The following is a 53977-nucleotide window of genomic DNA, read 5'->3' on the forward strand; positions in this document are numbered from 1 at the left end:
AGCTTCGCTCCACGCTTCCTCCCCACATTCGGTCGCCCTCGTGCAGTTGCGCTTCGCTTCGTTCGCTGTGATCAACTTACGGCGGGACTTGCACCCGCAAGAGTGCGCTCATGCTGAGCGCACAAGGCAAAAGCCCGCTCGAGCGGGCTTTCTCCGTTGTGGGCCTGCCGGTCAAAAACCGGCTACAGCTCAGCGACGGCGGGCGTTGGCGGCGCGCAGCTCGGCGGCGAACGAGGGCATGCTGCTCTCGTACTGGGCGGCCAGGTCCAGCAGTTCGCGCTCGGCGCGGCGCTCAGCGGCCAGGGCCAGCTGGGCCTTGACGGAGGCGATCATGCGCAGCCACAGACGGGCGCCGATCGAGGCGAAGGAACCGCCGTGACGCACGTTGCGGTGAAGGGGAAGACCGAAGGTTTGGGATGCGACGCTCATGGCTTAACTCACTGTGTTGAAGCTCTTTTGGAGCCGATGACGAGATTATGGGGTAAACCCTAGTTTTGAATCCAATGAATCTTCGGCATTGGATATATAAATAGAAGACATAACTCACGTTTTGGCCCGCGATGAACTTCCGCACCCTCGATCTGAACCTGCTGCGGGTCTTTGACGCGGTGATGGCCGAGCGCAGCTTGACCCGCGCCGCCCAGCGCCTGGCGATGACGCAGCCGGCCGTCAGCCATGCGCTCAAGCGGCTGCGCGAGACCCTGGGCGAGGAGCTGTTCGTGCGCCAGGCCTTCGGCATGAAGCCGACCTCGCGGGCCGAAGGCTTGTGGCCCGAGGTGCGCGCCGCGCTGGACCGGCTGCGCCTGGTGCTGGACCCGGGCGACTACCAGCCCGACGAACAGGAGCAGACCTTCCGGATCGCGATGGCCGACGCCACCGCCGCGCTGGTGCTGCCGCCGCTGGTGGCCGAGCTCGAGCGCCTGCGGGCCCTGGCCAATGTCCACGTGCTGCCGCTGACCACGCGCGATCCGCGCTCGCTGCTGGAGCAAGGCGAGGCGGACTTCGCGCTGGGCTATTTCCCCGGCGCCGTCGCGGCACTGCAGGCCCAGGGCGTGATGAGCGCGATCCGCCAGCACCGGCTGTACGAGAGCGAATATGTCTGCGCGATGCGGCGCGACCACCCGCTGGCCGAGCTCGAGCTGGACCTGGACCGCTACTGCGCTGCCCACCATCTGCTGGTCAGCTTCTCGGGCCGGCCCCATGGCTTTGTCGACGAGGCACTGACAGCGCTGGGGCGCAGCCGCCGCATCATGCTGACGGTCAACCAGTTCTTCACCGCCGGCCGCATCGTCGCGCAGTCCGATCTGCTGACCGTGCTGCCGGCTTCCTTTGTCGAAGCCACAGGCTACAAGCACCGTCTGGTCGAGCGGCCACTGCCGATGCCGCTGGCGCGCGTCCATGTGGACATGCTTTGGCATTTGCGCAACGAAGAACGCAGCGCCCAGCGCTGGATGCGCCAACGGCTGGTGGAAGCGGCAACAGCGGCGACAATCGCTGCATGAGCACCACCGCCCCCTCCTCCCGCGACCTGAGCGACGCCGAGTTCGCCGAACTCGACGAACTGCTTGCCACCACCCCCGACCCGCTCGAAGCGCTGGATGCCTCCATGCTGGACGGCTATCTGTGCGGCGTGCTGGTCCAGCCCCGCCTGATCGAGATCGACGAGTGGCTGCCCAATATCTTCGACTACGACGGCGGCGTGCTGCCCGACGAGGTCGACCCGGTCTGGCTGGCACGCATCCGCGAGCTGGTCGAGCGCCGCCACACCGCGCTGAACCGCGCGATGGTGGAGGACGGCTGGTTCGACCCGGTCGTTCTCGACCTGGACGAGAACGCTACACCCGAGGCCCCCTCGCCCGACGACGATGCCGAGCAGGCCCAGGCGCGCGCCACCTTTGCTGAGATGAGCCCGATCTCGCGCACCTTGATGCCCTGGGTGGCCGGTTTCCAGCACGCCTGCCTGTGCTTCCCCGAGCTGGCCGACATGCCCGACGATGCGGTCATGGCCGCGCTGGCCCGCCTGTACCGCCATCTGCCGGCCGAGACGCCGCAAGAGAAGGAAATCGTCGCGACGCTGGACCGCGAGCATCCGCTCAAAGACCTCGACGACGCGATCGAGGAGCTGGTCGTCACGGTGGCCGATCTCTGTGATCTGACCCAGGAGCACCGCTACCGGGTCGAGACGCTCAAGCGCGAAGGCCCCAAGGTCGGCCGCAATGATCCCTGCCCTTGCGGCTCGGGGCGCAAGTACAAGGTCTGTCACGGTTCCAACTAGCGCAATGCGGCTGCAGCTGATCTCGGACCTCCACCTGGAGACCGAGAGCTACGAACCCCGCCCGGCCCCAGGTGCCGAGCTGCTCGTGCTGGCAGGCGATGTCGACAGCACGTGGCGCGGGCTATCGCTGTTTCGCGACTGGCCGGTGCCGGTGCTGTTCGTGCCCGGCAACCATGAGTACGACGGCCGCGATGTCGACAGCGCGCGCGCCGGCCTGCATGCGCTGGCGCGCGAACTCGGTTTTGTGATGCTGGACGACGCCAGTCTGGTGATCAACGACGGGGAAGGTCGGCGCGTGCGCTTTGTCGGCAGCACGCGCTGGAGCGACTTCGACCTGTTCGGCACAGCGCAGCGCGAGCGTGCGATGCGGGCGGCCGGATATTTCCAGCGGGTGATGGCGGCTACTCGCAACGGTCAACCTTTCGACGCCGCCGCGGTCCGTGACGAAGGCCTGCGCTGCCGCGACTGGCTGTCCGAGCAGCTCGCGCTCGGCGAGCAGGGCACGGGCTGGGACGCCACCGTGGTCATCACCCATTTCGCGCCCAGCATCCAGAGCGCTGATCCGCGCTACGGTCGCCAGCCCGGCACGGCAAGCTTCTGCAATGACGATGAGGCGCTGCTCAGCGGCGCGCGGCTGTGGCTGCATGGCCATCTGCATTGCCGGCATGATTACCGGCTCCACGGCTGCCGGGTGCTGTGCAATGCCCGCGGCCACGCTCGCAAAGGCGAGGCCGACGGCCATGACGGCCAGCGCCTGATCGAGGTATTCGACGAGCCAACTTGACGAGAATCAAGCCGTTGGGCCCGGGTCTTGTGCCAGACTGCGCCGACAGCCTCAACAACACAGGAGCAGAGACTATGAAAATCTTGGTCGCGGTCGACGGGAGTTCCTATACCAAGCGCATGCTGGCCTATCTGGCTGCCCACGATGAGTGGCTGGGTAATACGCACCAGTACACCGTCGTGCATGCGGTGCCGGCCGTGCCGCCACGCGCGGCCGCCGTGCTGGACAAGGAAGTGCTGAAAAGCTACTACGACGACGAGGCCGAGAAGGTCTTGAAGACCATCCGTACATTCTTTGGCAAACAGAAGATCCAGGCCGAATTCATCGCCAAGGTCGGTCCGGCCGCCGATGTGATCGCCGCGCTGGCCAACAAGGGCAAGTTTGATCTGTTGATGCTGGGCTCACATGGCCACAGCACCCTGGGCAATCTGGTGATGGGCTCGGTCGCCACCAAGGTGATGGCGCATTGCACCGCGCCGGTGCTGCTGGTGCGCTGAGCGGCGGACGAAAAAGTCAGTGACCGCTGCGCCGGCTCAGCCAGGCCAGCGGTGACTCCAGCGCAGCCCGGGCGGCGCGTTCTGACTCCAGCTCGTAGGGGGGCGGCTGACTGTTGGCGTAGCCGTCGTCGCCCTCCAAGCTCGCTTCCATGCCGAAAGCCGTGCCGAGATCGGCCGGGTCATGCACGTCGCTGGTAACTGAACTCTTGCGGAAAAAGCGCAAAGCTGGGGTGAATCGCATATCGAACCTCGCAAGTGTTCGTGGCTGTGGGGCTGAACTCAGTGTGCGCCGGCGCGCGCGCAGAAGAATCCCCAAAGTGGGTGGAAAAGCCCATGTAGTTGGGAAAACCGCACGCAATCACATTTGGCAACAATCCGATGCAACGCCGCGCCGCGTCATCGGGCCTACTACTTGACTGGTTTGATAGGTGTTGCGCCATCCCACTTGGGAAGGATGGTTGCGGACCTGGCTGCGTCTTAAGCTGCGCCTCGCACTGGCAAGCCCGCCTGCGCGACAACAACAATATCCGATGAACTTTGTAGTCCTCACCTGGCTGAGCCGGGCCATCGTCAGCGCCGTTGTGCTGAGCACCTTGTGGCTGGCCGCCATTACCGACAGCACCCAGCAGCGCCCCCGCTTCGTCGCTGGCGTGACTGCCAGCAACGAAGCACTGAACACCACGCCCAAGCGCTAAGCCAGGCTTAGCGCTTTTTTTGCGCCCAAGGCAAGCGCCTGGCCGATCTGGTCCAGCAGGGCCACCCGGGTCGGTGCGGCCACCAACTCCGACACCAACTTCCATTGGTGCCAGTACAGCGCGACGTCGACGCTGATCTCTGGCCTCAGGCACACCAGCTCGCCGCTGGCGATCAGCGCTCGCACCTGGAGCTCCGGCGCGACACCGACCCCCCACCCCATGCCCACGGCCCGCACATAGGCCTCGCTGGACGGCACATAGCGCTCGCGCAGGCGCGGCGCACGCACGCCAAAAGCCTTGGCCACCCAAAGCACCTGAGTGTCGTCCTTGCGGTTGAACACCATGAAAGGCGTCTGGGCGAAGTTGCCGGCCGTCAGCCCGTTCGGCAGCTGCTCGCGCATGAAGTCCGGGCTGGCCACCGCGACATAGCGCATCACCCCCAGTGGCTGCACCGTACAGCCGCGCAGCGCTTGGCGGACCGTGCTGACGCAGCCCAGCACCTCGCCCTGGCGCAGCCAATCATGGGTGAAGTCCTGATCGTCGACCACCAGCTCCAGCCCATAACCCTCGCGCAGCCCCTGCTGCACCACCGGTTCCAGCGCCGGCAGCACCCAAGTGGCCAGACTGTCGGCATTGATCGCGATCGCCACACGCTCGTGCGGCGCGGCGCGCGCGCCCAGCTCGCGCACCACATCGCTGCGCAGCGCCTGCAACTGGCGTGCAAAGCGCAGCAGCACCTTGCCGCCCTCGGTCAGCCGCAGCGGCCGCGAGCGCACAACTAACAGCTGGCCGACCTGGGCCTCCAGGCTGCGCAGGCGCTGGGAGACCGCGCTTTGCGTGATCGCCAGGCGCTGGGCGGCGCGCTCGAAGCTGCGTTCATCGGCCAGCGCAGCCAGGCAGTCGAGGCCGGCGGAGTCGAGGTCTTTCATAAGTTTGATTAATGTACTCCGACAAATATGAATATACCTTCATGAATACGTAGACCGTGCCGACAATCCGGCCACGCTGCACCTGCGCCGGCACGAGCCATCGCTGCGACAAACGTCCTGGGGCGGTCTGGGTCTGCAACTCTTGATGGAGCCGTTATGAAAATCGTCGTGTTGGGCGCGGGCATTATTGGCGTCAGCACCGCCTGGTATCTGCTGGAGCAGGGCCATGAGGTCACGGTGGTTGATCGGCAACCAGACGCGGCGCTGGAGACCAGCTTTGCCAACGGCGCACAGATCTCGGTGAGCTTCTGCGAGCCCTGGGCCAATGCCGGCGCGCCCTTCAAGGTGGCCAAATGGCTGTTGCGCGAGGACTCGCCGCTGCTGTTCCGCCCGCGCATGGATCCGGCCCAGTGGCGCTGGGGACTGAGCTTTCTGACCCAATGCACGACGTCGGCCTTCGAGCGCAATGTCGAGCAGCTGGTGCAGTTGGGCCGCTACAGCCATGCCTCGCTGAAGACCCTGGTCGCGCAGACGGGCATCGAGTACGAGCGCCTGGAGCGCGGCATCCTGCACTTTTTCTCCAGCCAGGCGGACTTCGAGGCCGGCGCGGTCGGTGCCGAGATCATGCGCCGCCATGGCGTCGACCGCCGCGTGTTGAACCGCGACGAAGTGCTGAAGGTCGAGCCGGCCCTGGCCGCCTTCGGCCCCAACATCCACGGCGGCACTTTCACGCCCAGCGACGAATCGGGCGATGCCCGGGTCTTCACGCAAAAGCTGGCCCAGCTGTGCGCCGAGCGCGGCGCCACCTTTTTGTGGAACCACGATGTGCTGGCGCTCGAACACAGCGGCGACAAGATCAGTGGCGCCCAGGTCGCTTCTCGCGAGACCGGCAAGAAACTCGCGCTGAAGGCCGACGCGTATGTCGCCGCGATGGCCTCCTACACGCCGGCGCTGCTGAAGCCGCTGGGTGAGTACTTGGCCATCTACCCGGCCAAGGGCTATTCGGCCACCCTGCGGCTTAAAAAGCCCGAGCAGGCCAGTGTCGTCAGCCTGCTCGACGACGGCCGCAAGATCGCGATCTCGCGCCTGGGCGACCATATCCGCATCGCCGGCACTGCCGAGTTGGCCGGCTTCGACACCGGCCTGGACAGCCCCACCTCGCGGGCCCGCTGCGCCTCGCTGGTCAAGCGCTACGAGGAGCTGTTCCCCGGCGTGGCCGACACCAGCGAACCCAACTACTGGACAGGCCTGCGCCCCAGTACGCCGACCAACATCCCCTATATCGGCCGCAGCAAGAAGGCGACCAACCTCTGGCTCAATGCCGGCCATGGCACCTTGGGCTGGACCCATGGCGCCGGCTCCGGCCATGCACTGGCCGAGCTGATGGCCGGCCGCGCGCCGGAGATGGATTTCGCCTTCTACGGCGACGCCTTGCCAGCGAAGCCGATCCGGAGCATGGCGAGCGCCTGAATAGGCGATCGCTGCGGGGCTCGCTACAATCCGCGCCCCCTCTCCTGATGCCGGATCTCCATGAGCTCGCCTGCAACGTTCTGCGCCATTGACTTCGGCACTTCCAACTCAGCCATCGCTATTCCACGCACCGACGGCCCCGGAATGCGCCTGGTCGAGCTGGAGCCCGGCCACCAGACCATGCCGACGGCGGTGTTCTATTTCGTCGAGGGCCGCCACGATGCCGATGGCCCGCCGCGCGCTTTCGGCCGTGCCGCTGTGGCCGCCTATGTGGAGGGCGCCGAGGGCCGCTTGATGCGCTCGATGAAGAGCATCCTCGGCTCGGGCCTGATCGACCAGACCACCGATGTCGGCGGCGGTCGCGGCGTCAAGTACGCGGACATCCTGGCCGGCTATCTGAAGCGCCTGCGTCAATGTGCAACAACGTCAGCGCTGGCGGCCGGCGCCGCCGCACCACTGAACCATCTGGTGCTGGGCCGCCCGGTATTCTTCGTCGATGGCGAGCCGGCGCGCGACGCCGCCGCCCAGGCCTCGCTGGAGGCGGCCGCCCATGCGGTGGGCTTCAACGATGTTCATTTCCAGTTCGAGCCTATCGCAGCGGCCTTCGACTACGAGAGTCAGATCAGCGACGAGCGCATCGTGCTGGTGGCCGACATCGGCGGCGGCACCTCGGACTTCTCCATCGTGCGCGTCGGACCCGAGCGCATGAAGCGCCTGGACCGCCGCGACGACATCCTGGCCAACCATGGCGTGCACATCGCCGGCACCGACTTCGACCGCCATATCGAGCTGGCCAGCATCCTGCGCGAGCTGGGCTACCGCTCGCACGGCCCCGAGCGCGCGGGCTCGCCGGCTCGCGAGGTGCCCAGCGGCGTCTACTTCGACCTCGCCACCTGGCATCTGATCAACACCGTCTACAGCCCCGGCCGCGTCTCGGAGCTGCGCGCGATGAAGAGCTTCTACGGCAACCAGGTCCATCACCAGCGCCTGATGACGGTGATCGAGGACCATCTGGGCCATGAGCTGGCGGCGCGGGCCGAGGGCGCCAAGATCGCCGTTTCCGGTGGCGGCGACACCGAGATTGACCTGAGCTTGGTCGAGCGCGGCTTGAGCGTGCCGCTGAGCGAGAAAGTGGCCGTTGAATCGCTGGATGCCGACATCAACCGCATCGTCCAAGCCGGCCATGAAACCGTGGCCCAGGCCGGATTGAAGCCCGAGCAGATCGACGCGCTTTATTTCACCGGCGGTTCGACCGGCCTGCGCTTGTTGGCCGACCGCATTTCGGCCGGCTTCCCGGCGGCGGCGGCGGTTCGTGGCGACCGTTTTGCCTCGGTCGCCACCGGCCTGGGCCTGCATGCAGCGCGGCTGTTCCGTCAATAAACGTCGTCAATAGCGGCCGCCCGAGTCTCGAACAGGCGGCCCGCGGCGCGCGGGCGGGCGCCGGGCCTCTTGCGGCCTGGGCTGGGGCCGCGACACATCGGCCAGGATCAAGCAGGCGCTGACCAGGCCCTCGACCGCCTCTTCCAGATCGCTGGGCGGCTCCAGCGTCTCGATCTCCTCCAGCAGATCGTCGGCGTCTTCCAGATCGTCCGGGTCCAGGTGCATGAACAGCGCGGCCAGCGGCTCCAGCAGCTCGCTGGCGTCCTGGCGCATCAGCTCGGGGAACACATCGGTCGCCAGCGCAAAGCCGGCCACCCATGGGTACACCACCTCGGAGGGCTCGGCCTCGTCCTCCAACTCGAACACCCAGGGATCGAACCACTGGCGCTCGGCGATGGCGCGATTGAGCTCCTGATGACGGCGCTTGGCGAGCGTCGTCAGCTCACGGCTGTCGAAACCCTGCGGCGCTGGTCGACCCTCGCCGTCCAGCACATAAGGCATCCACTGAAAAGCCTGCACGGCCTTGGGCTGCAAAAGCACCCCGACCAGATAGCCATCCAGCATGCTGATGTCCAGCGGCTCCAGCGGTGCCGGCACGCTGTCCAGCAAGGCCTGCAGGCGCTCCATCTCGGCCTCGCTGAGAGGCTGCGGCGCGGCCTTGGGCGCCGCAGCCGGCGGTGCGGCGGGGCGCTGGCGCGGAGCAGGACGGGCCGAGGAGGGGACAGGCGGGCGAGCGGGCGGACGCTTCGGTGAGGTACTCATGACCCTATTGTCCCAGTTCGCCCGTTCCCCCAATAGTGGGATAGCTGGCCAGCACGCAGCCCTCTACATTGCATCCATGCCCGGTGCCAGTGGCACCGGCGAACGTCCCAACGACGTCCTTGACTCAAGGACTTGCAACGCCCGCCCGGCAACCCCGGGTGGGCGTCTTTTTTGGGGGCTCGCTCAGCCGGCAGCCATCTCGAAGCCCTGGCCCAGCGCTTTCTTCAGATGCTCGGTGAACAGCCGCACCGGTCTCGGCGTCGTGCTGCTCCAGGGATGGATCGCATAGATGCCGTCGCCGAAAAATCCGGCCGGTCGCCAGTCGGGCAGGATCTCCTTGAGCCGACCCGCGCGCAGGGCCGGGGCGGCGCTGAAGTCAGGCAGCAGCGCGATGCCCAGGCCCGACAGCACTGCGTCGCGAAGGACCTCGCTATTGCCGGCGCGCAGCGGTCCCTGCACCGGCACCTTAAGCCGCTCCCCGGCGCGCTCGAACAGCCACACTGCCGGGCCGGGCCGCAGATAGGGCAGACAGGCATGCTGGGCCAGTTCGATCGGGTGGCCGGGTTCACCCCGCTTCTTCAGGTAGCTGGTGCTGGCCAGCAGCAGCGCCCGCGAAGCGCAGAGCTTGACGGCCACATGGGTGTCGGGCGGCGCGCTGGTGTGGCGGATCGCCAAATCGAAGCCCTCCTGGGCCAGCGGCACCAGCCGGTCCGACAAATCCAGCTCGATGCGGATCTCCGGGTAGAGCTCAAAAAAGCTCTCCAACTGCGGCGCCACATGCTGGCGGCCCAGCGCGACAGGCGCAGTGATGCGTAAGAGCCCGCGCGGCTGGCCAGCGGCGTCCCGAGCCTCGGCCAGGCTGCGGGTAATCTGCGCGAAGCTGGCCTCGGTCTCCTCGACCAGCCGCTGCCCGGCCTCGGACAGGCGCACCGAGCGAGTCGTGCGCGCGACGAGTTGCACCCCCATGGCCCGCTCCAGATCGGCGATGCGCTGGCTGATCGCGGCCTTGGACAGCGACAGTCGCTGCGCCGCCTTGGTGAAGCTGCCGACCTGGGCGATCACGGTCAGCGCATGCAGCTGGCCCCATAACAGCTCGTTGCGGAGCTCAGGTTTGGTGGTACTCATTGTTCGGATTATCGAACAATCAAATCGGCGACAGTGGATTGGCAGTCTGGGATGCGAGACCTAGACTGGCTCGATTCCAAACCAGGAGACCGCCATGGCCGCCCCCGTCGCATTCAGCAGCAGCAAGGACATCACCCACTACATCGGCGGCGCACAGGCCGAAGCCACCGCTGGCCGCAACCAGCCGGTCTACAACCCCGCCACCGGCGCGGTGGCGCGCCAGCTGCAGCTGGGCAGTGCGGCCGATGTCGACAAGGCCGTGGCCGTCGCCAAGGCCGCCTTCCCGGCATGGGCCGATGCGCCGCCGCTGCGCCGCGCCCGAGTGATGTTCAAGTTCCTGGAGCTCTTGAACCAGCACAAGGACGCGCTGGCCGCGATGATTACCGCCGAGCACGGCAAGGTCTTCACCGACGCCCAGGGCGAAGTGGCGCGCGGCATCGACATCGTCGAGTTCGCCTGTGGCGCCAACCAACTGCTCAAGGGGGACTACACCGAGCAGGTCTCGACCGGTATGGACAACTGGACCATGCGCCAGCCCTTGGGCGTGGTGGCCGGCATCACGCCGTTCAACTTCCCCTTCATGGTGCCGATGTGGATGGCGCCGCTGGCGATCGTGACCGGCAATGCCTTCATCCTCAAGCCCAGCGAACGCGACCCCTCGCCCAGCCTCTTCATCGCCGATCTGTTCAAGCAGGCCGGCCTGCCGGACGGCGTCTTCAACGTCGTGCAGGGGGACAAGGTGGTCGTCGACGCACTCTTGCACCATCCCGATGTGCGCGCGCTGTCCTTCGTCGGCTCGACGCCAATTGCTCAGTACATCTATCAGACCGGCGCGGCCAACGGCAAGCGCGTCCAGGCCCTGGGCGGCGCGAAGAACCATATGGTGGTGATGCCCGATGCCGATATCGAGCAGGCGGTCGACGGCCTGATCGGCGCGGCCTACGGCTCGGCCGGCGAGCGCTGCATGGCGATCTCGGTGGCGGTGCTGGTCGGCGACGTGGCCGACAAGATCATTGCGAAGCTGGCCGAGCGCGCGAAGGCCCTGAAGATCAAGAACGGCATGGAGCTGGACGCCGAGATGGGCCCGATCGTGAGCAGGGAGGCGCGCGACCGCATCGAGAACTACATTGCGGTCGGCGTCGAGGAAGGCGCCACACTGGTGGTCGACGGCCGTGGCCACCAAGTCACCGGCTTCGAGGGCGGCTTCTTCACCGGCGGCACGCTGTTCGATCATGTGACACCTGCCATGCGCATCTACAAGGAAGAGATCTTTGGCCCGGTGCTGGTCTGCGTGCGTGCCAAGGACTTCGCCGAGGCGGTACAACTGGTCAACGACCACGAGTACGGCAACGGTGTGGCCTGCTACACCAGCGACGGCAATGTGGCGCGCGAGTTCGCTCGCCGCATTCAGGTAGGCATGGTGGGCATCAATGTGCCGATCCCGGTGCCGATGGCCTGGCATGGCTTCGGCGGCTGGAAGAAGAGCTTGTTCGGCGATATGCACGCCTATGGCGAGGAAGGCGTGCGCTTCTACACCAAACAAAAGAGCGTGATGCAACGCTGGAGCTCCAGCATTGCCAAGGGCGCCGAGTTCGTCATGCCTACCAGCAAATAGCTCGGGGCGACTAAGGGCACAGCGCAACACCGGGCCTTTGGCCTAGGGATAGACTTAGGGGCTCTCACAGAACAAGCCCCTCAGCCATGTCCCTCAGCGAACAGTCGATCCTCGACGCCGTCCAGACCGTCATCGACCCGAACACCGGCCAGGATTTCGTCTCGGCCAAACAGCTGAAGAACCTGCGTATCGACGGCGGCGACGTCGCCTTCGAGGTCGAGCTCGGCTACCCCGCCAAAAGCCAGATCCCGGCCTTGCGTAAGGCCTTGACCGCCGCCGTTCGCGGCGTCTCCGGCGTCGAGAACGTCCACGCCAGCCTGTCCAGCAAGATCGTCGCCCATGCGGTGCAGCGCGGCGTGCAGCTGCTGCCCAAGGTCAAGAACATCGTCGCAGTGGCCTCGGGCAAGGGCGGCGTCGGCAAGAGCACGACCGCGGTGAATCTGGCGCTGGCGCTGGCCGCCGAGGGCGCGCGCGTCGGCATTCTCGATGCCGACATCTACGGCCCCAGCCAGCCGATGATGATGGGCATCAGCGGGCGGCCCGAGTCGGTGGACGGCAAGTCGATGGAGCCGATGGAGAACTACGGCGTGCAGGTCATGTCGATCGGGTTCTTGGTCGACAACGATGAGGCGATGATCTGGCGCGGCCCGATGGCCACTCAGGCGCTCGAACAGCTGCTGCGCCAGACCAACTGGGCCGACCTGGACTACCTGATCATCGACATGCCGCCTGGCACCGGCGACATTCAGCTGACACTCTCGCAGCGCGTGCCGCTGACCGGCGCCGTCATCGTCACGACGCCGCAGGACATCGCGCTGCTGGACGCCAAGAAGGGCGTCAAGATGTTCGAGAAGGTCGGCGTGCCGCTCTTGGGTCTGGTCGAGAACATGGCCGTGCATGTCTGCGAGAACTGCGGCCATGTCGAACACATCTTCGGCGAGGACGGCGGCAAGCGCATGGCCGCGCAGTACAAGATGGACTATCTGGGCGCGCTGCCGCTGAACCTGTCGATCCGCGTGCAGGCCGACAGCGGCCGGCCCAGCGTCGTCAGCGACCCTGACGGCGAGATCGCCGCGCTCTACAAGAGTGTGGCGCGTCAGATGGCCGTCAAGATCGCCCGCCAGGCCAAGGACTACTCGGCCAAGTTCCCCAGCATCTCCATCTCCAAGACCACCTGAGTGGTAAGCCAGCCAGCGATGAGCCAGCCAGCCCCCCCCGCCGCCGACAAGGCGCCCCGCCCTGCCCTTCGCGTGGCCGTGGTGATGGAGCGCGAGACCGCGCCCAATCAATGGGAGGACTGGCGCTACCGGCTCGTCGATGTGGTCGCGCATGAAGAGGCCTTCGGCAGCGCACCGCGCGTGCTGCGCGACGACGGCAAGATCCAGCGCAGCCTGTTCCCCGACCTCGGGCTGGAGCTATTCCCCGACGAGGCAGAGGGCTATTACCTGAATCTCAGTTCCGGCGCGCCGGTCTGGTTCGTGGTCTGGCGCCTCGATGACGAAGACCCCTCCCGAGCCTGGGCCGAGACCGTCAGCCTGTCCTATACCGAGGCCGGCCGCTGGCTGGATGCGCAGGAACGGGTCGACAACGTGCCGCTGCCAGCCGATGTGCGTGATTGGCTGCAGGCCTATACCGAACAGCACTACCGGCCCGAGCCCAAGAAGCGCCGCCGCCCGCAGTCCTTCGTCTCGCCCGGGGAGCGCAGCTGATGGCCGACCAGACGCAAGCGGCGACCGGCTTCTTCTCGCGCTGGTCGCAGCGCAAGGAGCAGGCGCGGGCCGCAGCGGAGCTTGTCGTCACCGAACCGGTGCCGCAAACAATCATTGAACCCGCTCCCGTTGCGGAGCCGGACCAGCCCCCACTGACGCTCGACGATGTCGCCCAGCTGCGCCACGAATCGGACTTCTCGCCCTTTGTCGCGCGCGGCGTCGATGAGGACGTCAAGCGCGCAGCGATGAAGAAACTGTTCTCCGACCCGCACTTCAATGTGATGGACGGGCTGGACATCTATATCGACGACTACAGCCAGCCCGACCCGATCCCGCCGGCGATGCTGCGGATGATGAACCAGTCGCAATTCCTCGGCTTGTTCGACCACGAGAAGCAAGAAGAAGAAAACGTGGAAACCGCGCAGCTCCAGACGACTGCCCCAATCCCTGCCCCCGAAGCCCTAGCCACCGCCAGCCATGACGACCCTGATCTGCGACTGCAACAAGACCATGCCCCTGGACAGCCGGCAGCTGATCCAGGCGCTCGGGCCTGAGGCCGGCGCGGGGCTAGAAACCCTGCACACGACGTTGTGCCGGCGCGAGGCCGGCGCCTTCCAGCGCGCGGCCAAGAGCGGCGAGGACCTGCTGGTGGCCTGCACCCAGGAGAGCCGCCTGTTCCTGGGCCTTAACGAGCAGACCGCCGGCGCGCCGGGCCTGGCCGAGCGGCCGATCCGCTTCGTCAATATTCGCGAGACGGGCGGCTGGTCCAAGGACGCGAAGGATGCCGGCCCGAAATTTGCCGCGCTGCTGGCCGTGGCCCAGTTGCCCGAGCCCGAGCCGGTCACGACCGTCAGCTACCGCTCCCAGGGCCGGGTGCTGGTAATCGGCCCGACCGAGCGCGCAGCGCGCGCGGCCGAGATGCTGGCCGACAAGCTGGAAGTCAGCCTGCTGGTGCAGGGCTCTGGCACGCTGGCTCAGCCGCGCACGATGGCCGTGCATGCCGGTGAGATCACACAGATCAGCGGCTGGCTCGGTGCCTTCGAGGTCAGTTGGCACAACGGCAATGCGATCGACCTGGATTTGTGCACCCGCTGTAATGCCTGCGTGGATGCCTGCCCCGAAGGCGCGATCGATTTCAGCTACCAAGTCGACATGGGCAAGTGCGGCAGCCACCGCGACTGCGTCAAGGTCTGCGAGGCGGCGGGGGCGATCAATTTCGATCGTGCGGTGCAGCAGTTCAGCGAGAACTTCGACCTGGTGCTGGACCTTGGCGCCCGGCCGCAGATCGCGCTGCACCAGCCGCCGCAGGGCTACTTCCATGCGGCCGATGACAAGAGCCTGATGGCGGCCGTGCTGCAGCTGCGCGAGGCCATCGGCGAGTTCGAGAAGCCCAAGTTCTTCAACTACAAGCAAAAGCTCTGCGCCCACAGCCGCAACGAGCAGATCGGCTGCACGGCCTGCATTGAGGTCTGCTCGGCCCAGGCGATCCGCAGCGACGCCTCGCTCAAGGGCAAGGGCAGCAAGGGCGGCACGGCCGCGCTGGCCGGCATCATCGTCGAGCCGCATCTGTGCGTCGGCTGCGGCGCCTGCACCACGGTCTGCCCCAGCGGCGCACTCAGCTATGCGACGCCACGGCCCGATGAGATGGGCAAGCGCATCCGGACGATGCTCAGCACCTACGCGCGCGCCGGCGGCCGCAACGCCGCGCTGCTGCTGCACAGCCAGGGCAGCGGGGCGAACCTGATCGGCGAGCTCGGCCGGGCCGCGCGCACCAGTAAGACCGTGCGCGGCGTGCCGGCGCGTGTGCTGCCGATGGAGGTATGGCATACAGCGTCCAGCGGCATTGAGCTGTGGCTAGCTGCTATCGCCTATGGCGCCAGCCAGGTCTGGGTGCTGATGACCGACGAGGAAGCCCCGGCCTACCGCGCCGCCGTGCAGGCCCAGATGGAGGTGGCCCAGACCATCCTGCACGGCTTGGGGTTGCAGGGGCAACACCTGGCCATGATCTCGGCCAGCGAGGTGGCCCGGCTGGATACCGCGCTGCAGGCCGCGCCCGCACAGACGGTCGCCAAGCCCGCCAGCTTCAGCGTGCAGGCCGACAAGCGCGCCAGCCTGGAACTGGCCATCGAGCATCTGCTGGCCCAGTCCGCCGCGCCGCCGGAGGCGATCGCGCTGCCCGCACCTGCCAGCCCGCTAGGCAGCCTGATCGTCGATGCCGATCGCTGCACCATGTGCCTGAGCTGCGTCAGTGCCTGCCCCGAGGCCGCGCTGGCCGACAACCCCGACAAGCTGCAACTGCGATTCATCGAGAAGAACTGCGTGCAATGCGGGCTGTGTGCCGGCACCTGCCCCGAGCAGGCCATCACCTTGGAGCCGCGCCTGTGGCTCGCAGACAGCGGCAAGGCCCGCAAGGAGCAACGGGTACTCAACGAGGTCGAACCCTTCTGTTGTGTGCGCTGCGCCAAGCCCTTCTCGACCCCCAACGCCGTGCAGCTGATGATTGCCAAGCTCGGTGGGCATGCGATGTTCCAGGGCGCCGGCGCGCAGCGCCTGAAGATGTGTGCCGACTGCCGCGTGATCGATATGCACAGCAACCCGAATGAAGTGAGGATCACCGATCTATGAGCAGCGCCGCAGCGATCAACTGGAGCACGCCGGACGACAGCGAGGAGCTGGCCCGCGCCGAGGTCTATGGGCTGCTAGCCAGCCTGTATTACGCGCCGCCGTCGACCGAGCTTTATGAACAGCTCAGAGTCGCGGTGACCGAGGCGCCCAGCGCCGGCGGCTTCCTGGAAGGCAGTTGGTCCGAGCTCGTCGCTGCCTCGCGCCGCCTGGGGCTGGCCGAGATCGACGCGGAGTATGGCGCGCTGTTCGGCGGCGTCGGCAAGCCGGAGATCTTTCTGTATGGCAGTTGGTTCATTGCCGGGTATCTGAACCAGAAGCCGCTGGCCGATCTGCGCACCGACCTGGCCCAGCTGGGCCTGGAGCGAGCCGACGCGGTGCTAGAGACCGAGGACCATATCGCCAGCCTCTGCGAGGTGATGCGCTACCTGATCGCAGGCGAAGATCTGACCGTCAGCAATCTGGCCAGCCAGCAGCGCTTCTTCAACAGCCACATGCGGCCCTGGATCGACGCGCTATGCGATGCGATATGCGCACATCCGCGCGCCGACTTCTATCGTGCGCTCGCCGGTTTCACGCGCGACTTCTGCGCCGTCGAAGCTCAAGGCTTCGATCTGCTGGAGGCATGAGATGTCCGAGGGTGTCGGTCGGAATCCACAGACGCGCCAGCGACAACGTAATTTCCCTAGTACCCTGCGCACCGCCGAGTCCTACATTTAGGGGACGAGTCGGCACCTGGTCCGCTGCCTAAAAACGGGCCCACACTTTCTCGGAGCATGAAAGTATGAAGAACAACATCGTTGGTGAATCCTCGAGCCCGACCGAATCCTTGCTGCAACGCCGCGGCGTTCTGCTGGGCGCGGGTGCCGCAGGCGCGGCCCTACTCGCGGCCAAGACCCTGACCGGCACCGCGCCGGCCGCCCCGGTAGTGGCCGAAGTCGCCAAGACACTGGCCGAGACCGGTAGCGGTTATCAAGTGACGCCGCATGTGCTGCGCTACTACGAAACCGCCCGTTCCTGATCGTCGGCCCCGGCCACTGCATTGACGGGCCCCAGGCCCTCTGGAGACATCATGCTGCTCACGCGCAAATCCTCGGCCCAGGCGGGTAGCCCGGCCGCCTCAGGTCTTGTCAACAGTCTGTCGCGCGGCGTCGCCCGTGCGATTCCGACCATGGACCGCCGCGTCTTCCTGCGCCGTTCCGGCCTCGGCGTGGGGGCAGGTCTTGCCGCCACCCAGCTGAGTCTGGTTCAGAAGAAGGCTCATGCGGCCGATGCACCGGCCGCCGGCGCCGAGCGCAAGGTGGAAGTCAAACGTACCGTCTGCGGCCACTGCTCGGTGGGCTGCGCGGTCGATGCCGTGGTCGAGAACGGTGTGTGGGTGCGCCAGGAGCCGGTATTCGATTCGCCGATCAACCTCGGCGCCCATTGCGCCAAGGGCGCGGCGCTGCGCGAGCACGGCCACGGTGAGCACCGGCTGCGCACGCCGATGAAGCTGGTGGGCGGCAAATACGAGAAGATCACCTGGGATGTGGCGCTCAACGAGATCAGCGCCAAGATGCTGGAGCTCAAGAAGCAAAGCGGTCCGGATTCGATCTTCGTCGTCGGCTCCAGCAAGCACAACAACGAGCAAGCCTATTTGCTGCGCAAGTGGGTCAGCCTCTGGGGCACCAATAACTGCGACCACCAAGCGCGCATCTGCCACTCCACCACGGTGGCCGGCGTCGCGAACACCTGGGGCTATGGCGCGATGACCAATTCGTACAACGACATGCGCAACTCGCGCGCGGCGATGTACATCGGCTCGAACGCCGCCGAAGCCCACCCGGTTTCGATGCTGCACATGCTGCACGCGAAGGAAACCGGATGCAAGATGGTGGTCGTCGACCCACGCTTCACCCGCACGGCAGCCAAAGCAGACGACTATGTGCGCATTCGCTCCGGCTCTGACATCCCCTTTGTCTTCGGTCTGGTCTATCACATCTTCAAGAACGGCTGGGAAGACAAACGCTACATCCAGGACCGCGTCTACGGCATGGAGAAGGTGCGCGACGAGATCATGAGCAAGTGGACACCGGACAAGGTGTTCGAGGCTTGCGGCGTCGATGAGGCGACCGTCTACAAGACCGCCAAGACCCTGGCAGACAACCGTCCCAGCACCATCGTCTGGTGCATGGGCCAGACCCAGCACACCACCGGCAACGCCGTCGTGCGCGCCTCCTGCATCCTGCAGCTGGCGCTGGGCAACGTCGGCGTCAGCGGCGGCGGCACCAATATTTTCCGCGGCCACGACAACGTGCAAGGCGCGACCGATGTAGGCCCGAATCCCGACTCGCTGCCCGGCTACTACGGCCTGGCCGAAGGCTCGTGGAAGCACTTCGCCAAGGTCTGGGACCTCGATTTCGAGTGGATCAAGAAACAGTACGCGCCGGGCATGATGACCAAGCCCGGCATGACAGTCTCACGCTGGATCGACGGCGTGCTGGAGAAGAACGAGCTGATCGACCAGGACAGCAATCTGCGCGGCCTCTTCTTCTGGGGCCATGCACCGAACTCGCAGACCCGTGGCCTGGAAATGAAGAAGGCGATGGACAAGCTCGACCTGCTGGTCGTCGTCGATCCCTTCCCCTCGGCCACCGCCGCGATGGCGGCGATGCCTGGCGAGGAGGTGAATCCGAATCGGGCCGTATACCTGCTGCCGGCCTGCACCCAGTTTGAGACCAGCGGCTCGTGCACCGCATCGAACCGCTCGATCCAGTGGCGCGAGAAGGTCATAGAGCCGCTGTGGGAATCGCGCACCGACCACATGATCATGTACCAGTTGGCCCAAAAGCTGGGCTTCGACAAGGAGCTGGTCAAGAGCCACAAACTGGTCAAGGGCAAGGGCGGCATGGATGAGCCCGAAGTCGAGTCCATCCTGAAGGAAATAAACCGCAGCGTCTGGACCATCGGCTACACCGGACAGAGCCCTGAGCGCTTGAAGGCGCATATGCGCAATATGAACGTCTTCGATGTGAAGACGCTCAAGGCCAAGGGCGGCATCGACAAGGAAACCGGCTACAAGCTCGACGGCGACTACTTCGGCCTGCCCTGGCCCTGTTACGGCACACCCGAACTCAAGCACCCCGGTTCGCCCAATCTGTACGACACCTCCCGGCATGTGATGGAGGGCGGCGGTAACTTCCGCGCCAATTTCGGCGTCGAGCGCGAGGGCGTCAGCCTGTTGGCCGAGGATGGTTCGCACTCCAAGGGCGCCGAGATCACCACCGGCTACCCCGAGTTCGATCATCTGCTGTTGAAGAAGCTGGGCTGGTGGTCTGACCTGAGCGAGGCCGAGCAGAAGGCCGCCGAGGGCAAGAACTGGAAGACCGACCTGTCCGGCGGCATCCAACGCGTCGCGATGGCGCACGGCTGCCACCCCTTCGGCAATGCCAAGGCGCGCGCCGTGGTCTGGAACTTCCCCGATCCGATTCCTCAGCACCGCGAGCCGCTGTACTCGACCCGGCCAGATCTGGTCGCCAAGTACCCGACCCACGACGACAAGAAGGCCTTCTGGCGCCTGCCCACGCTCTACAAGAGCGTGCAGGAGAAGAACAAGGACATCGGCAAGACCTTCCCGCTGATCATGAGCTCGGGTCGTCTGGTCGAGTACGAGGGCGGCGGCGAGGAAACCCGCGCCAACCCCTGGCTGGCCGAGCTGCAGCAGGAGATGTTTGTCGAGATCAACCCGGCCACCGCCAACGACCGCGGCATCCGCAACGGCGAGGACGTCTGGATCACGACCCCGACCGGCGCCAAGCTCACCGTCAAGGCCCTGGTGACCGAGCGGGTGGACCGCGAGACTGTCTGGCTGCCCTTCCATTTCTCGGGCCGCTGGCAGGGCGTGGACCTGCTCAAGTACTACCCCGAGGGCGCAGCGCCCATCGTGCGTGGCGAGGCCATCAATACCGCGACCACTTATGGCTACGACAGCGTGACCATGATGCAGGAGACCAAGACCACGGTCTGCCAGGTCGCCAAGGCCACCGCATAACAAGCCACGGAGACTCTCATGGCAAGAATGAAATTTATCTGCGACGCCGAGCGTTGCATCGAGTGCAACGGCTGCGTCACCGCCTGCAAGGCTGAGCATGATGTGCCCTGGGGCGTGAACCGCCGCCGCGTAGTCACGCTCAACGACGGTGTCGCCGGCGAGCGCAGCATCTCGGTGGCCTGCATGCACTGCTCCGACGCACCCTGCATGGCCGTCTGCCCGGTCGACTGCTTCTACCGCACCGACGAAGGCGTGGTGCTGCACGACAAGGACATCTGCATCGGCTGCGGCTACTGCTCCTACGCCTGCCCCTTCGGTGCGCCGCAATTCCCCAGCAACGGCGCCTTCGGCCTGCGCGGCAAGATGGACAAGTGCACCTTCTGCGCCGGCGGCCCCGAAGAACATGGCAGTGCCGCTGAAAACGAAAAGTACGGTCGCAACCGCCTGTCCGAAGGCAAGCTGCCGGCATGTGCAGAGATGTGCTCGACCAAGGCCTTGCTTGGCGGCGATGGCGACATCGTGGCCGACATCTTCCGCAGCCGAGTGCTGCAGCGCGGCAAGGGCAGCGAGGTCTGGGGCTGGGGCACCGCCTACGGCAAGCCTACGCAGGGCGCGGCTGCGCCCGCCGGCGAGGTGCGCAAGTGAAGGCCCGCCTGTTGATCGCCACGGCCGCTAGCCTGCTCGCCCTGGCCGGCTGTGAACGCGCCCAGACCCAGGATGCATCGGAGCGCAAGATCGATGCTCCCGCCTGGGCCAAGTCCGACGGCGCCAACCCAGCGTATGCGGCAAGCGGTTTCAAGCCAGGCGACAAGATCGCCTGGGAAAACCAGTTGCGTGCACGCGCCCAGGCGCAAAACGATTACGTGCGCTGAGCACCAACGGAGAGCCGCGATGCACGATTCGATCACCCGTTCATGGGTCAGGGCAACCGCCGGCTTTGGCATGGCCGCGCTGCTCTGGACCGGCGCACTGGCCCAGACCGCGACCGACCCGGCCGCTGTTCCCGCGCTCTCGGCTTCGGCCCCAGCCGGCTTCGTCGCCCCAGCGTTGCCGCAGGCCGATGAAAGCAATGCGCTGCGTGCCAAGAGTCAACCCGGCAATAACGCGCCGTTCTGGCGCGGCGTGCGCGAGTCGGGTGTCGAAAAAGGCATCAGCAACCTACCCGGCGTGGAGAAGGGCGTGCTGATCCAGGAGTTCGTGCAGTACCCGGGCTCGCGCCTGACCACCGCGGGCGAGGCCTGGCGCCAGGTGCGCAACAACTGGATCATTCCCTACGGCGGCGCGTTGCTGGGCATCGCGGCGCTGGCGCTGGCGCTGTTTTACTTCAGCAAGGGCACACTGGGAGGCCATACGCCCGATACTGGCCGCAAGATCGAGCGCTTCACCTATTTCGAGCGTGCCGCGCACTGGAGCAATGCGATCGCCTTCAGTGTGCTGGCGATCTCCGGCATCGTGATGGCCTTCGGCAAGTTCTTCCTCTTGCCCATCATCGGCGCCACCTTGTTCGGCTGGCTGACTTACGCGCTGAAGACCGCGCACAACTTCGCCGGCCCGCTGTTCGCCGTGTCGCTGATCATCGTGTTCCTCACCTTCGTACGCGACAACCTGCCGACCCGCCATGACTGGACTTGGCTGCGCCGGGCCGGTGGCATGTTCGGCGGCCATGAGGTGCCCTCCGAGCGCTTCAACGCCGGCGAGAAGGTGGTGTTCTGGGGCGGCGTGTTCTTCCTCGGTGCCATCGTCGTCGCCTCCGGTTTGGTGCTGGACATGCTGATCCCCGGCCTGCTCTATACCCGTGGCGATATGCAGATCGCGCACATGATCCATGCGATCGCGGCCGTGCTGATGATGGCCCTGTTCCTGGGCCACATCTATATGGGCACGCTGGGCATGAAGGACGCCTACAAGGCGATGAAGACCGGCTATGTCGACGAAGCCTGGGCACGCGAACACCACGAGCTCTGGTACGACGATATCAAGGCCGGCAAGATCCCCGCGCAGCGCACGCAGCCGGCCAAGCCGGCCGATGGCGTCGTTGCCCAGCATTGAGACCGACAAGAGACAAGGACTAGCAGCCATGCGCGCACTCACCAAGACTCTGGCCCTGGCCCTGCTGGCCGCCGGCTCGGCCTGGGCCAAGCTGCCCGCCCCCAGCGACGAGGCCAAGGCCGCTGCCGCCGTCACGGCCGCCAAGAACGCCTGGAACGACAAGGTCGGCGGCTACCAGCTGTGCCAATCGATGAACCGCGTGGCCGAGCACTACCGCAAGACGGCGAAGGCCGAGGGCCGCACAGCCGCCGCCCCGATGGACACGCCCGCCTGCGCCGACCCCGGCGCCTTCGTGCCGCCGGTCGCCGCCTCGGCACCGCCGCTGGAGGCCGCCGGCGCCCACTCGCCGGCCAAGACTGCAGTCGCTCCACCCAGCGGCAAGGCCACTGCGGCCGAGCAGCAGGGTCAGCCGAAGAAGTAAGAGAAGAGCTCCGGCAGTGGCGCCGTGAGCGCCCTGCTCTGTCCTGCACATGCAAAATTTCTGGCCCGCCAGCGGCTATGCCCTGCTGAAACGCGACCCACGCGGCTGGTTGTGCCCTAGCGATGCCTGGCTGCGCCGCCTCGTCCTCGAGCTGCCGCAACTGGCCCTGGTCGACGAGTCCTGCCCGGCCGAGATCGCGCTGCACCAAGCCCTCGCCGACGCGCCTATGCAATCCGTCAGCGAGGCGCAGCTCGGTGCGCTGGTCGATGAGGACGCGCGCGACAACTACCGGCTTTTCCTTGGCTTTCGCGATGCCCTGCTGGCGGCCGGCACCCTGGAGGCCTACTACCTAGCGCTGATGCGCTCCGGTCGCATCACGGTGCCACCGCTGTTCGTCGACCTGATCGTGCAGGCCATCGTCCGCCATCTGCTCGACGATAGCCAGGACGCCTTCGAGGCCCGCGCCGCCGAGCTGCTGTTCCGCCCGCAACGCCTGAGCCTGCTGGATGGCCGGCTGATCTCGGCCGACCTCGCCACCGTGGACCTGCTGCAGGAGACCGCCGGCCTGGGCGACATCGGCCGCCTGTTGCGCCAGAGCCAGGCCCCGCTGCCGCCCACCGTGGTGCAGGTGCTCAACATCGACAACGCCCCCGAGTACTGGGCCGATGCACAGCGCCACCGCTTTGCACTGGACCTGACCCACGAGATCAGCAATGAGCTGGGCCACGGTCTGGCGATCAAGTTGGTGCATGTCCACTCCGGCTTGAAGGCACTGTCCCGCGTGATGGAGCGCTGGCTGGCCCACCTGCTGGGGCTGCGAGTCTCGATCACGCCGCTTCAGCGCATCGATGACGAGGCCTGGCGCTGGCATGTCGGCCTCGACACGGAAGCGATGCGCCTGCTCAACGATCTGTATGCCGGCGCCGAGGTCGAAGCCGAGCGGCAACGCCGCCTGATCAGCCTGTTTCGACTCGACTTTGCCGACCCGGCCGAGATGCGCGCCGATGTTGCCGGCAAGCCGGTCTATCTGGGCCTGGCGATGACGGCCGATCAGCAGCTGCGCCTGAAGCCGCAGAACCTGCTTCTCAATCTGCCGCTGGCCAGCTCGCTGCTTCAATGAGTGCATTCAGCGAAAGCCTGCAGACCGCATTGGACCTGGTGACGCAAGCCGATCCGGTGCTGCTGCGCACGGTGGGCCTGTCGCTGTCGGTCAGCGGGCTGGCCTGCGCCTTTGCCGCCGGCTTCGGGCTTGCGGCGGGCGCCTGGCTGGCGGTCACACGGATGCCGGGCCGGCGCCTGCTGCTGACCCTGCTGAACACCTTGCTGGCCCTGCCCTCGGTGGTGGTGGGGCTGGTGGTCTATCTGCTGCTGTCGCGCAGCGGGCCGCTGGGTAGCTGGGGCCTGCTGTTCACGCCCGGCGCGATGGTGATCGCGCAGACCATCCTGGTCGTGCCAGTGGTGGCCGCGCTGTCACAACAACTGGTCAGCGATGCCTTGCGCGAGGGTGGCGAGCAACTGCGCTCGATGGGGGCCGGCGGTTTCACCACGGGTCTGCTGCTGCTGCTCAACGAGCGCTGGGCCGTGGCCACCGTGCTGCTGACCGCCTTCGGCCGCGCGATCTCCGAGGTCGGCGCGGTGATGATCGTCGGCGGCAATATCGACGGCGTCACCCGCGTCATCACGACCACCATCGCGCTGGAGACAAGCAAGGGTGATCTGCCGCTGGCGCTGGCGCTGGGCCTGGTGCTGCTGGCCATCGTCGGTGTGATCAATATCGGCATCGCGACCATGCGCCGCGTACAAGGCCCCTCGGGAGCGCTGGCGCGATGAGCATGGACATGGGCCTGGGCAGCACGCTGCTGCATCTGCAGGACCTGGGCGTCAGCTATGGCCGGCTCACTGCGCTGCAAGGCGTCAACCTGCAGGTGCAGCGCGGCGACTTCATCGCGCTGATCGGCGCCAACGGCTCAGGCAAGACCACCTTGCTGCAGGCCCTACACGGCCTGCTGCCGCACAGCGGCACGCGCAGCGTCGCCAGCCCGGCACCCGCCCAGGTGATGGTGTTCCAACGCCCCTTCATCCTGCGCCTGTCCGTCTGGAACAATCTGCGCGTGGCGCTGTGGCTGGCCGGCGTGCCCGCTGCCCAGCGGGCGGCTCGAGCCCGGGAGGCGCTGGCGCGGGCCGGCCTGCTGGAGCTGCGCGAACGGCCGGCCCGTGCACTCTCGGGCGGACAGCAACAGCGCCTGGCACTGGCGCGGGCCTGGGCTGCCCGGCCCGACATCCTCTTCCTCGACGAGCCCACCGCCAATCTCGACCCGACGGGCAAGAAAGAGGTCGAGGCCCTGCTGGCCAGCTTCCGCGCCGAGGGCATGACGCTGTTGATGAGCACCCACAATCTAGGCCAGGCCAAGCGACTGGCCAACCGGGTGGTTTACCTGGACCACGGCCGCATGCTGGCCAACCAGGCCACCGCCGACTTTTTCAACGACCACGCGGATGACCGCACCGGTCTCTTTCTCAAAGGGGAATTGAAATGGGATTTGTGAAGACGATGGGCCGCCGCAGCCTGTTGGCCTGCCTGGTCGCGCTAGGCGCCGGCAGCAGCCCGATCGCCTGGGCCCAGGACAAGGTCATCGTGATGGCCTCGACCACCAGCACCGAGCAGTCGGGCCTGTTCGCTCACCTGCTACCGGCCTTCAAACGCGCCAGCGGCATCGAGGTGCGCGTGGTCGCGCTGGGCACCGGCCAGGCGCTGGACATGGGCAGGCGTGGGGATGCCGACGTGCTGTTTGTGCACGACGTCGCGGCCGAGGAGAAGTTCGTCGCCGATGGCTTCGGGCTGGCGCGCAGGCCGGTGATGTACAACGACTTTGTGCTGGTCGGCCCCAAAGCCAACCCGGCCGGCGTGGCCGGCAAGGACATCGCAGCGGCGCTCGCCAAGCTGGCGGCCAGCAAGTCCGGATTTGTTTCGCGCGGCGACAAGAGCGGCACCCATGCCGCCGAGCTGCGCTACTGGAAGGTCGCCGGCATCGACAACCCGGCCGCCAAGACAGCAGCATTGACCATGGACTACCGGGAATGCGGCTGCGGCATGGGCCCGGCGCTCAATATCGCGTCCAGCAGCGACGCCTACTCACTGAGCGACCGCGGCACTTGGCTGTCCTTCAAGAACCGCGGCAATCTGACCATCGTGCTGGAAGGCGACAAGCGACTCTTCAACCCCTATGGCGTGATCGTCGTCAATCCCGCCAAGCACCCACACACCAAGACCGCGCTGGCCCAGGCCTTCTCGGACTGGGTGGTATCGGACGAGGGCCAGGCCACGATCGCCAGCTACAAGATCGGTGGCGAGCAGCTGTTCTTCCCGGACGCCAAGCGCTGAGGCGCGCAGAACAGGCACACTGGCGCCATGATTGACAGCAAAGACATCACCGGACTGATACTTGCCGGCGGCCGTGGCAGCCGCATGGGCGGCGTCGACAAAGGGTTACAGACCCACCAGGGCGTGCCGCTGGCCCTGCATGCGCTGCTGCGTCTGGGGCCCCAGGTCGGCGAGCTGCTGATCAATGCCAACCGCAATCTGGGCGCCTACGAGGCGATGGGTGCGCCGGTCTGGCCCGATTCGCTGCCCGACTATGCCGGCCCGCTGGCTGGGGTGCTGACCGGGCTGGAGCATTGCGAGACGCCCTATATGGTCACCGTGCCCTGCGACTCGCCGCGCTTCCCCGAGGACCTGGTCGCCCGCCTGGCGCAGGCGCTGGACGCCGAAGATGCAGAGATCGCAATGGCGGCAACGCCGGGGCCCGACGGCGGCAGGCAGGTGCAGCCGGTCTTCTGCTTGATGAAGACCGAGCTGATCGAGAGCCTGGTGCGTTTTACGCAGAGCGGCCAGCGCAAGATCGACAAGTGGACGGCCCAGCATCGCTGCGTCGAGGTGCTGTTCGAGGATGAGCAGGCCTTTGCCAACGCCAACACGCGCGAAGAACTGCAGCAATTGCAGAAGCCCCTGTCATGAATCCGCCCTTGCCCCGCCTGACGAGCTGCAGTGCCGTGCTGACCCACGAGGTCGAAGTACTGGACGAGTTCGGCCGTCGCAAGACCATGAGCATCCCGGCCGAACGACCGCTCACCGTCTTCGTCGACAAGCGTGAGCTGGTCACCTTGATGACACTGGGCGTGGCGCCGGAGCTGCTGGTGCTGGGCTACCTGCGCAACCAGCGCCTGGTGGCCGATGTCGGCGAGATCGAATCGATCACAGTGGACTGGGAGGTCGGCGCGGCGGCCGTGCGCACCCGTGCCGGCATCGCCGACATCGAGGCCAAGACCGCCCAGCGCACCGTGACCACTGGCTGCGGCCAGGGCACGGTGTTCGGTGCGCTGATGGCCGATGTGGAGGCGGTTCAACTGCCCGGTGCGCAGAGCGCCCGGCTCAGCCAGGCCGCGCTCTACGAGATGCTGGACCAGATGCGCCGCCAGGACAGCGTCTACAAAAAGGCCGGCTCGGTGCACGGCTGCGCGCTGTTCCGCGGAGCCGAGTTGCTGGTACATCGCGAGGACGTAGGCCGCCACAACGCAATCGACAATATCGCCGGCTGGATGTGGATGAACGGGGTGACCGGCGGCGACAAGTGCTTCTACACCACCGGCCGGCTGACCAGCGAGATGGTGATGAAGTCGGCCCAGATGGGCGTGCCCATCATCGTCTCGCGCAATGGCATCACGCAGATGGGCCATGCGCTGGCCAGCCAGCTGGGCCTGACGCTGATCGGCCGCGCCAAGAACCGCCACTTCATCTGCTACAGCGGCTTCGAGCGCTTCGACAGCAAGCCCGAGCCGGCCCGCGAGACGGTGGAGCTGGGCGGCTGAACCACTGCCCGCACTGTTGACTCTGCACAACGCGGCGCGCCACAGATCGGCTACCCTCACTCCTTTGTGACAAAGCGTAGCCTCCATGCAAGATGCAGTCAGCAGCGAGGTGCTGGTCGACCAGCTGGCGCAATGCCTGGCCAGCGCACGCGCGGCCCAGCAAGCCTCACAGCTCGATGACGGTCTAGCCCAGGCCCAGCGCGCCTGGGAGCTGGCCTCGCCGCAGGGTTTTCTGACCGAGCAGATCGAGGCGGGGCGCCTGCGCGCCTTCTTTTTGTACCGGCGCGGCGCGCTCGGCGCGCTGATACGCGCCGGCGATGCGCTGCTGCCGCTGCTGCGCGCCCAGGGGCCTAGCGAGGCGCTGTGCGAGCTGCTGCGCTGGATGACCTTGGGCGGCTTCGAGACCGGAGATTTCGACATCGCGATGCGCAGCGCCAACGAGGGCTGCGCGGTGGCCCAGGAGCTCGGCGAGGTCAGCCAGATCGCGCTGTCGCTGAACGCACTCGGCGCCACCTTCGAGCGCATGGGCGATCCCTGGCAGGCCGAGCGCCTGATGAGCGAGGCGGCCGCCCTGGTACGCGAGCACACCAGCCCTTACGAGCGCGTGGTCACACTGAACAATCTCTGCGGCGTCGCGCTCGGCGCCTTCTATCTGCTGCGCGACAGCGGCAACGACGCCGCCTGCGCCAGCGCGCTGGAGCGGGCGCTGCGCTATGCGCGCGAGGTGCGTCCCCATGCCCAGGCCTTCGGCGACCCCTTCCCGCTGGTGATGACCGAGGGCAATCTGGGTGAGGCACTGTTGCACTCCGGCCAGGTCGATGAGGCCGAGGCCATGCTGACCCAGACCCTGGATGAGGCGCGTCGTCTGGGCTTCCAGGCCCAGGCCTGGCGGTTGCGCTGCTCGCTGGCCGAGCTGGCGCTGCTGCGCGGCGACCCGCAGGCCGCCCATGACGATCTACGCTTGCTGCTGCAGGAAACCGGCGACAAGGCACCCGCCGCCACCGCGTTGCGCGCCCACCATGCGCTCTACCGCGCCGCCAAGACGCTGGGCCTCAACGAGTTGGCCCTGCAGCAGCTGGAGGCCTACCAGGGCATCGAGCGGCGCCGCGCGATCGCCCAGCTGATGGCGCAGTCGCGCTTTTTCGTGACCCGGCTGGAGGCCGAGCAGGCGCGCGCCCAGGCCACCAAGCACGAGGCTCGCGCCGCCGAGCTGGAAGAGCATGTGCAGCGCGACCCGCTGACCGGCCTGGGCAACCGGCGCTGCATGGAGTCGCGCATGCCGCCGCTGCTGCGCGAGGCTGAGCGCCTGGGGCAGCCACTGACCCTCGCGCTGATCGACGCCGACCGTTTCAAGGACGTCAACGACCAGCACGGGCACGCAGTCGGCGACCGGGTGCTGCAGATCCTCTCGCGCATGCTGGAAGACAACACGCGCGGCAGTGACCTGCTCTTGCGCTACGGCGGCGAGGAGTTCCTGGTGGTGTTCCCTGATACCGTGCCCGACCGCGCCTTCGAGGTCTGCGAGCGACTGCGCCACCGCGTCGAGACCTATCCCTGGCAAGACCTGGCTGCGGGGCTGGAAGTCACCTTGAGCATCGGCCTGGCCAGCGCCCCGCCCTATGCCACCGACCTGCTGATCGCCCGCGCCGACAGCGCGATGTACCGTGCCAAGCATCTGGGCCGCAACCGCGTGGCCTTGGCGTGAGCCCGGCGCGCCGCATCACGCTGATCACCGGCGCCGGACGCGGCATCGGCGCCGCCACCGCCAGGCTTTGCGCGGCCCATGGGCATGATCTGGCCCTGGGCTATGCGCGCGACGCCGGTGCTGCCGAAGCCCTGGCCGACGAGCTGCGCGAGCTGGGCCGGCGCGTCCTGTGCGTGCAGGCAGATGTCGCCGACGAGGCCCAGGTGCTGGCGATGTTCGCACGCATCGATGCCGAGCTGGGCCGGCTGAGCGGTCTGGTCAACAACGCCGGCATCGTCGCGCCGGCCGCGCGCCTGGACGAGATGGATGTGGCGCGCTGGCAGCGCCTGTTCGGTGTCAATGTGATCGGCAGCCTGCTGTGCGCCCGCGAGGCCGTCAAACGCATGAGCCGCCGCCATGGCGGGCCTGGCGGCGCCATCGTCAATGTCTCGTCCCGCGCCGCCCAGCTAGGCTCGCCTGGCATCTATGTGGACTACGCGGCCAGCAAGGGCGCCGTCGACACCCTGACCGTCGGGCTTGCGCGCGAACTGATCGACGAAGGCATCCGCGTCAACGGCGTGCGCCCCGGCATCATCGCCACCGAGATCCATGCCGACAGCGGCACGGTCGATGGCCTGGCCGCCGCAGCGGCCGCCATCCCGATCGGCCGGCTGGGCCGCGCCGACGAGGTCGCCGAGGCCATCGTCTGGCTCTTGTCCGATGCGGCCAGCTACACGGTCGGTGCCACACTGGATGTCGCAGGAGGGCGTTAAGCTCGGGGCACAATTTCTGCGCAAGCAAGACATGACCCTGAGCCCGGCCACCCTCGCCCGCACCGTCCCGTTCGCCGTCTTCATGGCCTTGCTGGCCCTGCGCGGCATGCTGCCCGAGAGCGTCAACTTCGATCTGCGCTGGATCTACGGCCTCAGCGTGCTGCTGGTCGGCGGCCTGCTGATCTGGTATTGGCGCGATTACGGTGAACTGGCCCGCCAGAACCTGCCAGACCCCCGCGAGACGCTGCTGAGCTTGGCCGTCGGCCTGATCGTGTTCGCGCTGTGGATACGGCTGGACGCGCCTTGGATGCAGCTGAGCGAGCCGACCGCCACCTTCGTGCCGCTGGACGCCGCCGGCCAGCTGATCTGGCCCCTGGTCGCGATGCGCTGGATCGGGGCGGCGCTGGTGGTGCCGCTGATGGAAGAGCTGTTCTGGCGCAGCTTCTTGATGCGCTGGATCGCCAGCCCGCAGTTCCAGACCGTCGACCCACGCCGCGCTGGGCTCAAGGCCATCGTGCTGTCGACCTTCGTCTTCATGCTCGCCCACACCCTCTGGCTGGCCGCCATCATCGCCGGCCTGGCCTACGCCTGGCTCTATGTACGCACCGGCAAGCTCTGGACCGCCGTGATCGCGCATGCGGTGACCAATGGCGTGCTGGGCGTCTGGGTGGTAATGGGCGGGCGGTGGGAGTTCTGGTAAGGCGTCTGTCGCCTCAAGGCGGCCGCACCGGGTTGCGCTGCAGATGCTTGAAATGCTCGAACAGCCAGGAGCGCATGCCCATCACCAGCGTGTACTGGCGCTTCTCGGCGTCGGGCAGTTTCTGGTCGAGCAGATGCTGGCGGGCGAAGTCCTGGGCCACGCGCTGCAGCCGCTCTACCAGCTCGCGCGCCATGCCGTGGCCTAGGCGGCCGTGGACCAGCATCAGCAGCTCGGCCTCGCCGTCGAAGCCGCCGCAGAAGAAGTCGCTGGCGACCTCCTCGCGAAAAAAGCTCATCACCGGCCCGTGCGGGCGCCAGCGGAAGGTCTTGGCCAGGCGCAGCTTGTAGCGGTTCAGCGGCTTGAGCTCGATCACGCCCAGCCGGTCCAGCTCGGCCAGATAGCGGGTGACCTCGGCCTCGCTGAGCCGGTAGCTGGCGGTGATCTGCTCGGCCGTCCACTGGCTCAGGCAGCAGATCGCCATCAAGAGCAGCTTGGGATCGGCCACCACGGCTTTTTCCTGCGCCAGCGTCAACTCCATGCGCAGCGGCTGGCGCTCGGCCAGCGCCCGCGTGAGCTCGGCGAAGTCGGTCTTCAGCACACGGCAGATCTCGTCCACGCGTGACAGCGGCATCTCGCCGCCCGGCGCCAGCATGCGCTTGACGCTGGACTCCGAGAGCCCGAGCTCGCGCGCCATATCGGCATAGCTGAGGCCCTGGCTCTTGAGCTCGGCCTTGATGACTTCGATGAGGGTCTGGGTGCTTGACATGATGAACACAACGGTAGCGCAAAACGCTACTGGCGGCGGCAGGCCGCGCCACGGCCGCAACAATCCGGCGCCAAACATCACGCGGCCGGCCAGCATCAGGCCATGCAACAAACACGACGCCAACACTTGCTGTGCTGCGGCGCTGCCGCCGTCGCCGGCCTGTTCACCAGCTTGGCCGATCCGGCCCAGGCCGCCTACCTGCGCAACCCCTGCCGCGGCAGCCTGCCGGCCGCGCTACGCCGACACCCGCTGCTGCAACAGCTGTGGCAAGACCTGGACCCGGCCCAGCTCTGGGATGTGCACTGCCATCTGCTGGGCAATGGCGACGCCGGCAGCGGCTGCCGCATCCACCCGGCCATGCATCAGTGGTGGCATCCGGTCGAGAGCCTGCGTCGGCGCGTCATCATGGACGGGGCCTGCGTCTCGCCCGAGGTGCCCAGCGTAGACCGGGCCTATCTGCAGCGCCTGCGGGCATTGACGTCCGACTTTCCGGAGGGCGCGCGCTGGCTGCTCTATGCCTTCGACGAGGCCCATACCGAACAGGGCCGCGCCGAGCCCGACTGGACCACCTTCCATGTACCCGACCACTATGCCCGCGAGGTGGCCGAACGCACGCCTGAGCGCTTCGCCTGGGTCGCGTCCATCCACCCCTATCGCGAGGATGCGCTGGCGCGGCTGGACGCGGCCATAGCCGGCGGCGCCGTCGCCTTGAAATGGCTGCCCAGCAGCATGAACATCGATCTGCGCGATGCGCGGCTGCGGCCCTTCTACGCCCGTCTGGCCACCGCCCGGCTCCCGCTGATCGTGCATTGCGGCGAGGAAAAAGCCGTGCCCGGCGCCGGCCGCGAGGACTTGGGCAATCCGCTGCTGCTGCGCGCACCGTTGGCGCAGGGCGTGCGCGTGATCGCCGCGCACTGCGCCTCGCTGGGCGACGCGCTGGATCTGGACATGACAAGGCCGCGCCTGGTGCCGGCTTTCTCGCTGTTTGCCCGGCTGATGGACGAGCCGGCCTGGGACGCGCTGCTGCTGGGCGATGTCTCGGCGCTGTTCCAGTTCAACCGCCGGCCCGAGGTCTGGCGCGCGGTACTGGCGCGACAGGACTGGCATGGCCGGCTGCTGCACGGCTCGGACTATCCGCTGCCCGGCGTCGGCCCGCTGTACCGCCTGGGCGGCCTGGTGCGCGCGGGTCTGCTGGACGAGGCGCAGCGTCCGCTGCTGGAGCAAGTGCGCGAGCACAACCCGCTGCTGTTCGACCTGCTGCTGAAAAAGACGCTGCGCTGGCAGGGGCAGGGCTTGCGCGCGGAAGTCTTCCACACGCGGCGCCATTTCGTGCATCCGTTCATACCGCCGGTAGCGTCAGGCGCTACCGGCAACAAATGAAACCCTTGAAAAACGCCTTCTCGGCCATCATCGCGCCACTTCTCAACAGGAGCCCGCACCATGCAACACCCGCACACCTTGATGCACCGCGACAGCAAGGCCTGGACCTACCAGGTCTGGATCTCTTTCGGCATCGCCGTCAGTCTCTGCGCGATCGGTCTGGCCTGGCTGCCCGGCGACGATCTGGACCGCGCCTTCATGGTGATGGGCTATGTGTTCTGCCTCAGCACCGCGTTCGCACTGGCCAAGTTCGTGCGCGACAACGAAGGCAAGACGGTCGACACGCCGATGTGGAAGCTGGTCGTCTGGGGCGGCTTCGTGCTGGCGATGGCGCTGACCGGCTGGGGCCTGTGGCGCATGGAGATACAGCCGGTCTGGAAGGCCTTTTTGCTGGTCAGCTGGCTGTTTCTGATCTCGAGCGTGTTCACGCTGGCCAAAATGCTGCGCGACGCGCACGAGGCCGATCTGCAGCAGGCTCGCGCCCAAGGTCGCCGTGAAGCCCTGGTTACCGAATAAGGATTCATGATGAAAAGCAAGCTCTACATCCCCTCGCTGTTGCTGAGCCTGATGCTGCTGCAAGCGCCCGGCGCCCAGGCCCAGTCCACCGCCTCGCAGGCCAGCGCGCTGTCGATGCTGCCGGTGGCGGTCTCGGTGGCCGCACCGGTGATGCTGCTGTCGGCTGGCGTTGCGCTGACGGTGGTGGCGGTGGAAGCAACAGCCCAGGGCTCGGTCTGGGTGCTGGAGCGTGCCTCGGACGGGGCCCGCGCCAGTGTTCGCTTCGCCGGCCAGGCCAGCGCGGTGCTGGGCACGGCCGTGGTCATCACGGTGATCGGCAGCGGCTATGTGCTGTCGGCCGCCGGCGAGGCGATCGCCTTCGTACCCAACGCCATCGGCACGGCCCTGCTGCACAACGAGCAGCTGACACGATGAATAGCAAGACCGTCGCCTGCCTGCTGCTGGCTCTCGCTGCGGGCGCCGCCCAGGCCGGCCGTCCCTGCGAGGACAAGCCCCTGAGCGTGCAACAAATCGAGCGCGGCATGAACCTGGCCGAGGCCACGGCCCGCCAACTGGAGGCCAGCGGCGCCCAGGTCGTGCTGCTGGCGCGAGCAGGCCAGGACCTCAGCAAGCACGGGTTGCTGTGGTCGCATCTGGGTTTCGCCTACCGTGACAACAACGGCGATGCGACGGGTTCGCAGCCGGTCTGGCGCGTGCTGCACAAGCTCAATCACTGCGGCACACCCCGCGCCGATCTGTTCCGCCAGGGCCTGGGCGAGTTCTTCCTGGACCGGCCGCATCGCTACGACGCCGCCTATGCCCGGTTGAGCCCGGCGCTGCAATCGGCACTGTTGCCGCTGCTGCGCAGTGATGTGCGAAACAGCGCCCGCCTGCTGCGCTTGCACGAACCGCGCTACAGCATGGTCTCCTACGCCTGGGGCGACAAATACCAACAAAGCAATCAATGGGTGCTGGAGACGCTGGCACTGGCGGCCGACGGGGCCAGCACCCGGGCCCAAGCCCAGGCCTGGCTGCGCGGCAAGGCCTACCAGCCCGGGCTGCTGCGCCTGTCCACCGCGACCCGGCTGGGCGCGCGGGTGAGCATGGCCAATGTAGAGTTCGACGATCATCCGAGCGCCCAGCGTTTTGCCGGGCGCATCGAAACCATCACGGCCGATTCGATGTTTGCCTGGCTGCCCCGCGCGGGCCTGGGCGAGCCGGCCGAGCTGGTCAAACAGTGACGAAAAGAACCGGAGGAGGCGCAGCATGTCGGAACCCCATGGCGGTCAGTTCGCCCTATTGGCGCAGCGCCGCTTCGCGCCGTTTTTCTGGACCCAGTTCCTCGGCGCGGCCAACGACAATCTGTTCAAGTTCGCCTTCACCGTCCTGGTCACCTACCAGTTGCAGCTCAGTTGGCTGCCGCCGGCCCAGGCCGGGCTCGTCATCGGCGCGCTCTTCATCCTGCCCTTTGTGCTGTTCTCGGCCACCAGCGGCCAGTTGGCCGACAAGCATGACAAGACGCGGCTGATCCGTTTCATCAAGACGCTAGAGATCGCCATCATGGCGCTGGCCGCCTGGGGGTTTTTCGCCAGCCAGGTGCCCGTGCTGCTGGCCTGCGTCTTCCTGCTGGGTCTGCACTCCACGCTGTTTGGCCCGGTCAAGTATGCCTATCTGCCTCAGCAGCTCAATGAACGCGAGCTGACCGGTGGCAACGGCATGGTGGAGATGGGCACATTTGTGGCCATCCTGCTAGGCAATGTGGCCGGGGGCTTGTTGATCGCCACACCCGAGGTTGGCGCGCAGCATGTGGCCATCGCCTGCTTCGCGCTGGCTCTGCTGGGCCGGCTGACGGCGCAGGCCATCCCGCCCTGCCCGGCCACCGACCCGGACCTGGTGGTCAACTGGAACCCGGTCAGTGAGACCTGGCGCAATCTGCGCCTGGCACACGGGCAGCTGGCGGTGTTCCGCTCGCTGCTGGGCATCTCGTGGATGTGGTTCTTCGGCGCGGTCTTCCTGGCCAACTTTCCGGCATTCGCCAAGGAGGTGCTGCATGGCAATGAGCAGGTCGCGTCGCTGCTGCTGGTCGTGTTTTCGGTGGGCATCGGTACTGGCTCACTGCTGTGCGAGCTGCTTTCGCGCCGCCATGTCGAGATCGGCCTGGTACCGCTGGGCGCGATCGGCATGAGCGTGTTCGCGATTGATCTGTACTTCGCCTCGCGCGGCCTGCCGCCGGTGGCTGCGGCGCTGAGCCTGGGCGAGTTCATGGCCCAGGCCGCACACTGGCGCGTGCTGGCCGACCTGTGCCTGCTGGCACTGTTCGCCGGGCTTTACAGCGTGCCGATGTATGCGCTGATACAGCTGCGCGCGCAGCCCACGCACCGCGCCCGGATCATCGCGGCCAACAACATCCTCAACGCGCTGTTCATGATCGCCAGCTCGCTGCTGGCCGGCGCGCTGCTGGGTGCCGCTCTGACCATCCCCGAGCTGTTCCTGGCCGTCGGCCTGGCCAATGCGGTGGTGGCCTTCTACATTTTCATGCTGGTGCCCGAGTACCTGCTGCGATTCGTCGCCTTCATCGCCTCGCGCCTGATCTACCGCTTCAAGATCAGTGGCGACGAGCACATACCGACCCAGGGTGCCGCGCTCTTGGTCTGCAACCATGTGAGCTTTGTCGATGCGGTGCTGCTGATGGCTGCCAGCCCGCGCCCGATCCGCTTCCTGATGGACCACCGCATCTTCCGCATCCCGATACTCGGCTGGCTGTTCCGCCTGGCCAAGGCCATTCCCGTAGCGCCGCAGAAGGACGACCCGGCCACCTACGAGCAGGCTTTCGAGCAAGCTCGCGCGGTGCTGGACGACGGCGAGCTGCTGTGCATCTTCCCCGAGGGCGGCATCACCCGCGACGGTAGCCTGCAGCCTTTCAAGGGCGGCGTGATGAAGATCCTGGAGGGCCGCGACGTCCCGGTGGTGCCACTGGCGCTGCAAAACCTGTGGGGCTCCTTCTTCTCGCGGGTCGAGCAGGGCGAAGCCATGGTGCGCCCCTTCCGGCGCGGCTTTTACAGCCGGGTCGGCCTGGTGGCCGGCACGCCACTGGCGGCGCGCGAGGTCAGCCCCGAAGGGCTGCGTGAGCGGGTCGGAGCGCTGCTAGGTCCCCGCACGCCAGATTCGGCGCAAGCGTAGCTTGAAGGCCCGCGCCGAGCGCCAGACCGGGCTGGCACGCACCCAGGCCAGCAGCCCCCCTTTCCAGGCCGTCCAGCGCGCATACAGCCGCGCGAACCAGGGCAGGCTTTGTAGCGCCGGCTCGGTCAGATGAAACAGCCGGGCCAGCACCGCAGTGCCCAGCAGCTTGGCCACGACGATCACCGCCAGACCCAGCAGCGCCTCGCCGCGCCCGATCAGCCACAGCGCCACGAGCTTGACCGGGATCAGCAGCAGACTGGGCAGCAGAAAAACCAGCAAGGCGGGATAAGGCCGCAGACGCGCGATGCCCGCCTCGATCTGCTGCAGCAGCGGCAGCCGGCCCAGCGCCGCCATCGCGCGCAGCAGCGGTGCCCAGCCCCATTCCTCGAACAGGATGGCCAGGGCCAGCAGCAGCCGGACAAGCCAGCGCAGCGGCGCAATCAAGGCCTTGATGAACATGGCCCCGGCGTCGGCGTCGGTCTCACACCCCGCGCGCGCGGTCCTCGGCGAATTTCTTCTGGAAGCCGGCGAAGTTGCCTGCGTCCAGCGACTCGCGGACTTCCTTCATCAGATTCAGGTAGTAGTGCAGGTTGTGCACGCTGGTCAGCATCGGGCCCAGCATCTCGCCGCAACGGTCCAGGTGATGCAAGTAGGCGCGGCTGAAATTGGCGCAGCAGTAGCAGCTGCAGGTCTCATCAACGGGGCGTTCGTCGGTCTTGTAGCGGGCGTTGCGCAGGCGCAGGTCGCCGAAGCGGGTGAACAGATGGCCGTTGCGAGCATTGCGCGTGGGCATCACGCAGTCGAACATATCGATGCCCTGGCTGACGCCCTCGACCAGATCCTCGGGCGTGCCCACGCCCATCAAATAGCGCGGCTTCTGGGCGGGCAGCTGGTGGCCGATATGGGCCAGCACGCGCTGCATATCGGCCTTGGGCTCACCGACGCTGAGGCCGCCGATCGCATAGCCCGGCAGATCCAGCGCGGCCAGACCGGCCAGCGATTCGTCGCGCAGGCCCTCGAACATGCCGCCCTGCACGATGCCGAACAGCGCGTTCGGGTTCTCTAGTTTGGCGAACTCGTCCTGGCAGCGCTTGGCCCAGCGCAAGCTCATCTCCATGCTCTTGCGGGCCTCCAGCTCGGTGGTGATGTGCCCCTTGCTCTCGTAGGGCGTGCACTCGTCGAACTGCATCACGATGTCACTGTTCAGAATCGTCTGGATCTGCATCGAGATCTCGGGCGTCAGGAACAGCTTGTCGCCGTTGACGGGAGAAGCGAACTTGACGCCCTCCTCGCTGATCTTGCGCATCTCGCCCAGGCTCCAGACCTGGAAGCCGCCGCTGTCGGTCAGGATGGGCTTGTGCCAGCTCTCGAACTGATGCAGGCCGCCGAACTGCTTCATGATGTCCAGGCCCGGCCGCATCCACAGATGGAAGGTGTTGCCGAGGATGATCTGCGCGCCCATCTCGTCGAGCGAGCGCGGCATCACGCCCTTCACCGTGCCATAGGTGCCCACCGGCATGAAGATGGGGGTTTGCACCACACCATGGTTGAGGGTGAGCGTGCCGCGGCGGGCGCGGCCTTCGGTCTTGAGCAGGTCGAACTTCAGCATGATGGGCCCGATTGTCGCAGGCTGCCCGCGACAACACCGATTCGCTATGCGCCCACACCGGAGCCTACACCCGCATTCGGGCGGTGTTCCTGCCATTGAGGCCGCGAGATAGTAGCGCCCGATTCGTCGGCCTCGACGCCGACGAACAACCATGGGAGGAACCGTCATGTCTCGATTCGCAACTACTGCCAAGCCTGCCCGGGCTGCCGCCCGCCATGTCTTAGGTGCTTCGGCGCTTGCCCTGGCTCTATTTGCGCCGGCCGGTCAAGCCGTGGCGGCGCTGGTCACCTTCGACGACCTGCCCGCGCTGGCAAACGGACAATACGCCCGCGTTTCCGACGGGTACGCGGGCTTGAAGTGGTCCGAGCACTTCTCGTATGTAAAGGCTTCTGGCATTCCGGACTCCGGTTACGCCAGAGGCAACGTGTCCGGCGACTATGTGGCCTACGCGGCCCAGGGCCAGCCCATCGGGATCAGCCGCGACAGCGGCTTCGATCTCAACAGCGGCTATTTCACCAGCGCCTGGATCACCCAGCAGGTCACAGCGCTGGGCTACGTCGGGGATGCGGCCGATCCGGCCTACAGCATGACCTTCACGCTGAACAACACCGGCCCCTTGCTGATCGAGTTCAATTGGCAGGACCTCGCGCGCGTGACCTTCGCGCAAACGTCGCCCGGCCTGGGCACGCAGTTCGTGATCGACAATCTGGTGATCGATGAACCTCGCCAGTCCGTCCCAGAGCCAGGCAGCCTGGCCCTGGTGATCGGTGGCCTGGCCCTGGCCGGCGCCCTGAGCCGACGCCGGGCCTGATCGCCGGGGCGCCGCTGTGAGACGCCGGGTCGGCCGCGGCCCGGCAGCGCCGGGCGGGCGGCGACAATACTCCTGCCCACCATGCCCCACAGCCTCGCCGTCGCGGTCCACAGCGACCTGTTGATCAAGAAAAGCCGCTTCATCGGCTGCGTCGAACCCTGTGCGGATCGCACTGCGGCGCTGGCGCGGGTGGCGGCGCTTCGCGCACAGCACCCGGGCGCCGTTCACGTGTGCTGGGCCCTGCTGGCCGGCGGGCAGAGTGCCGCCCATGACGACGGCGAGCCCGGCGGCACCGCCGGGCGGCCCATGCTAGAGGTGCTGCGCCATCAAGACCTGGACGGCGTGTTGGCCACCGTGGTGCGCTACTGGGGCGGCGTCAAGCTGGGCGCCGGCGGCCTGCTGCGGGCCTATACCGATACCGTCGCCCAGGCCCTGCTGAAGGCCGAAAAAGTGCCACTGCTCAAGCTCAAGACGCTGCGCTGCACCCTGCCCTATGCGATGGAAGGCCTGCTGCGCCGCGAGCTGGAGGCCGCCGGTGCGCAGCTGCTGGAGATGCGACATGGCAGCCAGGTGGAACTGCAGTTCAGCCTGGCCGAGGATGCGGCGACTGCGCTGGTCGCGCGGCTGGGCGAATCGGGCCAGGGCCGCATCGGCTGGCTGGCGCCCGAGGGCGAGGTCTCGGCCACCTAGAATACCGGCTCCTCCTTAAGCGCGAGAAGTCTGATCGTGTCCGCTACCATCCTGCAAAAGATCCCCGCCGGCGACCGCGTCGGTATCGCCTTCTCCGGAGGCCTGGACACCAGCGCCGCAGTGCACTGGATGCGCGGCAAGGGTGCCGTGCCCTGCGCCTACACGGCCAATCTGGGCCAGCCCGACGAAAGCGACTACGACGAGATCCCGCGCAAGGCCCTGGCCTATGGCGCCGAGATCGCCCGCCTGATCGACTGCCGCGCGCAGCTGGTGGCCGAGGGTATCGCTGCCATCCAGTGCGGTGCCTTCCACATCAAGAGCGGCGGCGCCACCTACTTCAACACCACCCCGCTGGGCCGCGCCGTGACCGGCACTGCGCTGGTGGTGGCAATGCGAGATGACGGCGTCAACATCTGGGGCGACGGCTCGACCTACAAGGGCAACGACATCGAGCGCTTCTACCGCTACGGCCTGCTGGCCAACCCGGCGCTGAAGATCTACAAGCCCTGGCTGGACCAGACCTTCATCGATGAGCTGGGCGGCCGCAAGGAGATGAGCGAGTACCTGATCGCCCACGGCTTCGACTACAAGATGAGCGTCGAGAAGGCCTATTCGACCGACTCGAACATGCTGGGCGCCACCCATGAGGCCAAGGACCTGGAGTTCCTGAACGCCGGCATGAACATCGTCAAGCCCATCATGGGCGTGGCCTTCTGGCGCGAGGACGTGCTCGTCAAACCCGAGACCGTGAGCGTGCGCTTCGAGGAAGGCGTGCCTGTCGCGCTGAACGGCCGGACCTTTGCCAACGCGGTGGAGCTGTTCGCCGAAGCGAACGTGATCGGAGGCCGCCACGGCCTGGGCATGTGCGACCAGATCGAGAACCGCATCATCGAGGCGAAGAGCCGCGGCATCTACGAAGCCCCCGGCATGGCCCTGCTGCACATCGCCTACGAGCGTCTGGTGACTGGCATCCACAACGAGGACACCATCGAGCAGTACCGCATGAACGGCATGAAGCTGGGCCGTCTGCTGTATCAAGGTCGCTGGTTCGACCCGCAATGCCTGATGCTGCGCGAAACCGCCCAGCGCTGGGTCGCCCGCGCGATCACCGGCGAGGTGACGTTGGAGCTACGCCGCGGCAACGACTACAGCATCATGGACACAGTCAGCCCCAACCTGACCTATGCGCCGGAGCGTCTGTCGATGGAAAAAGTCGAAGACGCCGCCTTCACCCCGGCCGACCGCATTGGCCAGCTGACGATGCGCAATCTGGACATCATCGACACCCGCCAGAAGCTGGGCATTTACAGCGCGACCGGGCTGCTGGGCAGCCAGAGCGAAGGCAGCGTGAAGCTGCTGACGGGGAGCGGGAAGGACTGAGTTTCAGGTCCCGCCCCTAGGATGAACGACGGCCGCCTTCGGGCGGCCGTTTGCTTTTGAGGTGCCGGCAAGTCCAGGCCTGGCCTGGTGTGCTTGTCGGCATACTGAGCACAATGCAGGCAACATTCACGCCGTCGGGCCCACAGACCATGCATCATCTCACCCACCTTGCCCGCCTGGTCGCGACAATGGCCTTGCTGCTACAGGCCACCAGCCATTGCCTGGCCGCTCCAGCCAACAAGTGCGTGATTGACGGCCAGGTCACCTACCAGCAAGGACCTTGCCCCACAGGCCAGGCGCGCAGGCCCCCGACGGTGGACGAACTCAATGCCCTGGAGAAGCAACGCCGCGCCGCGGTTACAACAAAGGCGAGCACGCCGCCGCCTACCACGAGCACCAGCACACCCACGCCGCCAGCCGCTCTCACCGGCTTCCGATGCGACGGCCGGCAACATTGCTCGCAGATGAAGTCCTGCGCCGAAGCCAAATACTTTTTGGCCCATTGCCCTGGCGTGAAGATGGACGGCGACAACGACGGCAGCCCCTGCGAGCTTGATGTATGCCGCTGAGCAAGCGAGGCTCAGCTCCCCATTTCCCAGGCAGCGCTAGCCTCTGTGATTTGCAGACCTGCCTACCGTCACGATTGGACCGCGCCCCCTACCGCACCACCGACACTTGCGATGGGATCCCAGCGGGCCGCCCAACGGATTCAGTTCTTACGAGCGCCAGCGGTCAATGACCTTGATCAGCAACTTGGAAATTGCCCGGTGATCCTGCAGGGAGGCATGCCAATGACAGCCGTGTAGATCGAGGGTCGCCATTTCAATACCAAAGCCGTCGATTCGTGGATATCCCGCCAGCTTGTGACGGGCAATGACTTCGCGCATGCTGTTCTTCAAACGGTGGTTGCCGGTCTCGGGAACGCCGAGAACGAACAAGGCATGGCTGCCATACTGCCCTCTGAGTTCAGTCAGAAAATCAACGTAGGCCTCTTCGAATATCGGCGCCAGCGTCTTCACATTCCATAGCTTGCTTTCATCGATGGATGCAAAGTCGGCCCCCCCGAGCGTCACCACCACAACGCTCGGATTCCAGTGTCCGGGCTTCACCCACGCACTTTCGGGATCGTGGAGGATGATCCTGTTGGCATAGGTCCTGTAATGAGTGCCCGGGAACCGGTCTCCATAGTTCCTCACCATGCCAAGACCGGAGTAGGCATTGAGATGGAGTTCGGCGTCATAGTGCTTTGCGGTCAAGGCGGCAAAGGACAAGGCACTATTGGTCGAGGCGGACACCTCCGCATCGGAGCAATCTCTTTTGGTCGCTGAGTTGCCATAGCCAAGCGTCAGTGAGTCTCCAACAAAGACCATCTGCTTCGCAAGGGGTTGGGGAGCGGGTAGCAACTCGTCGCCAGGCCGAACCTCGAAGCCGCGAAAGCGTCCGCTGGCGTGGGTGGACTCATTTCGCTTGAACACCTTGATTCGATGCTCGCCTGGGCCAAGGTCCTGCACCCAGACGGTCCGGTTGCCAGGCTCAGAGATCACTTCTCTGTGCTGGCCGTCGATTTCAATATTGAAATGACTGCTGCTGTCGGCAAACTTGAGGCCAATCGCTGACCCGGAGAAATGCCCTTCAAAATACACTCCCGCCCAACTGTATTCGACCGCATCACGATGCTGCTTGACACGGCCCACCACATGAATGGCCGCATGGTCGAATAGCTCAGACTCCATCCGGTCTGCTTCAGGTTTCCTTGCAAGGCTGTCGTTGCCGCAAGCGCTGAGGAATGCGGACAGGAGCGCGCTGAACAACAGCGCTTGAAGGAGCCGGCCAAGGCTGGCGATCTGCCACTGCTTCATCGTTTGCACTCAATAGACCTCGATGTTGACAGGAAATCATGGGCACGGTCGAAAGAATACGAGCTCCCCCGCGAAGCAGCTGCAGCGCCGGCGGGCACGTGACTTCACGCCTGCCCGTTAAAGTCCGACCACCTTGCAACGCATCCTCTTCCTCTGCAGCCTCAACCGCTGGCGCAGCCCCACTGCCGAACAGATCTTTGCCGAGTATCCGGGCATCGAGTGTGTGTCGGCCGGTCTGAACCATGGTGCCGACAATCCGCTGACGCCGGAACTCGTGGAGTGGGCGGACCTGATCTTTGTGATGGAGCGCCAGCACAAGACCAAGCTGTCCACCGAGTTCAGTCCCTGGCTACGCGACAAGCGCGTGGTTTGCCTGAACATTCCTGACAACTACCGCTTCATGGACCCGGCGCTGATAAAGCTGCTGCAGGCCAAGGTCGGGAGCTTCCTGCCTCAGAACAGCAGCTCGATCCCAGAGTCCCGGCTCAAGACCTGACTCCGACTCCTCGATGCAACAACCCCAAAGGGTGATTCCCTGCCATGCTGCGGGTGGCCATACTGTCCGTCGCAAGGAGGACGACGAGCATGACGGGTTTGCTGAATCGCTTGTTTGGGCACCGGCCCGCCGAAGTGGCGCTGGCGCCGCTGCTTGATCCAACGCTGGGCCTGCTGCGCTGGGACGAGGACGCCGAGGGCTGGGTGGGCGAGATCGCGCAGGGGCCGAAGCCGGCCGAACGGCGCGCCTCTATATCGGCGCCGGCTCGGCAGGGAAGTACCCGGCCGCAGCGATGCTCGGTCTGACGCGGCCGCCATAGCGGGAGTTCTGGGATCTGGCGCCGCTGGCCTAGGACTATCTGTGCAAGAACATGGACATGGATGCCTGGCTCGCCGACCCGCAGGCCTTTCGGGTCCAGGGCTTGGAGTCCTACAGCCACCACCTGGCCGAGGATGTCTACACCATCACCTTCACGACCGGTGACAGCGAGGCCGTCTGGAAGGTGCACTTCCAGGCCGGGCAGCCGGTCGACTGCCGTATCGACGACTGAGAGCCGGCATGTGCCCGCCACCTGAGCCCGCCGCGCCAGAAGAACTGCTCGCACAGGCGCGCAGTGGCGATGCCGGCGCGTTCGACGCACTGATCGCTTCGCACCGGCGGCGCATCCACACTCATTGCTACCGCATGCTGGGCTCGCCCCATGATGCGGACGATGCGCTGCAGGACACCCTGCTTGCCGCCTGGCGCGGGCTGGCCTCGTTCGAGGGCCGCGCGCGCTGGGCACCTGGCTGTACCAGATCGCCACCCACGCTTGCCTGCGCCTGCTTTCCCAACAGCGCCGGCGTCGCCTCACATCGCCCGAGTACGGCAGGCCGTTCGAGTCGACCGCAGAGCTGGGCGAGATGGTGCTCGGACCGGTCTGGCTGGAGCCGCTGCTGGATGAGGAGCAAGAGGGAACGGATCACGCTGACCCCGCGCCGCGGCTGCAGCGGCGCGAGCAGGTCGCGCTCGCCTTTGTCGCCGCGCTGCAGCACCTGCCTGCAACCCAGCGCGCTGTGCTGCTGCTGCGCGAAGTGCTGGAGTACTCGGCGGCCGAGACGGCCGCGATGCTGGGCAGCAGCGTCGCCTCGGTGAACAGCGCCCTGCAGCGTGCGCAGAAATCGCTGCGGCAGCGACTGCCGGCGGTGTCTCAGGCGGCCGAGCAGCTGGCGCTGGGCACAGAGGATCTGAACCGCCTGCTCGCGGCCTTCATGCAGGCCAGGGAGGCCAGACATGTGGACGGGCTGGTAGCCTTGCTGACCGAGGATGTGCGCTTCACGATGCCGCCCCTGCCGGCCTGGTTCGGTGGCCGGCATTTCGTGAAGCGCTTTCTGGCCGAGCGGGTGTTCGAGACGCCATGGCGCTTGCTCCCGCTGCGCGCGAACGGCCAGCCGGGCTACGCCTGCTACATGGTGTCGGCAGGCGACGGTCACTTCCGCCTTGGCGGGATCCTGCTGAATCTACGCGGCGGCCTTATCTCGGGCCTGCACAGCTTTCTGGACCCGGCGCTGCAGCGGCACTTCGGCCTGGCCGCCGAACTTTCTTTTGAGCATGACCGATGAGTTCGGCCGATAGCTTGTCTCTCAAGGAGTGACTCGTCCCGAATCCCTCGGGGCCGTGGCTCATCCTCCTTGGAGAAGGAAAGACCTTTCATGGGCAAGCTCATCATCAGCACCATGTGCTCCCTAGACGGCTACTGCGCCGGCCCCGGTGGCCTCCTCGACGACCTGCCCATGGATGCGGCCTTCGACGCCCACAACCTCGAACTGATGCGCCATGCGGGCACGCAGCTGTTCGGCGCAACCACCTTCGCGCTGTTCCGCGACTTCTGGCCACTGATTGGCGAGCCCTGCGCCCGCGAGTACGTGGTCGACCCCGCAGGGGGAGCAAGTCGCTCTGGGGAGTGGTCCGGCGAGCGACTTGAGAACCCGCCGGACCCCGAGCTATCGCCGTCGGTGCGCGAAATTGCCCGACTCATTGCGCCAATGGGCAAGCTAGTCGTCAGCGACCGGCTGGCACCGGCGGATACCAAGCCCTGGCAGGAGGCTGAAATCGTGCGGCGCGCCGAGGCGCATGCGCGCATCCAGGCCGTCAAAGCCAGCGCAGCGCGCGATCTGCTGATCTACGGCAGCCCGCTGTTGGCCAGCGATTTGCTGGCTGAGGGCCTGGTCGACGAGCTGAACCTGCTGATCGGCCCGGTGGTGCTGGGCGCTGGATTGCCGGCCTTGCGCAAGGGCTTGCCCGCGCCACTGCGCCTGCTCGACGCGCGCCGGCCCGATGACTCGGACACCATGCGCCTGCGCTACACCTGCACACCAGCGCGGCGCGGCTGGGCCTAAGGCATGCTGCCACAACGCTGTCCGTAGCCGCATGCAAACTGCGGCTCCCAACTCAGCAGGCCTTCGAACATGAGTCAGCCCCGCACCGCCCCCGCCGATTTCGACTTCATCATCGGCCACTGGACCGTTCGCCACCGCCGTCTGAGAGAGCGCCTGGCCGGCTGCAATGAGTGGCAGGAGTTCAGTGGCAGCTCCAGCACGCGGAAAATCCTCGACGGCTTCGGCAATGTCGAGGACAACCTGCTGCACTTGCCGGAGGGCGAGTACCGGGCCGCAGCCTTGCGATCTTTCGATCCCGTCAGTGGGCAATGGGCGATATGGTGGCTGGATGGGCGCCGACCCCACGGGCTGGATGTGCCGGTGGTCGGCCGCTTCGCCGAGGGAGTCGGCAGTTTCTTCGCCGACGACGAGCTCGATGGGCGGCCGATCCGGGTGCGCTTCACCTGGTCGGTGCCGGCCTTGGGTCTGCCGCGCTGGGAGCAGGCCTTCTCGGCTGATGCAGGCCAGACCTGGGAAACCAACTGGACCATGGACTTCAGCCCCGCCCTCGACGACACTGCCTGAGATGAGCACCGCCGCCCCGCAGTTCTTCCGCGATGCGTTGGCCTGGCGAGCCTGGCTGGAAGCCCATGCCGAGACCGCTACCGAACTGGTGGTGGGCTTTCATAAGGTCGGCAGTGGCGCGGCCGGCCTGCGCTGGCCCGAGTCGGTTGACGAGGCGTTGTGCTTCGGCTGGATCGACGGGGTTCGCAAGCGCATCGACGACGCACGCTACCAGATCCGCTTCACGCCACGCCGGCCCGGCTCGATCTGGAGCCAGGTCAATATCGACAAGGTCGCAAAGCTGCAGGCCGAGGGCCGCATGAAACCTACCGGGCTGGCGGCCTTTGCGCTGCGCAGTGCCGAGCGATCGGCCATCTACTCGCACGAGCAGGCCGAGGCCGCCGAACTGCGAGCCGAGGAGCTGCGCGAGTTCCGCAGCGCCGCGGCAGCCTGGGACTTCTTCGAGGGCAAGACGCCGCCAAGCTATCGCAAGCGGCTGCTGCACTGGGTCTGCAGCGCCAAGAGGGACCCAACCCGCGCGGCCCGCCTTGCCAAGTTGATCGCGGCTTGCGAGCGCGGCGAACAACTTGGCTGGTGAGCCAGTCAGAATAACCCGCAACCGGTCTCCGGCCCGCTCAGACCAGCCCGGCTTTGTCCAACCCAAAGGCCCTGTCCTGCGAGCCGGGCACGGCCGCGAAACCGATGGCCAGTCGGTTCCAGCCGTTGATGGCGACGATGGCAAAGCTCAGCTCGGCCAGCTCCGGCTCGCTGAAGTGCTCGCGCACCGCCTGAAAGTCGGTCTCCGACACGCCTTGCGACGGCAGCTTGGTGACCATCTCCACCCAGGCCAGCGCGGCGCGCTCGCGCGGCGAGAACAGCGGCGACTCGTGCCACACGGCCACATGATGCATGCGCAACGCGCGCTCGCCATGCAGGGTGGCTTCCTTGACATGCATGTCCACGCAGAAGGCGCAGCCATTGAGTTGGGAGGCGCGCAGGGTGACCAGATCGTGCAGCGCAACGTCCAGCGTGCCCTTCTTGAGGGCCATGCTGAACTCGACATATTTCTTGAACAGCTCGGGGGCCTGCTGGGCGTAGTTGAGGCGTTGTTGTTGCGACATGATGAAGAGCTCCTTGGTTGAGGGGATGGCTGCGGCAGCAGACAGAGCACTTACCGCGCTCACCCCTCAAGACGAGACAGCCCTTGCTTTTGTGACAGCCCAGGCTTCGGCCAGGCGGCACAACTTTTGCGGATTGCGCTGGGTGTGGATACGGGTGATGCGCAGCCCATCGGTCTGCAGGCTCTGGGCCGATTCCAACCGTCCGTCGATGAAGCGCAGCAGGCCCCATTCGCCGTTCAAGCGCACCAGTTCCAGCTGCTGCACCGCCTCGCCGCGCTCGCTGCGGCGCCAGATCGCGAAGTACAGCCGCGCCACGCGCGACGCGCCGGCCAGGACCTTGCCGAAGCTGGGCACGATGCCGCCACCATCGCTGATCAGCTCGGCGTCCTCGGCCAGCAGGGCTTGCAGCGCGGCGAAATCGCCTTTGCGTGCGGCCTGCGCAAAGCCGGCCAGCAGCCGGTAGTGCTGGTCCGACGAGACCCGGTGTCGCGGCCGCCCGTCCTTGAGCTGTGCCTTGGCGCGCGAGACGATCTGGCGGCAGGCAGACTCGCTCTTGCCCAAGGTCTGTGCCAGCTCGGCGTAGTCGGCATCGAAGACCTCACGCAGCAGAAATGCCGCCCGCGCCTCGGGACCGAGCCGCTCCAGCAGGGCCAGGAAGGCCACCGAGATGTCGTCGGCCCGCTCCAGCAAGGCTTCCGGCGTCGCGGGTGCGTTTTGCTGCGGCGCTCTCGGCGATAGTTCGTCCAGATCGAGCCGAGGCTCAGGTAGCCAGAAACCGATGTAATGGGCCCGCTGGGCTTTGGCGCTGCGCAGCCTGTCGATGGCCAGACGGGTCGTCACGGTGACTAGCCAGGCCTCCGCATTGGCCAGGCCCGCCGTGTCTGTTTCGTGCCAGCGCAGCCAGACGTCCTGCACCAATTCCTCGGCGTCGGCCACCGAGCCCAGCATCCGGTAGGCAATTCCCTGCAGCCTGGGGCGTAAGCGGTCAAAGAGGCGGGTGGCATCGTCCATGGCAGTGAAGACGTTGGGCGCGGCCGGTTTGTGACATCAGCCTCTTTGCCTGTCCAGCATCATCGCGTCGCCATAACTAAAAAAGCGATACCTCTGCGCAATGGCATGGCGATACAGCGCCATGATGGACTCGTAGCCGGCAAAGGCAGAGACCAGCATCATCAAGGTGCTCTTGGGCAGGTGGAAGTTGGTCACCAGGCGGTCGACCACGCGGAACTCGAAGCCCGGCGTGATGAAAATCTCGGTCTCGCGCGCACCCGCCTGCAATACGCCGCCCATGGCCGCCGACTCCAGCGCCCGCAGAGTGGTCGTGCCCACCGCGACCACCCGACCACCGGCGGCCTTGCAGCGCGCTATCGCCGCCACCGTCTCGGGCAGGACCTGGAACCATTCGCTGTGCATCTTGTGCTCGGCCAGATTGTCGACTCGCACCGGTTGGAAAGTGCCGGCGCCCACATGCAAGGTCACGTGTGCGGTGGCGACGCCGCGCTCGGCCAGCCGCGCGAGCAGGGCTTCATCGAAGTGCAGGGCGGCGGTCGGCGCAGCCACCGCACCGGGCTCCTTGGCGAAGACGGTCTGGTAGCGGCGTACATCGTCGGCGCTGTCGCCATGCTCGATATAGGGCGGCAGCGGCACATGGCCATGCTGCTCCAGCAGCTCGAAGGGATCGCCAGACAGGCGCAGGTGGAACAAGCCGTTGTCCGGCCCACAACGGCCCAGCACCTCGGCATCGAAGGCCTCGGCAAAGCGCACGATGGCGCCGGGCTTGGGGCTTTTGCTGGCGCGCAGATGGGCCCAGACTTCGCGCGTGCCCGGCAGTACACGCTCCACCAAGGCTTCCACCGCGCCGCCGCTGGACTTGGCACCATAGAGCCGCGCCTTGATCACCTTGGTGTTATTGAACACCAGCAGATCGCCGGGGTTCAGCAGATCGGGCAACTCGCGGAACACGCGGTCCACCGGGGTCGCCGCGCGGCCGTCGAGCAGGCGCGAGGCGCTGCGCTCGGTGGCAGGATGCTGGGCGATCAGCTCGGGCGGCAGCTCGAAATCAAAGTCGGCGACCGTGTAGCGGGCGGGAGTGGACATAAGGGAGGGTTGAGGGCCGGACAGACCCGTGCCAAACGCTGGGGGCCAGATTGTCACATGGCCGCCAACTCCCTGAACTGCCCCGGGGCAGCGTCTTACTGGCCCCGGCGACGCCCCAGCAAAAAGCCCACCGCCCCCAGGCCGGCCAGCGCCAGCGCATAGTTCGGCGACTCCTGCTCAGCCCGGGCCTCGGAGGCGGACTGCGCGCCGGCCTTGTTGTTGTCAACGCGGCTCTGCGCCGTGAAGGACTGCGGGGATTCGAGTCCCGTGATGGACACCATGGCCGAATCCCCGGCCGCCGCCCAGGCTCCACCGGCCATCGTGAGGACTGCCATGACGATCAGTTTCCGAACTGCCAAAGCTCGCATAGATACCTCCCGGTAGAACAAACAGATGGTTTCTACCGATAGCGGAGTGCATATCTCATGCCAAGCCGGTCACCCCCGTGAATCAGGGCCGAAACAGCCACGACGGCACGCTTTTGCGCACCGGCTTGACGCAAAGCGCTCGCAGTGGCAGCACGGAGCAGCCATTTTTGTGCACTGCAATATGAGCCCGTACAGCGCCGCCGCCCTCAAGATTCGCGCAGCCACTGCACGGCACGCTCGACCACCAGCGCCGGGTGGTCGATCTGCTCGTCTACCGGTACCCGTTCGCCATAGGCACGACCCAGCCGGTCCGCCATATTGCTGACCGCCAGGCCCAGCGAGTAGCCCAGGCCGATCTCGCTGCCCCTGACCGCCGTCGAGACGCCATACGAGGGCGTGCCAAACAGCCGGGTCGGCCCCGGCCGACCGATGAAGGAGATCAAGGTGGCCTCGCCGCTGCTGCCATTGCGGCAGTCGCTCAGCACCGCCACCCGGGGACCAGGTTGACGCATCTGGTAGGGCTGGGGCACGGTGAGCAAGGCCGAACTCCCGACTCTGGCGACGCCAGCGGCGTAGCTCCAGGCGACCCGGCCACCATCCGGCGCGACGAAGTAACCGGCCACACCCTCGCCGAGCAGCGGCCCCAGGCCGGCAAGCATCGGGTACATATTGCCGCCGCCATTGGCCCGCAAATCGACGATCCAGCCCGCCAGCCCGGGTCGGTCCTGCTCGGCGATCTGACGCTGGATGCCAAGCGCCGCGTCCAGCGCCGGCTGCCCGCTGCCGGAGATGGCGCCCACCCGGACATAGCCGATGTCCGCCGGCAAGGCCGGCCGGCCGCTCCCGGCCTCGGCACAGACCGGGCGCTGCCAGCCAGGCGGACGCCCGACCAGCATGCCGCCACCAGGACGGATGACGTGGCTGTGCGGCTCCAGCAGCCGCGACAGGGCCTCGCTCATCGCCGCCTCGGCCTGCCCCGCGCCCGGCTCACTGCCCAGGCGCTGCAGGGCCGCAGCGCGCAGACTCGGCCAGTCGATGCGCGCCCGGTGCAAGGCCTCGTTCTCCATCTGGGTCAGCATTGTGTCGACAACGCGCCGCAACTCGGCGGCCCGCGCGCCATCCGGCACGGCAGGGTCCGGTGATCCGCCGCCACCGCCGCCACCGCCGCCGCAGGCGCTCAGCAGCGCAGCGACAAGGGCCAGCCAGCGGTGGCCAGTTGCGAGCGAGCGGGCACGCGCCCCGACCTTCGTCATCGTCCACATGAGAGCCTCCCCGAGCACGGTGTCGAACCGTTGTTGTGGCCGCGATTTCAGCGGCTGCCGACACCCTTGCCCATCGGGGGCTACCCGGAGGGCGTCAGCCCAGCGTGGGGCGGCGATGGATCGATGAAGCCGCTGCGCCGGCTATTTGCGCTGGCAGGCCGGCGGATTGGTCATGCCGAAGGACAGCAGGTTGCCGCCGTTGATGGTGCAGCTGTATTCCTTGCCATCGCGGCCGCGCAGGATGGCATAGGTGTTGGTGCCCGAGGTGCTGCGCGACTGCAGCTTCAGATCGGCCGGTGCCAGGCCCAGGGTGCCGGCCGATTCGGCGATGACGCGTTCGTCGCTGAGCATATTGGTACTGCCGGCGACCGTTGAGCAGCCGGCCATCTGCAGCAGCAAAAGGGCGGCGCCGACGGCGAGTGTCAGTGAGCGTGCGAGGCGTGTTGGTTTCATGGGTTCGGAGACTTCCTGCTTGATGAGGGTGGATGCTGCAAGGCGAGCGCGAGCAGGCAGACGATCAGCAGCACCGAGTACTCCGAACCGTTGCGACCCAGGCCCACGACGAACCAGCCCGCCTGGGCATGCACCAGTGCAATACCCATGGCATAGAGGCCGGCCAACACCAGGCACAGCGGCGGCACCCAGCGGCCCAGCACCAGCAGCACGGGGCCGACGATCTCCAGACCGGTGATGCCTATGGCAAGCGCCATGCCGCCCGACCAGCCCTGCCCCTGCAGCCAGAGGCCGAAGGGCTGGACCGCGCCGAACCAGGCCCGGGCCAGCCCATGCGCCGCGATCAGCCCCGCCAGCGTGAAGCGCAGCAGGGTCCAGGCCAGGGCCTGGCGTTGTTCGTGACGGAGCGGAAGCTGGGGCATGAGGTGGCGATGGGATACTGGTGCTATGTCTGTGTTACAGCTTTGGCATCATCTCAAACAGCGTCTCACGGGAGCAAACGGAACTTCTTGATGCTCAGGCTTAATTTCATTTGGCCTGGCCGCCAGTGATCGAGCACCGAGCTATGAACCCACAACGCCTCCCCCCGCTGCCGGCGCTGCGCGCCTTCGAGGCCGCCGCCCGGCATATGAGCTTCGCCCGCGCGGCCAGCGAGCTGCATGTCACGCCCGCCGCGGTCAGCCACCAGATCAAGCAGCTGGAGCATTGGCTGGGCCTGCCGCTGTTCCGGCGCAGCGCCAATGGCGTGCTGCTGACGGCCGCCGGCAGCGACTACGCGCTGCGCATCCGCGACGCCTTCGAGCGCCTGGTCAGCACCAGCTGCGCGGTGCGCGATCATCAGCAGCGGCCGGTGGTCAGGATTCGCACCCAGTTCAGCATCGCCGCCATGTGGCTCACGCCCCGCGTGGCAGCGCTGAGCCGCCAGCGCCCCGAACTCGAGATCCGCCTGATCGCCGCGCTGCACCGCGCCAGCGGCGGCATGAACGCCGATATCGGCATCTACTTCCGGCGCGACGATCTGCCCGGCCACAGCCAGCTGCCGCTGCTGACCGGCCCGTTTCGCGCCTACGCGGCCCCGTCGCTGATCGGCCGCGCCCAGGACCTGCGGCCGGCCGATGTCGCGGCACTGCCGCTGCTGCACCTCAGCGCCGAAGACCGGGGCTGGCCCTCACCGGGCTTTGCCGAGTGGTTCGAGCAGGCTGGCGTCGCGGTGCCTGCCACGCTGCCCGGCCTGCGCTTCAATCTCGGCCATCTGGCGGCCACAGCCTGCATGCTGGGCGCGGGCGTGGCGCTGCTGCCGGACTACCTGTGCAGCGACGCGCTGCGGCAGGGCAGCTTGGTGCCCATCCCCGGCCCAGCCCTGGACGCGCCCCACCCCTACTTCCTGATGTGCAAGGACGAACCGGACGAGGCCGTGGCCTGGGTGCGCGATGCGCTGCTACGCGATGCCAGCGACGCGGCGTCTCACTGCCAGCGCGCGCCCTGACGCAAAAGCTCGGCGATGCGGCCGACGCTCTGCAGCTGAGCCAGGCCGGTATCGAAGGCCGCCGCCATGCGCTCGGTCTCCCTCCGGCCCTTGGCGAACACCGTGTACAGCGGTACTTCGCTGAGCGCCGGCTCCAGCCAGACTAGGCGGGCGGCCTGCTCGCGCAGCTCAGTGTCCAGCAGGTGGAAGGCCACGCCCTTGTCGATCAGCGCCAGCTCGACCCGGCCGGCCAGCAGCTTGCGCAGATTGGCCAGGTCGTCGACGGCCGGGTCCACCATCAGCCGCGCGCGCTCGAAACGCTCGGGATTGGCATAGCCCAGCACCGTGCCGATACGCAGACCGGCCAATTGGGACAGGTCGTCGACCTTCAGGCCGCTGCCAGCGCGTGCCATGAAGCCGATCCGGTTGATCAGGCCCAGGTCGCGCGGGAAGCTCATCGTGGCGGCCCGCTCGGCGCTGTGCCAAGTGCCGATCACGCCGTCGTGCAGCCCCTGGCGAAACTCCGACAGCGCTCGCGCCCAGGGCCGGAACGCCAGGCTCATAGTCCAGCCCGAGCGCTCCAGCGCCGCGCGGGTGATCGCGCAGGCGATGCCGCCCCCGGGCAGGGTAGCCGAGGTGTACGGCGGAAACTCGGTGGCCACCAGGCGGGCAGGCGGTGGCGCACTGCGTGCTGCAGGCGGCAGCAGCGCCGCACCGCCCGTCAGTGCCAGCGCCGCGATCTGCCGCAGGCCGTCGCGACGCGAACTACTCATCACAAGATCCCCAACGATTGCTGGAACAAGCGTAGCGGAAGTTGATGAAGCCTTGCGGTCAGCACGGCACATCAAAGCGCCGGAAACGGACCGATGCCACGAACCGGCTCACAAGGGCTCTACCGTCACTGCCACCTTGGGATGGGCCTGGCCGCCGCGGATCACGCCGCGCAGCGGCGCGACGTCGGCATAGTCGCGGCCCCAGGCCAGCGTCACATGGTCGAGGCCAACCGGGATGTTGTTGGTCGGGTCCAGCGCCAGCCAGCCCTGCTCGGGGCACCAGACGGCGGCCCAGGCGTGAGAGGCATCGGCGCCGACCAGCTTGGTCTTGCCCTCGGGCGCTCGGGTCAGCAGATAGCCGCTCACATAGCGGGCTGCAAGCCCCAGCGAACGGCAGGCGCCAATCATCACATGGGCAAAGTCCTGGCAGACGCCGCGCTTGAGCGCCAGCGCCTCGGTCGCACG

63 protein-coding genes (1 of these 63 cut by a window edge) are annotated in these 53977 nt (G+C 66.7%); 45 read left to right on the plus strand and 18 right to left on the minus strand.

Annotation, left to right across the window (positions count from 1 at the left end; translation table 11 throughout):
* Positions 1-189 precede the first annotated feature (189 nt).
* Positions 190-429: a hypothetical protein gene (locus OOZ63_RS10510; RefSeq protein ID WP_137945109.1), complete on the minus strand. Its 240-nt coding sequence runs from the start codon at positions 427-429 to the stop codon at positions 190-192.
* A gap of 131 nt (positions 430-560) precedes the next feature.
* Between OOZ63_RS10510 and OOZ63_RS10515 the strand changes: the two genes are divergently transcribed.
* The 4 genes from OOZ63_RS10515 to OOZ63_RS10530 all read left to right on the plus strand — a co-directional run bounded on the left by OOZ63_RS10515 (position 561) and on the right by OOZ63_RS10530 (position 3556).
* Complete coding sequence (locus OOZ63_RS10515; protein ID WP_266005408.1) at positions 561-1502, plus strand: LysR family transcriptional regulator; 942 nt, start codon at positions 561-563, stop codon at positions 1500-1502.
* On the plus strand, positions 1499-2275 hold the full coding sequence (locus OOZ63_RS10520; RefSeq protein WP_266005409.1) for a UPF0149 family protein: 777 nt from the start codon (positions 1499-1501) through the stop codon (positions 2273-2275). The genes OOZ63_RS10515 and OOZ63_RS10520 overlap by 4 nt, the downstream gene beginning before the upstream one ends.
* 4 nt (positions 2276-2279) lie before the next feature.
* Entirely contained in the window at positions 2280-3059 is a 780-nt protein-coding gene (locus tag OOZ63_RS10525; protein WP_266005411.1) for a metallophosphoesterase, read from the plus strand.
* Positions 3060-3133: 74 nt separating this feature from the next.
* A complete protein-coding gene (locus OOZ63_RS10530) occupies positions 3134-3556 on the plus strand; it encodes a universal stress protein (RefSeq protein ID WP_266005412.1) in 423 nt (140 codons plus the stop codon).
* A 16-nt stretch (positions 3557-3572) separates the two neighbouring features.
* Here the strand turns inward: OOZ63_RS10530 and OOZ63_RS10535 are convergent, their stop codons facing one another.
* The gene (locus OOZ63_RS10535) at positions 3573-3797 is read right to left on the minus strand and encodes a hypothetical protein (RefSeq protein ID WP_266005413.1); all 225 of its coding nucleotides are present in this window, start codon (positions 3795-3797) and stop codon (positions 3573-3575) included.
* Between the two features lie 289 nt (positions 3798-4086).
* Between OOZ63_RS10535 and OOZ63_RS10540 the strand changes: the two genes are divergently transcribed.
* A complete protein-coding gene (locus tag OOZ63_RS10540) occupies positions 4087-4251 on the plus strand; it encodes a hypothetical protein (protein ID WP_266005414.1) in 165 nt (54 codons plus the stop codon).
* Here OOZ63_RS10540 and OOZ63_RS10545 read toward each other — a convergent pair.
* Positions 4248-5180 (minus strand): LysR family transcriptional regulator ArgP, encoded by a 933-nt coding sequence (locus OOZ63_RS10545; RefSeq protein ID WP_266005415.1) that lies wholly within the window; start codon positions 5178-5180, stop codon positions 4248-4250. The genes OOZ63_RS10540 and OOZ63_RS10545 overlap by 4 nt on opposite strands.
* A gap of 156 nt (positions 5181-5336) precedes the next feature.
* On the opposite strand from OOZ63_RS10545, the gene OOZ63_RS10550 reads away from it, so the two are divergent.
* Together OOZ63_RS10550 and OOZ63_RS10555 are read left to right on the plus strand one after the other, a co-directional pair.
* A complete protein-coding gene (locus OOZ63_RS10550; RefSeq protein WP_266005416.1) occupies positions 5337-6650 on the plus strand; it encodes a D-amino acid dehydrogenase in 1314 nt (437 codons plus the stop codon).
* A 60-nt stretch (positions 6651-6710) separates the two neighbouring features.
* On the plus strand, positions 6711-8030 hold the full coding sequence (locus OOZ63_RS10555; RefSeq protein WP_266005418.1) for an Hsp70 family protein: 1320 nt from the start codon (positions 6711-6713) through the stop codon (positions 8028-8030).
* A 6-nt stretch (positions 8031-8036) separates the two neighbouring features.
* Here OOZ63_RS10555 and OOZ63_RS10560 read toward each other — a convergent pair whose 3' ends face one another.
* Both OOZ63_RS10560 and OOZ63_RS10565 read right to left on the minus strand, forming a co-directional pair.
* Positions 8037-8792, minus strand: a complete 756-nt coding sequence (locus OOZ63_RS10560) for a YecA family protein (protein ID WP_266005419.1) — start codon at positions 8790-8792, stop codon at positions 8037-8039.
* A 183-nt stretch (positions 8793-8975) separates the two neighbouring features.
* A complete protein-coding gene (locus tag OOZ63_RS10565; RefSeq protein WP_266005420.1) occupies positions 8976-9917 on the minus strand; it encodes a LysR family transcriptional regulator in 942 nt (313 codons plus the stop codon).
* A 94-nt stretch (positions 9918-10011) separates the two neighbouring features.
* Here OOZ63_RS10565 and OOZ63_RS10570 point away from each other — a divergent pair, with 94 nt between their 5' ends.
* From OOZ63_RS10570 to OOZ63_RS10670, 21 genes are all read left to right on the plus strand, one after another.
* Entirely contained in the window at positions 10012-11532 is a 1521-nt protein-coding gene (locus OOZ63_RS10570; protein WP_266005421.1) for a CoA-acylating methylmalonate-semialdehyde dehydrogenase, read from the plus strand.
* Positions 11533-11618: 86 nt separating this feature from the next.
* Complete coding sequence (gene apbC / locus OOZ63_RS10575; RefSeq protein ID WP_266005422.1) at positions 11619-12710, plus strand: iron-sulfur cluster carrier protein ApbC; 1092 nt, start codon at positions 11619-11621, stop codon at positions 12708-12710.
* A gap of 18 nt (positions 12711-12728) precedes the next feature.
* Entirely contained in the window at positions 12729-13241 is a 513-nt protein-coding gene (locus tag OOZ63_RS10580; protein WP_266005423.1) for a DUF3305 domain-containing protein, read from the plus strand.
* Positions 13241-13795, plus strand: coding sequence for a DUF3306 domain-containing protein (locus OOZ63_RS10585; protein ID WP_266005424.1), 555 nt, complete (start codon positions 13241-13243; stop codon positions 13793-13795). The genes OOZ63_RS10580 and OOZ63_RS10585 overlap by 1 nt, the downstream gene beginning before the upstream one ends.
* Positions 13719-15866 (plus strand): 4Fe-4S dicluster domain-containing protein, encoded by a 2148-nt coding sequence (locus OOZ63_RS10590; RefSeq protein ID WP_266005425.1) that lies wholly within the window; start codon positions 13719-13721, stop codon positions 15864-15866. Before OOZ63_RS10585 ends, OOZ63_RS10590 begins: the two co-directional genes overlap by 77 nt.
* Entirely contained in the window at positions 15863-16492 is a 630-nt protein-coding gene (locus tag OOZ63_RS10595) for a TorD/DmsD family molecular chaperone (protein WP_266005427.1), read from the plus strand. The genes OOZ63_RS10590 and OOZ63_RS10595 overlap by 4 nt, the downstream gene beginning before the upstream one ends.
* A 155-nt stretch (positions 16493-16647) precedes the next feature.
* Positions 16648-16884, plus strand: a complete 237-nt coding sequence (locus OOZ63_RS10600; protein ID WP_266005429.1) for a formate dehydrogenase — start codon at positions 16648-16650, stop codon at positions 16882-16884.
* A 51-nt stretch (positions 16885-16935) separates the two neighbouring features.
* On the plus strand, positions 16936-19893 hold the full coding sequence (locus OOZ63_RS10605) for a formate dehydrogenase subunit alpha (protein WP_266005430.1): 2958 nt from the start codon (positions 16936-16938) through the stop codon (positions 19891-19893).
* Positions 19894-19911: 18 nt separating this feature from the next.
* On the plus strand, positions 19912-20538 hold the full coding sequence (gene fdh3B, locus OOZ63_RS10610) for a formate dehydrogenase FDH3 subunit beta (RefSeq protein WP_266005431.1): 627 nt from the start codon (positions 19912-19914) through the stop codon (positions 20536-20538).
* Positions 20539-20549: 11 nt separating this feature from the next.
* A complete protein-coding gene (locus tag OOZ63_RS10615) occupies positions 20550-20765 on the plus strand; it encodes a hypothetical protein (protein WP_266005432.1) in 216 nt (71 codons plus the stop codon).
* A 19-nt stretch (positions 20766-20784) separates the two neighbouring features.
* The gene (locus OOZ63_RS10620) at positions 20785-21942 is read left to right on the plus strand and encodes a formate dehydrogenase subunit gamma (RefSeq protein ID WP_266005433.1); all 1158 of its coding nucleotides are present in this window, start codon (positions 20785-20787) and stop codon (positions 21940-21942) included.
* Between the two features lie 28 nt (positions 21943-21970).
* A complete protein-coding gene (locus tag OOZ63_RS10625) occupies positions 21971-22363 on the plus strand; it encodes a hypothetical protein (RefSeq protein WP_266005434.1) in 393 nt (130 codons plus the stop codon).
* Between the two features lie 49 nt (positions 22364-22412).
* The gene (locus OOZ63_RS10630) at positions 22413-23483 is read left to right on the plus strand and encodes a DUF6352 family protein (protein WP_266005435.1); all 1071 of its coding nucleotides are present in this window, start codon (positions 22413-22415) and stop codon (positions 23481-23483) included.
* Positions 23480-24193, plus strand: coding sequence for an ABC transporter permease (locus tag OOZ63_RS10635; RefSeq protein WP_266005436.1), 714 nt, complete (start codon positions 23480-23482; stop codon positions 24191-24193). The genes OOZ63_RS10630 and OOZ63_RS10635 overlap by 4 nt, the downstream gene beginning before the upstream one ends.
* Positions 24190-24909: an ATP-binding cassette domain-containing protein gene (locus tag OOZ63_RS10640; RefSeq protein ID WP_266005437.1), complete on the plus strand. Its 720-nt coding sequence runs from the start codon at positions 24190-24192 to the stop codon at positions 24907-24909. The genes OOZ63_RS10635 and OOZ63_RS10640 overlap by 4 nt, the downstream gene beginning before the upstream one ends.
* A complete protein-coding gene (locus OOZ63_RS10645; protein WP_266005438.1) occupies positions 24897-25745 on the plus strand; it encodes a substrate-binding domain-containing protein in 849 nt (282 codons plus the stop codon). Before OOZ63_RS10640 ends, OOZ63_RS10645 begins: the two co-directional genes overlap by 13 nt.
* 27 nt (positions 25746-25772) lie before the next feature.
* A complete protein-coding gene (gene mobA, locus OOZ63_RS10650) occupies positions 25773-26378 on the plus strand; it encodes a molybdenum cofactor guanylyltransferase MobA (RefSeq protein ID WP_266005439.1) in 606 nt (201 codons plus the stop codon).
* Positions 26375-27229 carry a formate dehydrogenase accessory sulfurtransferase FdhD gene (locus tag OOZ63_RS10655; protein WP_266005440.1) on the plus strand — a complete coding sequence of 285 codons (855 nt, stop codon included), beginning with the start codon at positions 26375-26377 and terminating at the stop codon, positions 27227-27229. The genes mobA and OOZ63_RS10655 overlap by 4 nt, the downstream gene beginning before the upstream one ends.
* An 85-nt stretch (positions 27230-27314) precedes the next feature.
* Positions 27315-28934, plus strand: a complete 1620-nt coding sequence (locus tag OOZ63_RS10660; RefSeq protein WP_266005441.1) for a sensor domain-containing diguanylate cyclase — start codon at positions 27315-27317, stop codon at positions 28932-28934.
* On the plus strand, positions 28931-29686 hold the full coding sequence (locus OOZ63_RS10665) for an SDR family oxidoreductase (protein WP_266005442.1): 756 nt from the start codon (positions 28931-28933) through the stop codon (positions 29684-29686). The genes OOZ63_RS10660 and OOZ63_RS10665 overlap by 4 nt, the downstream gene beginning before the upstream one ends.
* Before the next feature lie 31 nt (positions 29687-29717).
* Positions 29718-30386, plus strand: a complete 669-nt coding sequence (locus OOZ63_RS10670; protein WP_266005443.1) for a CAAX prenyl protease-related protein — start codon at positions 29718-29720, stop codon at positions 30384-30386.
* 13 nt (positions 30387-30399) lie between these two features.
* Here OOZ63_RS10670 and OOZ63_RS10675 read toward each other — a convergent pair whose 3' ends face one another.
* A complete protein-coding gene (locus OOZ63_RS10675; RefSeq protein ID WP_266005444.1) occupies positions 30400-31152 on the minus strand; it encodes a helix-turn-helix domain-containing protein in 753 nt (250 codons plus the stop codon).
* 102 nt (positions 31153-31254) lie between these two features.
* On the opposite strand from OOZ63_RS10675, the gene OOZ63_RS10680 reads away from it, so the two are divergent.
* Genes OOZ63_RS10680 through OOZ63_RS10700 form a run of 5 tightly spaced genes read left to right on the plus strand, consistent with a single transcriptional unit; the run spans position 31255 to position 36207 of the window.
* Positions 31255-32532, plus strand: a complete 1278-nt coding sequence (locus tag OOZ63_RS10680; protein ID WP_266005445.1) for an amidohydrolase family protein — start codon at positions 31255-31257, stop codon at positions 32530-32532.
* A gap of 60 nt (positions 32533-32592) precedes the next feature.
* Positions 32593-33048, plus strand: coding sequence for a YiaA/YiaB family inner membrane protein (locus OOZ63_RS10685; RefSeq protein WP_266005446.1), 456 nt, complete (start codon positions 32593-32595; stop codon positions 33046-33048).
* A 9-nt stretch (positions 33049-33057) separates the two neighbouring features.
* The gene (locus tag OOZ63_RS10690; protein WP_266005447.1) at positions 33058-33462 is read left to right on the plus strand and encodes a hypothetical protein; all 405 of its coding nucleotides are present in this window, start codon (positions 33058-33060) and stop codon (positions 33460-33462) included.
* The gene (locus tag OOZ63_RS10695; protein WP_266005449.1) at positions 33459-34268 is read left to right on the plus strand and encodes a DUF2145 domain-containing protein; all 810 of its coding nucleotides are present in this window, start codon (positions 33459-33461) and stop codon (positions 34266-34268) included. The genes OOZ63_RS10690 and OOZ63_RS10695 overlap by 4 nt, the downstream gene beginning before the upstream one ends.
* A 25-nt stretch (positions 34269-34293) precedes the next feature.
* Positions 34294-36207, plus strand: a complete 1914-nt coding sequence (locus OOZ63_RS10700) for an MFS transporter (protein ID WP_266005451.1) — start codon at positions 34294-34296, stop codon at positions 36205-36207.
* Here OOZ63_RS10700 and OOZ63_RS10705 read toward each other — a convergent pair.
* On the minus strand, positions 36172-36666 hold the full coding sequence (locus OOZ63_RS10705) for a hypothetical protein (protein ID WP_266005452.1): 495 nt from the start codon (positions 36664-36666) through the stop codon (positions 36172-36174). The two genes, OOZ63_RS10700 and OOZ63_RS10705, sit on opposite strands and share 36 nt — an antisense overlap.
* A 22-nt stretch (positions 36667-36688) precedes the next feature.
* Complete coding sequence (gene tgt / locus OOZ63_RS10710) at positions 36689-37816, minus strand: tRNA guanosine(34) transglycosylase Tgt (RefSeq protein ID WP_266005453.1); 1128 nt, start codon at positions 37814-37816, stop codon at positions 36689-36691.
* Between the two features lie 166 nt (positions 37817-37982).
* Between tgt and OOZ63_RS10715 the strand changes: the two genes are divergently transcribed.
* The 4 genes from OOZ63_RS10715 (at position 37983) to OOZ63_RS10730 (ending at position 41266) form a co-directional block, all read left to right on the plus strand.
* Positions 37983-38627, plus strand: a complete 645-nt coding sequence (locus tag OOZ63_RS10715; RefSeq protein WP_266005454.1) for a PEP-CTERM sorting domain-containing protein — start codon at positions 37983-37985, stop codon at positions 38625-38627.
* 81 nt (positions 38628-38708) lie between these two features.
* On the plus strand, positions 38709-39317 hold the full coding sequence (locus OOZ63_RS10720) for an IMPACT family protein (RefSeq protein ID WP_266005455.1): 609 nt from the start codon (positions 38709-38711) through the stop codon (positions 39315-39317).
* Between the two features lie 36 nt (positions 39318-39353).
* Complete coding sequence (argG, locus tag OOZ63_RS10725; protein WP_266005457.1) at positions 39354-40697, plus strand: argininosuccinate synthase; 1344 nt, start codon at positions 39354-39356, stop codon at positions 40695-40697.
* A gap of 149 nt (positions 40698-40846) precedes the next feature.
* Entirely contained in the window at positions 40847-41266 is a 420-nt protein-coding gene (locus OOZ63_RS10730; RefSeq protein WP_266005458.1) for an excalibur calcium-binding domain-containing protein, read from the plus strand.
* A gap of 147 nt (positions 41267-41413) precedes the next feature.
* Here OOZ63_RS10730 and OOZ63_RS10735 read toward each other — a convergent pair whose 3' ends face one another.
* The gene (locus OOZ63_RS10735; protein ID WP_266005459.1) at positions 41414-42556 is read right to left on the minus strand and encodes a hypothetical protein; all 1143 of its coding nucleotides are present in this window, start codon (positions 42554-42556) and stop codon (positions 41414-41416) included.
* A gap of 133 nt (positions 42557-42689) precedes the next feature.
* Here OOZ63_RS10735 and OOZ63_RS10740 point away from each other — a divergent pair, with 133 nt between their 5' ends.
* The 7 genes from OOZ63_RS10740 to OOZ63_RS10770 all read left to right on the plus strand — a co-directional run bounded on the left by OOZ63_RS10740 (position 42690) and on the right by OOZ63_RS10770 (position 46571).
* Complete coding sequence (locus OOZ63_RS10740; protein ID WP_266005461.1) at positions 42690-43052, plus strand: low molecular weight protein tyrosine phosphatase family protein; 363 nt, start codon at positions 42690-42692, stop codon at positions 43050-43052.
* Positions 43053-43141: 89 nt separating this feature from the next.
* Complete coding sequence (locus tag OOZ63_RS10745) at positions 43142-43357, plus strand: hypothetical protein (protein WP_266005464.1); 216 nt, start codon at positions 43142-43144, stop codon at positions 43355-43357.
* A 71-nt stretch (positions 43358-43428) separates the two neighbouring features.
* The gene (locus OOZ63_RS10750; protein ID WP_266005465.1) at positions 43429-43602 is read left to right on the plus strand and encodes a hypothetical protein; all 174 of its coding nucleotides are present in this window, start codon (positions 43429-43431) and stop codon (positions 43600-43602) included.
* A gap of 271 nt (positions 43603-43873) precedes the next feature.
* Positions 43874-44653, plus strand: a complete 780-nt coding sequence (locus OOZ63_RS10755) for a sigma factor-like helix-turn-helix DNA-binding protein (protein ID WP_266005746.1) — start codon at positions 43874-43876, stop codon at positions 44651-44653.
* Positions 44654-44743: 90 nt separating this feature from the next.
* The gene (locus OOZ63_RS10760) at positions 44744-45430 is read left to right on the plus strand and encodes a dihydrofolate reductase family protein (protein WP_266005466.1); all 687 of its coding nucleotides are present in this window, start codon (positions 44744-44746) and stop codon (positions 45428-45430) included.
* A gap of 69 nt (positions 45431-45499) precedes the next feature.
* Positions 45500-45994 carry a DUF1579 domain-containing protein gene (locus OOZ63_RS10765; RefSeq protein ID WP_266005468.1) on the plus strand — a complete coding sequence of 165 codons (495 nt, stop codon included), beginning with the start codon at positions 45500-45502 and terminating at the stop codon, positions 45992-45994.
* A gap of 1 nt (position 45995) precedes the next feature.
* On the plus strand, positions 45996-46571 hold the full coding sequence (locus OOZ63_RS10770) for a YdeI/OmpD-associated family protein (RefSeq protein ID WP_266005469.1): 576 nt from the start codon (positions 45996-45998) through the stop codon (positions 46569-46571).
* A 37-nt stretch (positions 46572-46608) separates the two neighbouring features.
* Here the strand turns inward: OOZ63_RS10770 and OOZ63_RS10775 are convergent, their stop codons facing one another.
* The 7 genes from OOZ63_RS10775 to OOZ63_RS10805 all read right to left on the minus strand — a co-directional run bounded on the left by OOZ63_RS10775 (position 46609) and on the right by OOZ63_RS10805 (position 51696).
* Positions 46609-47094 (minus strand): carboxymuconolactone decarboxylase family protein, encoded by a 486-nt coding sequence (locus OOZ63_RS10775; RefSeq protein WP_266005470.1) that lies wholly within the window; start codon positions 47092-47094, stop codon positions 46609-46611.
* A gap of 66 nt (positions 47095-47160) precedes the next feature.
* Positions 47161-48105 carry an RNA polymerase sigma-70 factor gene (locus OOZ63_RS10780; RefSeq protein ID WP_266005471.1) on the minus strand — a complete coding sequence of 315 codons (945 nt, stop codon included), beginning with the start codon at positions 48103-48105 and terminating at the stop codon, positions 47161-47163.
* 36 nt (positions 48106-48141) lie between these two features.
* A complete protein-coding gene (gene queA / locus OOZ63_RS10785) occupies positions 48142-49191 on the minus strand; it encodes a tRNA preQ1(34) S-adenosylmethionine ribosyltransferase-isomerase QueA (protein WP_266005472.1) in 1050 nt (349 codons plus the stop codon).
* A gap of 95 nt (positions 49192-49286) precedes the next feature.
* Entirely contained in the window at positions 49287-49526 is a 240-nt protein-coding gene (locus tag OOZ63_RS10790) for a hypothetical protein (protein WP_266005473.1), read from the minus strand.
* 239 nt (positions 49527-49765) lie between these two features.
* On the minus strand, positions 49766-50821 hold the full coding sequence (locus tag OOZ63_RS10795) for a S41 family peptidase (protein WP_266005474.1): 1056 nt from the start codon (positions 50819-50821) through the stop codon (positions 49766-49768).
* Positions 50822-50962: 141 nt separating this feature from the next.
* Positions 50963-51274 carry a hypothetical protein gene (locus tag OOZ63_RS10800; RefSeq protein ID WP_266005475.1) on the minus strand — a complete coding sequence of 104 codons (312 nt, stop codon included), beginning with the start codon at positions 51272-51274 and terminating at the stop codon, positions 50963-50965.
* Positions 51271-51696 (minus strand): DoxX family protein, encoded by a 426-nt coding sequence (locus OOZ63_RS10805; protein ID WP_266005476.1) that lies wholly within the window; start codon positions 51694-51696, stop codon positions 51271-51273. Before OOZ63_RS10805 ends, OOZ63_RS10800 begins: the two co-directional genes overlap by 4 nt.
* A 143-nt stretch (positions 51697-51839) precedes the next feature.
* Between OOZ63_RS10805 and OOZ63_RS10810 the strand changes: the two genes are divergently transcribed.
* On the plus strand, positions 51840-52760 hold the full coding sequence (locus OOZ63_RS10810; protein ID WP_266005477.1) for a LysR substrate-binding domain-containing protein: 921 nt from the start codon (positions 51840-51842) through the stop codon (positions 52758-52760).
* On the opposite strand, the gene OOZ63_RS10815 is transcribed toward OOZ63_RS10810, so the two are convergent.
* Together OOZ63_RS10815 and OOZ63_RS10820 are read right to left on the minus strand one after the other, a co-directional pair.
* Positions 52739-53512 (minus strand): substrate-binding periplasmic protein, encoded by a 774-nt coding sequence (locus OOZ63_RS10815; RefSeq protein WP_266005478.1) that lies wholly within the window; start codon positions 53510-53512, stop codon positions 52739-52741. The two genes, OOZ63_RS10810 and OOZ63_RS10815, sit on opposite strands and share 22 nt — an antisense overlap.
* Positions 53513-53620: 108 nt before the next feature.
* A protein-coding gene (locus OOZ63_RS10820) for a transglutaminase family protein (RefSeq protein ID WP_416234722.1) crosses the window boundary here: on the minus strand, positions 53621-53977 show its end. The gene runs 651 nt beyond the window's last position; 357 of the gene's 1008 nt are visible here — the last part of the coding sequence; the start codon falls outside the window, past its right edge — the gene reads right to left on this strand; it ends in the stop codon at positions 53621-53623.

Source organism: Paucibacter sp. PLA-PC-4 (assembly GCF_026241155.1).
In the GTDB taxonomy this organism is placed as follows: Bacteria; Pseudomonadota; Gammaproteobacteria; order Burkholderiales; family Burkholderiaceae_C; genus Roseateles_E.

Coding starts and splice junctions, on each gene's coding strand:
- OOZ63_RS10750 (WP_266005465.1), top strand. CDS start 43,429: ATGGATGCCTGGCTCGCCGACCCGCAGGCCTTTCGGGTCCAGGGCTTG.
- OOZ63_RS10600 (WP_266005429.1), top strand. CDS start 16,648: ATGAAGAACAACATCGTTGGTGAATCCTCGAGCCCGACCGAATCCTTG.
- OOZ63_RS10720 (WP_266005455.1), top strand. CDS start 38,709: ATGCCCCACAGCCTCGCCGTCGCGGTCCACAGCGACCTGTTGATCAAG.
- OOZ63_RS10585 (WP_266005424.1), top strand. CDS start 13,241: ATGGCCGACCAGACGCAAGCGGCGACCGGCTTCTTCTCGCGCTGGTCG.
- OOZ63_RS10815 (WP_266005478.1), bottom strand. CDS start 53,512: ATGAGTAGTTCGCGTCGCGACGGCCTGCGGCAGATCGCGGCGCTGGCA.
- OOZ63_RS10670 (WP_266005443.1), top strand. CDS start 29,718: ATGACCCTGAGCCCGGCCACCCTCGCCCGCACCGTCCCGTTCGCCGTC.
- OOZ63_RS10655 (WP_266005440.1), top strand. CDS start 26,375: ATGAATCCGCCCTTGCCCCGCCTGACGAGCTGCAGTGCCGTGCTGACC.
- OOZ63_RS10690 (WP_266005447.1), top strand. CDS start 33,058: ATGAAAAGCAAGCTCTACATCCCCTCGCTGTTGCTGAGCCTGATGCTG.
- OOZ63_RS10745 (WP_266005464.1), top strand. CDS start 43,142: ATGACGGGTTTGCTGAATCGCTTGTTTGGGCACCGGCCCGCCGAAGTG.
- OOZ63_RS10620 (WP_266005433.1), top strand. CDS start 20,785: ATGCACGATTCGATCACCCGTTCATGGGTCAGGGCAACCGCCGGCTTT.
- OOZ63_RS10630 (WP_266005435.1), top strand. CDS start 22,413: ATGCAAAATTTCTGGCCCGCCAGCGGCTATGCCCTGCTGAAACGCGAC.
- OOZ63_RS10645 (WP_266005438.1), top strand. CDS start 24,897: ATGGGATTTGTGAAGACGATGGGCCGCCGCAGCCTGTTGGCCTGCCTG.
- OOZ63_RS10520 (WP_266005409.1), top strand. CDS start 1,499: ATGAGCACCACCGCCCCCTCCTCCCGCGACCTGAGCGACGCCGAGTTC.
- OOZ63_RS10770 (WP_266005469.1), top strand. CDS start 45,996: ATGAGCACCGCCGCCCCGCAGTTCTTCCGCGATGCGTTGGCCTGGCGA.
- OOZ63_RS10535 (WP_266005413.1), bottom strand. CDS start 3,797: ATGCGATTCACCCCAGCTTTGCGCTTTTTCCGCAAGAGTTCAGTTACC.
- OOZ63_RS10805 (WP_266005476.1), bottom strand. CDS start 51,696: ATGCCCCAGCTTCCGCTCCGTCACGAACAACGCCAGGCCCTGGCCTGG.
- OOZ63_RS10675 (WP_266005444.1), bottom strand. CDS start 31,152: ATGTCAAGCACCCAGACCCTCATCGAAGTCATCAAGGCCGAGCTCAAG.
- OOZ63_RS10700 (WP_266005451.1), top strand. CDS start 34,294: ATGTCGGAACCCCATGGCGGTCAGTTCGCCCTATTGGCGCAGCGCCGC.
- OOZ63_RS10510 (WP_137945109.1), bottom strand. CDS start 429: ATGAGCGTCGCATCCCAAACCTTCGGTCTTCCCCTTCACCGCAACGTG.
- OOZ63_RS10580 (WP_266005423.1), top strand. CDS start 12,729: ATGAGCCAGCCAGCCCCCCCCGCCGCCGACAAGGCGCCCCGCCCTGCC.
- OOZ63_RS10775 (WP_266005470.1), bottom strand. CDS start 47,094: ATGTCGCAACAACAACGCCTCAACTACGCCCAGCAGGCCCCCGAGCTG.
- OOZ63_RS10810 (WP_266005477.1), top strand. CDS start 51,840: ATGAACCCACAACGCCTCCCCCCGCTGCCGGCGCTGCGCGCCTTCGAG.
- OOZ63_RS10695 (WP_266005449.1), top strand. CDS start 33,459: ATGAATAGCAAGACCGTCGCCTGCCTGCTGCTGGCTCTCGCTGCGGGC.
- OOZ63_RS10625 (WP_266005434.1), top strand. CDS start 21,971: ATGCGCGCACTCACCAAGACTCTGGCCCTGGCCCTGCTGGCCGCCGGC.
- OOZ63_RS10800 (WP_266005475.1), bottom strand. CDS start 51,274: ATGAAACCAACACGCCTCGCACGCTCACTGACACTCGCCGTCGGCGCC.
- OOZ63_RS10795 (WP_266005474.1), bottom strand. CDS start 50,821: ATGTGGACGATGACGAAGGTCGGGGCGCGTGCCCGCTCGCTCGCAACT.
- OOZ63_RS10605 (WP_266005430.1), top strand. CDS start 16,936: ATGCTGCTCACGCGCAAATCCTCGGCCCAGGCGGGTAGCCCGGCCGCC.
- OOZ63_RS10705 (WP_266005452.1), bottom strand. CDS start 36,666: ATGTTCATCAAGGCCTTGATTGCGCCGCTGCGCTGGCTTGTCCGGCTG.
- OOZ63_RS10790 (WP_266005473.1), bottom strand. CDS start 49,526: ATGGCAGTCCTCACGATGGCCGGTGGAGCCTGGGCGGCGGCCGGGGAT.
- mobA (WP_266005439.1), top strand. CDS start 25,773: ATGATTGACAGCAAAGACATCACCGGACTGATACTTGCCGGCGGCCGT.
- OOZ63_RS10525 (WP_266005411.1), top strand. CDS start 2,280: ATGCGGCTGCAGCTGATCTCGGACCTCCACCTGGAGACCGAGAGCTAC.
- OOZ63_RS10540 (WP_266005414.1), top strand. CDS start 4,087: ATGAACTTTGTAGTCCTCACCTGGCTGAGCCGGGCCATCGTCAGCGCC.
- OOZ63_RS10680 (WP_266005445.1), top strand. CDS start 31,255: ATGCAACAAACACGACGCCAACACTTGCTGTGCTGCGGCGCTGCCGCC.
- OOZ63_RS10515 (WP_266005408.1), top strand. CDS start 561: ATGAACTTCCGCACCCTCGATCTGAACCTGCTGCGGGTCTTTGACGCG.
- OOZ63_RS10660 (WP_266005441.1), top strand. CDS start 27,315: ATGCAAGATGCAGTCAGCAGCGAGGTGCTGGTCGACCAGCTGGCGCAA.
- OOZ63_RS10735 (WP_266005459.1), bottom strand. CDS start 42,556: ATGAAGCAGTGGCAGATCGCCAGCCTTGGCCGGCTCCTTCAAGCGCTG.
- OOZ63_RS10545 (WP_266005415.1), bottom strand. CDS start 5,180: ATGAAAGACCTCGACTCCGCCGGCCTCGACTGCCTGGCTGCGCTGGCC.
- OOZ63_RS10685 (WP_266005446.1), top strand. CDS start 32,593: ATGCAACACCCGCACACCTTGATGCACCGCGACAGCAAGGCCTGGACC.
- OOZ63_RS10590 (WP_266005425.1), top strand. CDS start 13,719: ATGACGACCCTGATCTGCGACTGCAACAAGACCATGCCCCTGGACAGC.
- OOZ63_RS10595 (WP_266005427.1), top strand. CDS start 15,863: ATGAGCAGCGCCGCAGCGATCAACTGGAGCACGCCGGACGACAGCGAG.
- OOZ63_RS10555 (WP_266005418.1), top strand. CDS start 6,711: ATGAGCTCGCCTGCAACGTTCTGCGCCATTGACTTCGGCACTTCCAAC.
- OOZ63_RS10730 (WP_266005458.1), top strand. CDS start 40,847: ATGCATCATCTCACCCACCTTGCCCGCCTGGTCGCGACAATGGCCTTG.
- OOZ63_RS10570 (WP_266005421.1), top strand. CDS start 10,012: ATGGCCGCCCCCGTCGCATTCAGCAGCAGCAAGGACATCACCCACTAC.
- OOZ63_RS10715 (WP_266005454.1), top strand. CDS start 37,983: ATGTCTCGATTCGCAACTACTGCCAAGCCTGCCCGGGCTGCCGCCCGC.
- OOZ63_RS10550 (WP_266005416.1), top strand. CDS start 5,337: ATGAAAATCGTCGTGTTGGGCGCGGGCATTATTGGCGTCAGCACCGCC.
- queA (WP_266005472.1), bottom strand. CDS start 49,191: ATGTCCACTCCCGCCCGCTACACGGTCGCCGACTTTGATTTCGAGCTG.
- fdh3B (WP_266005431.1), top strand. CDS start 19,912: ATGGCAAGAATGAAATTTATCTGCGACGCCGAGCGTTGCATCGAGTGC.
- apbC (WP_266005422.1), top strand. CDS start 11,619: ATGTCCCTCAGCGAACAGTCGATCCTCGACGCCGTCCAGACCGTCATC.
- OOZ63_RS10765 (WP_266005468.1), top strand. CDS start 45,500: ATGAGTCAGCCCCGCACCGCCCCCGCCGATTTCGACTTCATCATCGGC.
- OOZ63_RS10760 (WP_266005466.1), top strand. CDS start 44,744: ATGGGCAAGCTCATCATCAGCACCATGTGCTCCCTAGACGGCTACTGC.
- OOZ63_RS10780 (WP_266005471.1), bottom strand. CDS start 48,105: ATGGACGATGCCACCCGCCTCTTTGACCGCTTACGCCCCAGGCTGCAG.
- OOZ63_RS10560 (WP_266005419.1), bottom strand. CDS start 8,792: ATGAGTACCTCACCGAAGCGTCCGCCCGCTCGCCCGCCTGTCCCCTCC.
- OOZ63_RS10530 (WP_266005412.1), top strand. CDS start 3,134: ATGAAAATCTTGGTCGCGGTCGACGGGAGTTCCTATACCAAGCGCATG.
- OOZ63_RS10640 (WP_266005437.1), top strand. CDS start 24,190: ATGAGCATGGACATGGGCCTGGGCAGCACGCTGCTGCATCTGCAGGAC.
- OOZ63_RS10565 (WP_266005420.1), bottom strand. CDS start 9,917: ATGAGTACCACCAAACCTGAGCTCCGCAACGAGCTGTTATGGGGCCAG.
- tgt (WP_266005453.1), bottom strand. CDS start 37,816: ATGCTGAAGTTCGACCTGCTCAAGACCGAAGGCCGCGCCCGCCGCGGC.
- OOZ63_RS10635 (WP_266005436.1), top strand. CDS start 23,480: ATGAGTGCATTCAGCGAAAGCCTGCAGACCGCATTGGACCTGGTGACG.